Below are 57,671 nucleotides of genomic sequence, written 5' to 3' on the forward strand. Positions count from 1 at the left end.
CCGATTGTCCTTGGGGGGTTCGCCGCCGTCACTACCGCCGCGACTCATGGAAGGCGACCTGTATATTCCTGTATATACAGCAGTGTCAAGAGGTGATCCGATGACTGAACACGGCCCGTCATCCAGCGCTTCCCCGGCGGTTGGACGAGCTCTGGACATTCTCCTCTACCTCGCCGGACGCCCTGGCCCGGTCCAGGCTTCGGCGCTCGCCCGGGACCTGGAGATCCCCCGCTCGTCCGCGTACCACATACTCTCCGTGCTGACCGGGAGAGGATTCGTCACGTACCTCCCCGCGGAACAGGCGTACGGCCTCGGCCTGACCTCCTTCGAGGTCGGCTCCGCCTACCTGCGGCACGAGCCGCTGGAGCGGCTCGCCCGGCCGATCCTGCGCCGGCTCGCCGCACGGCTCGGGCAGACGGTACACCTCGGCATCCTCGTCGGGGCAGAGACCGTCTACCTGCTCAAGGAGCGGCCCTCCGCCGGCCGGGCCGGGGACGTCGACATCGCCCTGGTCACCGACATCGGCGTACGGCTCCCCGCGCAGCTCACCGCCAACGGGCGCGCGATCCTCGCGCACGCCTCCGAGGCCCAGCTCCGGGCGCTCTTCCCCCGCCCCGCCGACCTCACCGTGCGTACCGGCCGGGGGCCGCGCAGCCAGTCCGAGCTGCTGGCGGCCCTGGCGCGGGAGCGCGAGCAGGGCTGGTCGGAGGAGGTCGAGCTGGTGACGGAGGGCTTCCGCTCGATGGGAGTGGCGGCCTTCGACCACAACGAGCGGCCGGTCGCGGCGATCAGCAGCACCTGGCAGCGGCACCACTGCCGGCACGACGCCGACCACGTGCGGGAGGTCCTCCAGCGCGGAGCCGACCGGCTCACCGCCGCCGTCTCCGGACGGGCACCCTCCCGCTGACCGCCGACGGGCCGGCCCGTCGCGGACGTCAGTGGGTGTCGAAGGCGCCCTCGAGGCGGTAGCGGGAGCCCGGGTGCAACAGGCGGGCGATGCTGACCAGTTGGTCGCGGGACCAGGTGCGGCGCTGGATCAGCAGGCAGGGCTCGGCGCTCGGGACGCCGAGGATTCCGCTCTCCTCCGGCGAGGCCAGGACGGCCTCCACGATGTGCTCGCCCCTGCCGAGCGGCGCCACCTTCGACAGGAAGGTGAACGGTGTCCGGAGCGTGAAGTCCTGCTCCAGGTAGCCGGGGGCGAAGTCCGGGTTGACGTACCGGTCCTCCAGCTGGATGGCCAGGTCGTCCTCGTAGTGCACCACTCGGGAGTGGAACACCCTGCCGTCCTCGCCCAGGCCGAGCTGCGCGCCGAGCTGGGGCTCCGCGTGCTCCTCCCGGAGCGCGAGCACCCTCGCGCCGTAGCGGTGGCCGCGGCGGACGATCTCGTCCGCGATGTTGTGCACGGCGACCAGCGCGGAACTGCCCTTGTCGGGGGCGACGAAGCTGCCCACGCCCATGACCCTGCGGATGACGCCCTCGGCGGCCAGCTCACGCAGCGCGCGGTTCACCGTCATCCGGGAGAGGCCCAGTGCCGCGACGAACTGGCTCTCCGAGGGCAGCGCTTCGTCCTGCTGCCAGCGTCCGTTCGCGATCTCCTCGGAGACCAGGTCCTTCACCCGCTGGTAGGCCGGAGTGGACCCCGACGCGTGGCGCGCGTAGAGCTCGGCGAGACCTGCCGCCTCCACGACCACGGTGCTCATCCTCTCGTCCCTCTCCGACGGCCTGCGTACGGGCGCGTGGCCACCGGACCGCCCCGCCCCCCGGGGTTGCGCTCCCGCCCGGTAGCGGGGTCGCCCGGGGAAGTCTAGAGGAGCCGCCCGGATCCGCACTGTTCGTGCCGGTGGTCACCGTCCGGATCAGGACGTCGGCGCCGTCCCGCGCGGCCGGCGGCGCACGGTTTCCGTCCGGTCCGGTGGGCCGGTTCCGCGAGGGGGTTTCTCGGATCCGAGAAACCCCGCACCGGCCACTGGCTACGGGCCCGCCGGTCCCGTGTCATGGCCGGGTACCCAGCACGACGCGTCTCACCAGGAGTGCACATGACCAGCGTTCCCCCGCAGACCCCCGGCGTCCGCGCGCCCCGCGGCACGGCACTGAACTGCTCCGGCTGGCAGCAGGAGGGTGCCCTCCGGATGCTCATGAACAACCTCGACCCCGAGGTCGCCGAGCACCCCGAGGAACTGGTCGTCTACGGAGGCACCGGCAAGGCCGCGCGCAACCAGGCCGCCTACGAGGCCATCGTGCGCACCCTGAAGACGCTCGGCGACGACGAGACGCTGCTCGTGCAGTCCGGCAAGCCGGTCGGCGTGATGCGGACGAACGAGTGGGCGCCCCGCGTCCTGCTCGCCAACTCCAACCTGGTCGGCGACTGGGCGAACTGGGAGCAGTTCCGCTCGCTGGAGGCGCAGGGCCTGACCATGTACGGCCAGATGACGGCCGGTTCGTGGATCTACATCGGCAGCCAGGGCATCCTCCAGGGCACCTACGAGACCTTCGGCGCGGTCGCCCGCAAGAAGTTCGACGGCACACTGGCCGGAACCATCACGCTCACCGCCGGACTCGGCGGCATGGGCGGCGCCCAGCCGCTCGCCGTGACCATGAACGACGGTGTGGCCCTCTGCGTCGACGTCGACCCGAGCCGCATCGAGCGCCGGATCGGCACCCGCTACCTGGACGTCAAGGCCGACAGCCTCGACCACGCGCTCGAACTGGCCGTCCAGGCCCGCGACGAGCGCCGCGGTCTGTCGATCGGCGTCGTGGGCAACGCGGCGGAGATCTTCCCCGAGCTGCTGGAGCGGGACGCGCCGATCGACATCGTGACCGACCAGACCTCGGCCCACGATCCGCTGGCGTACCTGCCGGTCGGTGTCTCGGTCGAGGACTGGCACAAGGAGCGCGAGGCGGACCCGGCCGGCTTCACCGAGCGCTCGCGCCAGGCGATGCGCCGGCACGTCGAGGCCATGGTCGGCTTCCTGGACAAGGGCGCCGAGGTCTTCGACTACGGCAACTCCATCCGTGACGAGGCCCGCAAGGCCGGCTACGACCGGGCGTTCGACTTCCCCGGCTTCGTCCCCGCGCACATCCGCCCGCTCTTCGAGGAGGGCCTCGGCCCGTTCCGCTGGGCCGCGCTCTCCGGCGACCCGAAGGACATCGAGGCCACCGACAAGGCGATCAAGGAGCTGTTCCCCGAGAACAAGCACCTGCACCGCTGGCTCGACATGGCCGGTGAGCGGGTGGCGTTCGAGGGCCTGCCCGCCCGGATCTGCTGGCTCGGTTACGGCGAACGCCACCGTGCGGGCCTGAAGTTCAACGAGATGGTGGCCTCCGGCGAGCTGTCCGCCCCCGTGGCGATCGGCCGGGACCACCTGGACTCCGGTTCCGTGGCCTCCCCGTACCGCGAGACGGAGGCCATGCTCGACGGCTCCGACGCGATCGCCGACTGGCCGCTGCTGAACGCGCTGGTCAACACCGCCTCCGGCGCCTCCTGGGTCTCCATCCACCACGGCGGCGGCGTCGGCATGGGCCGTTCCATCCACGCGGGCCAGGTCTGCGTGGCCGACGGCACGGAGCTCGCGGCGCGCAAGCTGGAGCGGGTGCTGACCAACGACCCGGCCATGGGCGTCATCCGGCACGTGGACGCCGGGTACGAGCACGCCGCCGACGTCGCGGACGAGCGCGGTGTGCGCGTCCCCATGTCCGAGGGCGGCGCACAGTGAGTTCCGCGCAGGCGGAGAGCACGTCCGCCGACGTGCTGAGCGAACCGTGGACGGGCCGGGACGACGGTCCCGGCGCGGACAACCTGCGCTGGCACCACGTCGTCACCGTGGACGGCGACCCGACGGCGCCCGCCGACGTGGCCTTCGTCGGCTTCCGCAGTGACGAGGGCGTCCGCCGCAACAAGGGCCGGCAGGGCGCGGCGAACGGGCCGCAGGCGCTCCGTCGCGCCCTCGCGCCCCTCGCCCTCCCCGCGCCGCTGACGGCCGTGGACGCGGGGGACGTGGTCGTCGGTGACGGCGACCTGGAGTCGGGCCAGCACCGGCTCGGGGCCCTGGTGGCACAGCAGTTGGACAGCGGCCGGCCCGTGACGGTGCTCGGCGGCGGCCACGAGGTGGCGTACGGCAGCTACTCCGGGATGGTGCGCTCCGGGCTGCTGCGGGACGGCGCACGGCTCGGAGTCCTCAACCTGGACGCCCACTTCGACCTGCGGGACGACATCCGGCCCAGCTCCGGCACCCCCTTCCTGCAGATGGCGCAGAGCGAGGAGCGCTACGGGCGCGAGCTCAACTACCGCGTGCTGGGCGTCAGTCAGCCGAGCAACACGCAGCGGCTGTTCCATACCGCGGACAAGCTCGGCGTGCGGTACCTGCCCGACATCGAATGCGGCCCGCTGCACCTGGCCGGTGTCACGGCGTTCGTGGACGAGTTCCTCGACAGCTGTGACGTCGTCCATCTCAGCGTGGACCTGGACGTGTTGCCCGCCGGGACCGCACCCGGGGTCAGCGCGCCCGCGGCGCACGGGGTCCAGATGGACGTCGTCGAGTACGTCTGTGCCCGGATCGCGGCCAGCGGGAAGCTGAAGCTGTGCGACATCGCGGAGCTCAACCCGGATCTGGACGTCGACAACAGGACCGCCCGCGCCGGCGCCCGCCTCGTCCACCGGATGGCGACCGGCGGTTGAGCGGTTGAACCGCCGCGCGGCAGCGCGCGGTGAGGGACGGCCCGCCTCAGCGGCCAAGTGGCTCGGCCACTTGGCCGCTGAGTCATGAGCGGGGCCAGCGGTCCGAGCGGTCCGGTGGCCGAGTGGCTCAGCCACTGAGCCGGGAGGCGGGCCGCACCGGCTGAGTGGTCAACCGGCCGATTGGCTCAGCCACTTACGGGCCGGCCGCCCACCGGGCACGCAAAGGACCGGCCGCCCCGGGGCAGCCGGTCCTTTGCGTGTTGCGTCGTGGCGTCAGGCCAGCGGGCCGGTGACCGACTCGGCGGCGGCGACGGCGCGGCCGGAGACGACGTACTGCACGGCCGACTCGATCTCCGGCGCGAGGAAGCGGTCCGTGCCGGGGCCCTCGACGGTCTCCCGCAGCCCGTCGCGCACGGCCGCCGTGGCCGGCGCGGGCGTCAGCGGAGCCCGCAGGTCCAGCGCCCGGGCCGCGGTGTACAGCTCCACCGCGATGACGCGGGAGAGCCCGTCCATCGCGCGGCGCAGCTTGCGGGCCGCGGACCAGCCCATGGAGACGTGGTCCTCCTGCATGGCGCTGGACGGGATGGAGTCCACGGAGGCGGGGGCCGCCAGCCGCTTCAGCTCCGAGACGATCGCGGCCTGCGTGTACTGGGCGATCATGTGCCCGGAGTCGACGCCCGGGTCGTCCGCGAGGAAGGCGTTGAGGCCGTGGTTGCGGGCCGGGTCGAGGAACCGGTCCGTGCGCCGCTCGGAGGCGGAGGCGATGTCCGCGACCGAGATGGCGAGGAAGTCCAGCACGCAGGCGACGGGCGCACCGTGGAAGTTGCCGTTGCTCTCCACCCGGCCGTCGAGCGTGACGACGGGGTTGTCGACGGCGGCGGCGAGCTCGCGCCCGGCGACCGTCTCGGCGTGCGCGAGGGTGTCGCGTACGGCGCCGTGGACCTGCGGCGAGCAGCGCAGCGAGTAGGCGTCCTGGACCCGGGTGCACTCGGGGCCGCGGTGGCTGGCCACGATGTCCGAATCGGTGAGCAGGGTGCGCAGGTTGGCGGCGCTGTCGGCCTGGCCGGGGTGCGGGCGGAGCGCCTGGAGGTCGGCGGCGAAGACGCGGTCCGTGCCGAGCTGGCCCTCGACGCTCATGGCAGCCGCGATATCGGCGGCGCGCAGCAGCCCGCGCAGGTCGTGCGCGGCGAGGACGAGCATGCCGAGCATGCCGTCGGTGCCGTTGATGAGGGCCAGGCCCTCCTTCTCCTCCAGCACGACGGGGGTGATGCCCGCGGCGGCCAGCGCCTCGGACGCGGGCATCTTCTCGCCCTGCGCGTCCCGGACCGTGCCCTCGCCCATGGCGGCCAGCGCACAGTGCGCGAGCGGGGCCAGGTCGCCGGAGCAGCCCAGGGAGCCGTACTCGTGCACCACGGGGGTGATGCCGGCGTTCAGCAGCGCGGCGTAGACCTCGGCCGTCTCGCTGCGGACGCCGGTGCGGCCGGTGGCCAGGGTGGAGAGGCGGAGCAGCATCAGCGCGCGGACGACCTCGCGCTCCACCTCGTCGCCGGAGCCGGCGGCGTGCGAGCGGACGAGGCTGCGCTGGAGCTGTGCGCGGAGTGCGGTGGGAATGTGCCGGGTGGCGAGCGCCCCGAAACCGGTGGAGACGCCGTAGTGGGGCACGGTGTCGTCCGCCAGGCCGCGGATCACCTCGCGGCTGCGGGCGATCTCCTTGAGGGCCTCGGGAGTGAGCGCGACCCGGGCGTCGTGGCGGGCTACGGAAACAACGTCGTCGGCGGATACGGGGCCGACACCAACATCAACAGTCATGTGTCCATGAAGCCTCCTGACCAGGGGATACCGCGAGTACCTTCGCTCAGTACGTGTCTGGGATCCCAGACGAACGCGGGATTACGATCGGGGCATGGCGACCGTTCCCGCAGCAGCACAGGTCCTCGCGGTCCTCCGGCACCTCGCGGCCCAGGCCGAGCCCGTGCCCGCCGCCTCGATCAGCCGCGACGTCGGTCTGCCCCGCTCGACGACGTACCACCTGCTGGACACGCTCGCCCGTGAGGGATTCGTGGTGCACCTGCCCGAGGCCAGGCGCTGGGCGCTCGGGGTGAGCGCCTTCGAGCTCGCCTCCGGCTATGCCCGGCAGGCGCCGCTCCAGCGCCTGTCCCGCGTCCCGCTGGCCACGCTGGTGGACCGTACGGGCTACAACGCCAATCTGGCCGTGCCGCACGGACGGGAGGTCATCTACGTCATCGAGGAGCGGGCTCCGGGCCGGGCGCCGCTGGTCAGCGAGGTGGGGGTGCGGCTTCCGGCGCAGCTGACGGCGAGCGGCCGCGCGGTGCTGGCGCTGCTGCCGCCCGCGCAGGTGCGGGCGCTGTTCCCGGACCGGTCGGCCTTCGTGCTGCGCCACGACGTCGGCCCGTCCTCGCTCACCGCGCTGCGCACGCTCCTGACGGAGGTCAGGCAGCGCGGCTACGCGACGGAGGAGGGTGAGGTCACCCCGGGACTGTCGTCCGTGGCGGCGGCGGTGCTCGACCACCACGGGCATCCGGTGGCCGGAGTGTGCGTCACCTTCCCCGGCGAGGCGGTGGGCGAGGTCGAACGCGCGGAGATCGCGCGGCACGTCACCGAGACGGCGCGGGTGCTGACCCGGCGGGTGGGCGGGTTCACGGGGCCGTGAACATCTCCCGCAGCCGGTACTTGAGCACCTTGCGCAGGGTCTCGTTGCGCGGGAGGGCGTCGAGGAGCTCCAGTTGTTCGGGCAGCTTGTGCGGGGACAGCCCCAGTCCGCGCAGGTGCGCCGTGACCTCGTCCAGCGTCAACGGCGCGGTGTCCGGCGGCTGTTCGACGACGGCGCAGACGCGTTCGCCGCGCGCCGGGTCGGGGAGCCCCACGACGGCCACGTCCCCGACGCCGGGGTGCCGGTGCAGGAGGTCCTCTATCTCCTTGGCCGAGATGTTCTCCCCCTTGCGGATGATGACGTCCTTCAGCCGCCCGGTGAGGACGAGGTGTCCTTCGTCGGTGAGGTGTCCGAGGTCGCCGGTGCGGAGGAAGCCGTCCGGGTCGAACGCCTCGGCGGTCTGCGCGGGGTCGAGGTAGCCCTGGCAGACGGCCTCGCCGCGGAGCAGTATCTGGCCGTCGGTTCCCGGGGGTTGGGGTGTGCCGTCCTCGCCGGCTATCCGGATCTCCATTCCGGCGGGCGGGCGTCCCTCCGTGGTGGCGAGGTTCCGCTCGGTGTCGTCGGGGGAGTTCATGGTGATCATCGGCACCTCGGTCATGCCGTAGCCGTGGGTGAGCGCGCAGCCGAGTTCGCGGACGACGGCGTGGTACAGCTCGGGCGGCTTGGGCGCCCCGCCGCCCGCGAGCACGCGCAGCGCGGGGAGCAGCGGTTCCCCTGGCGTCTCGCGCTGTGCGGTGAGGAACATCTGGTAGAAGGCGGTCGAGCCGCCCGCGATGGTCACGCCGTGGCACCGGTAGCCGTCCAGCGAACCGGGCAGGGCGAAGCGCTCGAAGAGGACGGCGGGGAAGCCGCGCAGGAGCAGCATGACGAGATAGTCGGGCCCCGCGATGTGCGCGAAGGGGAAGGCCATGGAGCCCACGTCGTCCGCGCCGGGCCGGAGGGCGTCGGCGAGGCAGGCGCCGCCCGCGATCAGGCTCCGGTCGGTGTGCAGCACGCCCTTGGCCGCCGAGGTCGTGCCGGAGGTCCAGTAGATCCAGCGGGGCCGTGTGCCGTCGGCGGGTGGTGGCGGCAGTTGGGCGGGGTCGGCCTCGGGCAGCCGGTCGTACGCCTCGAACACGACGGGCGGGACGGGGAGTTCGGCGGCCAGGCGGGTGGCCATGGCGGTGTGGTCGAATCCGCGCCACCGGCCGGGCACCGCGAAGAACTCGGCCTCCGCCTCGCGCAGTGCGAAGGCGACCTCGCGGTCCCGGTAGAAGGGGATGACCGGGGACTGCACGGCCCCCAGGCGCGCGAGCGCCACGGACAGCAGCACGGTTTCGAGCCGGGTGGGCAGCTGCCAGGCCACCCGGCTCCCGGGCCGGACGCCGGCCTCGTGCAGTCCGGCGGCGACGCGCTCGGCGCGGTCGCGCAGGGCTCGGAAGGTGAGGCTCCGTTCGGGGCCGTCCGCGCCGTCGTCGGCCTGGACGAGCGCGAGGGCGCCGGGCGTCGACTCCGCGCGCCGGGCGACGAGTTCCCACAGCGTCGGCGCGTCCCGGAGCGGGGCGCCGTCTCGTGCTGGTGCGGTCCGTGTGCGGTCTCCCATCACGACTCCTCAGCTCGGCGGGTGCGCGGTGCTGCCGCACGAGGGCCGGGTGAACGTACCACGCAGAACTGACGGAGCGTCAGGTGTCGTACGGGGCCGGTGCGCGGAAAACCGGTGGCGCGGAGGTGCGGAGCCGTCGTACGGTCTGGGCCGTCCCGTCAGTGGCCGAGTGAACGGAGGTGAGGACCGATGACTGCCGTCGCGCTGAGCGCTGCTCGCACCCAGGAGTTCATCCATCCCGCTTCCGTGGTCTCCGGCTGAGCGCTGTCCGCACGCGCCGGAGAGCCACCCCCTGACGAAGGGCTCTCCCTTGCCTTCCCACAGCAACGCACCACTGTCCCCGCACCCGCTCCTCCCGTACGGCTGGGACGAGACGTACGCCGAGCGCTTCCGGCCGCTCGCCGAGCAGGGCTGCCTGCCGGGCCGGATCGTCCGCGTCGACCGCGGGCGGGTCGACGCCGTCGTTCCGGACGGCGACGGCGTCCGCACCGTCCTCGCGGGGACGGCCCAGGTGGCCACCGGCGGCCCCCTGCGGGTCCCGTGCACCGGCGACTGGGCCGCCGTCGATCTCACAGGCGGACGGACGCACGAGGGCCTCGACGGCATCGTCCGCTGCCTGCTGGAGCGGCGGACCGCCTTCGTGCGCTCCACCTCGTCCAAGCGTTCCGAGGCTCAAGTCCTCGCCGCCAACGTCGACTTCGCGCTGATCGCCGTCGCCCTGGGCGGCGAGTTCGACCTCGGCCGCGTCGAACGGTTCCTCTCCCTCGCCTGGTCGAGCGGCGCGCAGCCCGTCGTCGTGCTGACCAAGGCGGACCTCGTGCCGGACCCGGTGACGCTCGCGCAGCTCACCGCGGACGCGGAGGCGTCGGCCCCCGGTGCGCCGGTGGCCGCCGTCAGTGCCGGCACCGGGGCCGGCGTCCCGGAGCTGGCCTCGGTCGTCGCGGGCGGCACCTCGGTGCTGCTCGGGCAGTCGGGCGCCGGGAAGTCCACCCTGGCCAACGCGCTCACCGGCACCGGCAGCCAGTACGTGGCCGCCGTCCGGGACCGCGACGGCAAGGGGCGGCACACCACGACCACCCGTGACCTGCTGCCCCTGCCCACCGGCGGCGTCCTCATCGACACCCCGGGCCTGCGCGGCGTCGGACTGTGGGACGCGGAGGACGGCCTCGGCCGGACGTTCGCCGAGATCGAGGAACTGGCGGAGCGGTGCCGCTTCCACGACTGCGGGCACACCGCCGAACCGGACTGTGCCGTGACGGCCGCCGTCGAGGACGGCACCCTGCCGCACCGCAGGCTGGAGAGCTACCGCAAGCTGCTCCGCGAGAACGCCCGCATCGCCGCCCGCTCCGACGCGCGGCTCCGCGCCGAACGCAAACAGCAGGCCAAACGCCAGCAGGCCCTCGGCCGCCACCTGGCAGAACGCAAACGCGGGCAGTACCGCCGATAGCGGACCCGCCGCCGTGCCGGACGCCCCTCGGGGCCCGGCACGGCGGCCGCGCGGAGGGTCGGTTGCTACCGTCCCGTCCGACCCGGAGCACCTCGGCTCCGGGCTGCACCGCATGCTGCCGCGCGAGCACCGCGGCGACTTCCAGGACTTCCCGGCCTGGCGGCAGGGCGTGTACGAGGCACTCTCCGCGCTCCTCACCGCACGGGAGGAACGCGGCCCCGTGCTCGTCCCGATGACCGTCGTCGACGGACGCTGCTTCGACGAGACCGTCGGCCGGCTCCGCGCCGACGGGCACGACGTGCGGCACTTCACCTTGCTCGCGCACCCGTCCACCGTGCGCGGGCGGCTGCGCGGCAGGCTGGACGGCTGGGCGCTCCCCTGGGGGCGGGGTGAGACATGGGCGGAACAGCAGGTCGACCGCTGCCTGGACGCGCTGCGCGCCCCCGAGTTCGGGGAGCACGTCTGGACGGACCGGGTGGCCGTCCCCGAGGTCGCCGAGGCCGTCGCGGAGTCGGCCGGACTGTCCCTCGCCCCGGCCACCCGCAGCGCCGTGAAGCGGCGCCTGGACCGCGCCCGGGTCTCGCTCGCGCACTTCCGCCTGGACTGAGCCTCCTCCCGGCGCGCACGCCGCGCTCGCCCCCCCCGCACCGTCATGTCCGATTCCCGCGAGTACGGCGGGGTTGGCGGGCGCACACTGGGGAGCGTGATGACGGACGAGAGCAGGTACGAGGCGGTGCGCGGCAGGGACGCGCGCTTCGACGGGGTGTTCTTCCTCGGAGTGCGCACCACCGGCATCTTCTGCCGCCCCAGCTGCCCGGCGGTGACCCCCAAACGGGAGAACGTGCGCTTCTACCCGTCGGCCGCCGCCGCCCAGGGCGCCGGTTTCCGCGCCTGCCGCCGCTGCCGCCCGGACGCCGTCCCCGGCTCGGCCGAGTGGAACGTACGGGCCGACCTCGTGGGCCGGGCGATGCGGATGATCGCGGACGGCGTCGTCGACCGGGACGGCGTCGCCGGGCTCGCCGAACGGCTCGGCTACAGCAGCCGCCAGGTGCAGCGGCAGCTCACCGCGGAACTCGGCGCCGGGCCCGTCGCCCTCGCACGGGCGCAGCGTGCGCACACCGCGCGGATTCTGCTGCAGACGACCGCACTGCCCGTCACGGAGATCGCGTTCGCCTCCGGCTTCGCGTCCGTGCGGCAGTTCAACGACACCGTCCGCGAGATCTACGCCCGCACCCCGAGCGCCCTGCGCACCTCCGCAGCGCACAGCGGCCGCACCCTTCCGGCCACCGGGGACGGCGCGGCCGGCGTCCCGCTGCGCCTCGCCTGCCGCGGCCCGTACGCGGCCGGCCAGGTCTTCGGCTTCCTGGAGCGGCGTGCCGTGCCCGGCGTGGAGGAGGTCACCGGCGCCCCCGGTGCCCGCCTCTACCGCCGCACGCTCCAACTGCCGTACGGCACAGGCGTGGTGGACGTGCACGAACCGCCCGCCGTCCGCGCGGACGCCCCGCACGACGGCTCCCGCACGGCGGGCACCTGGCTGGAGGCCCGGCTGCACCTGACCGACCTGCGCGACCTGACGACCGCCGTCCAGCGGCTCCGGCGCCTGTTCGACCTGGACGCCGACCCGTACGCCGTCGCCACCAGCCTCGGCGGCGACCCGGCGCTCGGGCCGCTCGTGGCGGACCGTCCAGGACTGCGGTCGCCCGGGACGACCGACCCGCACGAACTCGCCGTCCGCGCCGTCCTCGGCCAGCAGGTCAGCGTCGGCGCGGCCCGCACGCTCGCCGGGCGGCTCGTCGCCGCGTACGGCAAGCCGCTGTCCGCGTCGGACGGTGGCCTCACCCACCTGTTCCCCGGCCCGGGGGCGCTCGCGGAGGCCGCGCTGACCGAGCTCGGCATGCCGGAGACCCGCCGCCGCACCCTGCGCACGGTCTCGGCCGCGCTCGCGGACGGCACTCTCGCCCTCGGCCCGGGCGCCGACCGGGACGAGGCCGAACGGCACCTCCTCGCCCTCCCCGGCGTCGGCCCCTGGACGGCCGGCTACATCCGGATGCGGGCCCTGGGCGACCCGGACGTCTTCCTCCCCGGCGACGCGGGCGTACGGCACGGGCTCGCCCGAGCCGGCATCGCGGCGGACCGGTCCGCCGCCTGGCGCCCGTGGCGCTCGTACGCGCTGCACCACCTCTGGCACCGGACCACCCTTCCCGCCGACCGCACCACATGACCACCCACCGGCACGAAACCGGCCCACAGCACGGGGCGCACGACGGCGCCCCACGAGACGGAGCACACGATGACCACCCCGGCAGCAGCGAACCGCACCACCATCTCGCGCCCCGAGCCGCTCGTCTGGGCCGTCCACGACAGCCCGCTGGGCGCGCTCGTCCTCACCGGGGACGGCACCGCGCTGGCCTCGCTCACCGTCCCGGGACAGCGCGAAGGGCAGCCGCCGCTCCCCGAGGCCACGCGCGACGACAGTGCGTACGCGGAGGCACGCTCCCAGCTGGACGCCTACTTCGCGGGTGAACTGACCCGGTTCCGGCTGGAGTTCACCATCCGGGGCACCCCGTTCCGCGAGCGGGTGTGGCAGGCGCTCGACTCCATTCCGTACGGCGCCACGACCACCTACGGTGAACTCGCGGCCGGGATCGGGGCCTCGCGGGCCGCGGTGCGGGCCGTCGGCGGGGCGGTCGGGGCCAACCCGCTGCTGATCGTGCGCCCCTGCCACCGCGTCATCGGCGCGGACGGTTCCCTCACCGGCTACGCGGGCGGGCTCGACAGCAAGCGCCGGCTGCTCACCCTGGAGGGCGTGCTCTGACTCGACGGGGGCGTGCCGGGCAGCGGGTTCAACCCCAGATCAGCAGCCCGGCCCAGGCGCCGGTGACGAGCAGGCATGCGGTCAGGCCGATGAGCAGCTTCCAGCCGATCGCCCGCATGACCGTCCGGACGGAGGCCCGCGCCGCCCGGCGGCTGCCCAGCCGCCGCCGCTCCCACCCGTACAGCCCGCCGAGGAACCCGGGGACGACGCCCACGACGGGGACGAGGAAGAAGCCCGCGATCCCGGTGCCCCCGGCGAACAGCAGCGCCCGGCGGCGGACGTCGGTGCTGTGCCGCACCCGGACGGGAATCAGCATCTGCACCGCCTGGTTCACCAGCAGCAGCGCCGTCGCGCCGACGAGCAGCCACCAGGCGGTCGCGCCCTGTTCTGTCATCGCCCACCAGAAGACGGCCGCCCACACGACGAGGGGGCCGGGAACGCCGGGCAGCACCGCCCCGAACAGCCCCAGCAGCATCACGGCCCCCACCAGGAGCAGCTGCCACGGGCCCATGGCCCCCGATATCCCCATGGCCCAAGCCTGACCGAAACCGTTCCGTGCCGCCCGTCGCCGTAGTCACTGTGTGTGAACGTCTGCGCGGACCGTCCCACCGTTTCCGCCGGTGGGACGGGCGGGACAATGACGTCATGAGTTCACCGGGGGAAGAGCAGACACCGCAGGTCACGGACGAGGACGGCTGGTGGGGCCAGCTGTACGACGGGGCCGGCACGGACACCGGCCGTACCCGACGCGCGGACACCCTGGACGACCGTTTCCGGTCAGCCACATCCGTCACCCGCGGGGCCGCCGTCCCGCAGTCGGTGCCCGAACCGCCGCCCGCCACCGAGCGCGCACAGCTGCCCGAGGCCGACCCGGAGCGCCTCGCTGACCTGGTGCCCGACACCGTGCTGGACGGCGCGACCTACGGCGCCGTCACCCTGCGCGCCGCCTCGGTACGCGGCGAGGAGCACCGGACGGCCGGCCGGCCGCGCGGCGACGCCCTGCTCACCGCCCGGTTCGGCGACCGGCCCGACACCGGGCTGCTGCTCTTCACCGTGGCCACGGGGGACGCGGGGACCCCGTTCGGGCACCGGGCCGCCCGGGAGGTGTGCCGGACGCTCGGCGCCGCGGTCGGACGCAGTCACGCCCGGCTCGCCGAGGACATCCGCGGGGAGCGGCGCGGCGCCCTGCTGTCCGGGCTCCAGCGGCTCACCGACCGGGTGTACGGCAGGCTGCGCGCGCAGGCGGAGGCCTTCGGCGTCGCGCCGGAGCGGTACTCGGCCGGGCTGCGCTGCCTGCTGGTGCCCGCCGACCCGCGCTGCCGCACCCGGATCTGTTTCGGCGTCGGCGAGGGCGGCCTCTTCCGTCTCTGCGACGGCACCTGGGACGACATCGACCCCGCTCGGGCCGGTGACGCACCGTTCCGGTTCCGCGCCGTCGAGGCACTGCCGGGGGACGTCCTGGTGCTCTGCTCGCCCGGCTTCGCGGCCCCGCTGCGCGACGGAATGGAGAGCGGTCCGGCACCGGGCGTCACCGGCGCCGGGTACGGCGGCTTCGCGCGGGAGCGGGCCGAGGAGTGGAGCGAGGCGGCCAGTCCGCCCGGGCTCGCCCCGTTCCTCACGCAGGTCGGGGCGCGGCCGGAACAGTGGCCCGGCGACCGGACGGTGGCGGCCGTCTGGGAGCGCTGACGAGCCCGGACGGAGCGCTGCCGGGCGTCCCGTGCGGAGACGGGGCGCCCGGCAGCGGGTGGTGCGTCCGGGTGGGCGGGTCAGCTCATCCGAACTGCCTCTCGATCTCGGCGAGTTTCTCCTCCAGCGAGTCCAGCCTCGGGTTGGCCGAGTTGCTGCTCACGGAGTCGTGCCCGCCCCTGCCGTCGGCACCCTCGCCCGTCCCGGCCGGGCCGGGGTCCGGTACGGCGCCGGGCGCCGCCTTCCGGGTGTCGACGGGGCGCCGGTCCGCGGCCTCGGCGGGGGCGGCCTCGTCGTCGGCGGCCCGCAGCGCGGGCCGTGACCGCAACGGGAGCTGCCCCGCCGGCGCCGCCGCCTCGGAACCCAGGGCGGTGCCGCCCTGGGCGCCCGCGCCGGCCATTTCGACCTGACGCGTGCCGCGTCCCCAAGTCCAGCTGCGGTGCTGCCTGTTGAGCGCCCGGACCCGTGCCCGGTCGAGCTTGCCCTGCTCCTTCCGACGGAGACGTTCCTGCTCCTCCCGGCGCCGCTCGTCCCGTACCTCGTCCACCGCCTCGTCGAGCGACCGCACGCCCTCGAGCAGCATCAGCGACCAGGCGCGGAACGTCTCGCGGGGCGCCCGGATCCACCGGACCACGCGGATCTGCGGCAACGGCCGGGGAACCAGGCCCTGTTCGCGGAGTGCCGCCCGGCGGGTCTGCTTCAGCGCACGGTCGAACAGGATGGCCGCGGAGATCGACATGCCCGCGAAGAACTGCGGGGCGCCCGCGTGGTCCAGGCCGCGCGGAGCGTGCACCCAGTTGAACCAGGCGGCGGCCCCCGCGAAGGTCCACACGAGCAGCCGGGACCCCAGCGACGCGTCCCCGTGACTGGCCTCCCGCACGGCGATCATCGCGGAGAACATCGCCGCGCCGTCCAGCCCGAACGGGACCAGGTACTCCCAGCCGCCGGACAGTTGGAGGTTCTGGCGGCCGAAGCCGACCAGGCCGTGGAAGGAGAGAGCCGCGGCGACCGCCGCACAGCAGAACAGCAGGAGATAGGAAGCGGTCGCGTAGACCGTCTCCTTCCGGCGTTTCCGCTGTTCCATCCGCTCCCAGGAGTCCGGCTGCGAGCCGTCCTCGCCGTGCTGGGCGGACTTGCGCGCCTGCGTCATCAAGACGACCGCTGCCAGAGCGCCGACGAGCAGCACGGCGCTCGCCACCACCCAGCTCAGCGATATGTCCGTCAGTCTCATCGGAGTGCCCCTTGCTGCGCGGCGCGGGGAGGCCGAAGTCCCCGCCGGCGCGCCGTGCTCGCGTTGTCTGGCTTCGCTGTCGACGGGCATCCTGACGCAGAGCGGAAGCGCCGCAAGGGGGTTTCGGCGCAAGAGAACGCCAAAGAGAACGGGGAGGCGGTCCGGTACCCACGGACAGGGTGATCCGGCTCGAACTGCCTAGCTAGTGGCCGCCATTCGCTCGACGCGTTCCGCGTCGCAGGTCCTCGGACAGGTCACACAGGTGTCCTCGGGCCGGATGGTGTAGAAGAAGCAGCAGCTGGCGCGGTCCCGGGTGGTGAGCGACTCGCCCCGGGGGCCCGGGAGTTGACGGAAGCCGGCGCCGCGCGCGTACGGGGCCGTGCCGCCTGGCAGGAGTTCGCCCGCCTCGCGCATCGCGCGCTCCTCCTGACCGAACAGGTGCCCCAGGTACCAGAGTCCCTCGGTGATCTCGTCCGTCGCCATGCCCCACAGGGCGCGGGTTCCGCGCCGGATGCGGGGGCGGAAACCTTCCAGCACCGGTTCCAGGTGGTCGGCGACGGCGGCGCGCACCTCGGCGCGGAGCGCCTCCTCGTCCGGGACGACCCGGGCGTTCGGGTGCCCGGCCTCGGGGTCGTCCGGCAGGCAGGCGAACTCGCCGGTGCGGACGGTGATCTGGCCGAGCGTGCGCTGGAACGCGACGGCGTCCACGCCCACCCGCGGCACCCGCCGGGACAGGAACCAGGGGATGGTCACCAGCAGACAGGCGGGCCAGGCGTACCGGTGCAGTCCGAAGCTGGCGATGACGTCGGGGCGGCCCTGCTTGCCGTAGTCGCGGCTGATCTGCGCCTCGTCCCAGGAGAGGAACGCGTCCAGGGCCTCGCCGCCCTCCGCGAGCGCGGCGGCGGTGACCCAGCCCTCCCCGTCGGGCAGCGCCTCGTCCGGGCCGGCCTCGTGGACGCGCAGGTACGGGAAGACCTCGTTCAGCCGCGCGTAGGCAGCGGCGAACGGCGAGCGGGCGTCCGCCGCGGAGGCGGTGAGGCCGGACATCGGCGAGACGACCATGAGGACCACCGGATTCGACGATCGATAGCAGGTAAGCCTTACCTTACCCCTCGGAGATCGACGTTTGATCTGCAGCCCCACCCGCTATCGTGCTCACGGACACCTGGAGGGGACAGATGGAACAGACCCGACCGGACGCCGCCCCGCGGACCGGACGGGACGCGCAGCGGCCCCGCGTCCCCGCCCAGTCCCGGACGACCGCTTCCGCGCCTGCCTCGGCGCCTCCCGGGCCGCCGCGCCCGCCGGAGGCGGCCCGTGCGGACGGCGACCCCTCCGCGCGTGGGGAGCACGTGCACGGCGAACCGGGTGTGCCACGCGTCACGTCCAGGGCGCAGGCCCCGGCCGGGGTTCTGGCGGCGCCGCCCGCGGTGTCCCCCTCCGCCGCGCGGCCCGAACGGCACTCCGTGCGCGCGCAGATCCTGGAGGCGCTGCGCGAGGCGCTGCTGTCCGGCGAACTCGCGCAGGGGGAGGTCTATTCGGCCCCCGCGATAGCCGACTGCTACGGCGTCTCCCCGACCCCGGTGCGGGAGGCCATGCAGCAGCTGGTGAGCGAGGGCGCCGTCGAGACGGTGCCCAACCGGGGTTTCCGCGTCGCCGAGCACAGTCCGCGCGAGAGCGCCGAACTGGGTGAGGTGCGGGAGCTGTTGGAGATCCCGGCGGTGCTGCGGCTGGCCCGTACGCTGCCCGCCGGGCGCTGGGACGAGCTGCGCCCGCTCGCCGAGGACACCCTCACGGCCGCCGCCAGGGGCGACCGCGCCGCCTACGCCGACGCGGACCGTGCCTTCCACGCCGCGCTGCTGGAGCTGACGGGCAACGCCCAGCTCGTCGCCGTCGCCGACGACGTCCTCCGCCGGGCCCAGCGCGGGCCCGGGCAGACGGCGCGCGGCACGGCGGAACTGCTCGGCGAGGCGTCCGAGCACGTGGCGCTGCTGGACGCGCTCCAGGCGCAGGACACGGCGACGGCGGAGCGCGTCATGCGCGACCACATGGCACCGCACACGGGGCCGCCCCGCGCATAGCGCGTCAGGCGGGGGAGAGGTGGTCGCCCAGCCAGGCGGGGATGCCGCCCAGGAGCTGGAAGAGGCGCCGTGCCTCGTCGCGCAGGCGGGACGCCTCCGGGTCCGGCTGGGCGTCGGCCAGCGCGGCGAGTGCGGGGGCCATGCCGACGAGGAAGCCCAGTTCCTCGCGGATGCGGAGCGATTCGGTGAACCCGTGGCGGGCTTCGGCCAGTTCGCCGTCGCGCAGCGCCAGTCCGGCGAGGTGCCGCCAGGTGAAGGAGCACAGCAGTCTGTTGCCGTGCGCGGCGGCGCCCGCGTGCGCGCGGCGGTACGCGGCCCGCGCGGACTGCGGGTGGTCGCTCAGGTGCTCGGCCAGCAGGCCGCGCCGGAAGTCGAGGACGGCGCGGCCGCGCGCCCCGGGGGCGAGCAGAGCGGCGGCGCGGCCCAGCGCGGCGCGTGCCTCGTCGGCGCGGTCGCGTACGCCCAGGACGGTGGAGGCGTAGGCGAGTTGGCCGCGTTCGCAGGCGGCCATGCCGCGGTCCTCGTCGTCCTGCGCGGCGGCCTCCGCCTGGCGCAGCGCGTCCTCGGCGCCGGCCCAGCCCTCGGTGGTGAACATGCACCGTTCGACGAGCAGTGCCGCCCGCTGGACGGCCGCGGTCGGGTGGTCGGGTGTGTGGGGCTCCAGGAGTGCGGCGGCGTCCTCCCAGCAGCCGCGGGAGCGGAGCCGCCATATGGCCCGGGACAGAGGGCTGTTGTCGTCGTCGTGTGGATCCAGCCGTACCGAACGTGACATGGCGGTGTCCGCCACAGTGCCCTCCCCAAGCGCGCCGTCGAGCCGGATGTGAGCGCATCTCAGCACGGAGAGAGGTGCTGGGCCAAGAGGTGGGTGTGAATCAGTTCACAAAGTTTTACCGGATGGCTCTCGCTGCCAAGTGTTGTCACCGGTGCGACCGTTGCGGACTGCGGGAGCCCTTCGTCGCGCCCCCGCGGTCCGCCGTTCCGGCGCGTCAGGGCAGGCCGGGGCCGGTGCAGTGCACGTCGCGCGCGGGGCGCCGGCCCTCGGTCAGGTACGCGGAGACGGTGCCGTCCACACAGTCGTTGCCCCGGCTGGCGAACACGCCGTGCGAGTAGTCCTCGTGGAGCGTCACCAGGCGGGAGCCGGGCAGCAGCGCGCGCATCCGCCGTGCGCCGTCGACCGGGGTGACGGGGTCGTGCTCGGAGGCGACGAGCAGGACGGGCGGCACGCCGGCGCCGCCCTCGCTGCCCAACGGGGTGCGGTGCGGCGGGTGGTGCGGCCAGTGGGCACAGGTGGCCGCCTCCAGTCCGGTCAGTACGGGCAGGGGGTCGCGGGCCCGGAGTGAGCGGAGGTCGCGCACCGTCCCGTCCGGGGTGGGGCCCGGGTCGTCGGCGCACTTCACCGCGCGGTTGGCGGCCTGGAAGGTGCGCGACGCGGGGCTGTCGAAGGCGTCCTCGGGGGATTCCGGTCCCAGTCCGGACACGCTGCCCTCGCGCAGGTGGTCGCGCATCCCCTCGCCCAGCCGCTGCCAGCGCTCCGTCCGGCCCAGCGCGTCGTAGACGGCCCGGTCGAACTCGGCGGCCCCGAAGCCCCGCACGGGGTTCCGCTTCAACTCCGCGCGCACCCGCGCGTACGAGGCGCGGACGCGGGACGGCGTGCCGCCCAGCCGGTAGTGGCCGTCGCGTGCGGCGAGCCAGTCGAAGAGGGTCGCGCGCTGGCGGAGCATGGCGCGGGCCTGCCGGACGTCGAAGTCGTGCCAGTCCCACGGCCCGACGACGCTGTCGAGCACCATCCGGTCGATCCGCCGGGGGAAGGCGGCGGCGTACGCGGCCCCCAGGTAGGTGCCGTAGCTGACGCCGAGATAGCTGATCCGCCGCTCGCCGAGGGCGGCGCGTACGGCGTCCATGTCGTGTGCCGTCTCCGTCGTCGACAGGTGCGGCAGGGCGGGGCCCAGGCCCTCGGCGCAGTCCTCGGCCATCCGGCGCTGGGCGTCCGACCAGGCGCGTTCCCCGGCGGGTGTGCGGGGCAGCGGGTCGGGCCCCGGGGCGTCGAACAGGCCGCCCATGGCGCCGCAGTCGGCGGGGGCGCTGCGGCCGGTGCCGCGCGGGTCGAAGCCGATCACGTCGTAGGCCCGCCGCACGTCCTCGGGCAGCTTCTCGCGCTTGGTCACCGCGTACGGCAGTCCCGAGCCGCCGGGTCCGCCGGGGTTGACGAGCAGGACGCCCCGGCGCTGCTCCCGTGTCCCGGTGGCGGGGACCCGGGAGACGGCTATGCGGAGCCGCGGTCCGTCCGGGCGGGCGGAGTCCAGCGGGACGCGGACGGTGCCGCACTCCACGCGCGACCCGTCCTCCGGCTCGGGGACGGAATCGGGGCACTGCCCGAAGTGGAGCGGAGGGATGGAGGGGGAGCGGACTCCGTGGCCGGAATCCGTCGTGGGGGCGGGGGCCGCGCCGGTGAGCGTCCCGGCGGTGGCAAGGAGCGCGCACAGGGCGGCGGTTGGGCGGTGCGGGGGTCGAAGGCGCACGGGTCTCGCAATCGGAGGTGTGACGTAGCCGGGCATGACAATGAAAATGATTATCGATAGCGTATGTTCTCAGTCAACACGGGCCGCGGGGCCGGAGCCGCTCCCGCATGCCCGGACCGTGCTGCCGGCGCCGGCCGGAGCGCCCGGCGAGAGCGCAGCGCATCGCAGCGAATCGTGGCGAAGGAGAACTGTGGGACATCTGCTGATGGTCGAGAGCTGGGTCGGGGCGATGAGCCGGCTGCTGCCGCGCGCGATCCGGGAGAGCGGACACCAATTCACGTTCCTGACCCGCGACGTGCACCACTACCTGCGCTCGGCGCCCGAGGGCACCGCGCACCCGCTGCTCGGCGCGCGGCACATCGTCACCGCCGACACCAACGACACCCCCACGCTGCTGCCCCATGTGGCCCGGCTGCACGAGGTGTTCGGCTTCGACGGGGTGCTCACCTCCTGCGACTACTACCTCCCCGCCGTCGCCCGCCTCGCCGGTCACCTCGGGCTGCCCGGGGCCTCGGCCGAGGCGGTCGGACGTGCCTGCCGCAAGGACGCCACCCGCAGGACCCTGCGCGCGGCCGGCGTGCCCGGGCCCCGGTTCGCCGTGTGCGAGGACTGGGCGGCGGCCACCGTCGCCGCGCGCGAGATCGGCTACCCGCTGGTGCTCAAACCCGTCGACCTGTGCGCCGGTATGTACGTCCGCCGGGTCGACGACGAGGAGCAGCTGGCCGCCGCGCACCACGCGCTCGCCGCGTTCCCCGTGAACGCGCGCGGGCAGCTCCGCTCGCCCGCCGTGCTGCTCGAAGAGCTGCTGGACGGGCCCGAGGTGAGCGTCGAGACCGTCTCGTACGGGGGCACGCACCATGTGGTCGGCGTGACGGACAAGAGCGTCGGCGGGGCCCCCGCATTCGTCGAGACGGGGCACATGTTCCCCGCCGGGCTCGGCCGGGAGGCGGCGCGGGGCGCCGTGGAGACGGCCGTCGCCGCGCTGGACGCGCTCGGGCTCGACCAGGTCGTCGCGCACACCGAGATCAAGCTCACCGCCGCCGGGCCGCGCGTCGTCGAGGTCAACCCCCGCCCCGCGGGCAACCGGATCACCGAACTCGTGCGGCACGTCACCGGGATCGACCTCGCCGCCGCCTGCGTCGACCTCGCCCTGGGCGGCACGCCCGACCTGGAGCGCCGCTCCACCGGGCTGGACAGTGCCGCGATCGGCTTCCTCGTACCGCAGGACGAGGGCGTGCTGGAGGGCTTCGAGGGGACGGAGAAGCTGACGGAGGCCGCCGGGCTGCTGGAGCTCCAACTGGCCGATCCCGGGGCGCGGGTGCGGAACACCGGGAGCAACAACGGCTATCTCGGGCACGTGATGGCGGGCGCCTCCGGACCGGACAGCGCGCGGGACCGCGTGGCCGAACTGCTCGCCCCCGTGCGCCCGAAGGTGGCCGCCCGATGACCGGCACCGTCACCGGGGCGCCCGCCGCGGCCGGACCGGGCCACGCGTCCGGGTACGCGGAGCTCGTACGGGCCGTGGAGCACGGCGAGTTCGGGCCCGCGCCCGGTACGCAGCGCGTCACCACCGCGTTCACCACACGGCAGGCCGTGCGGCACGAGGGGCGCGGCACCGGGTACCGGAACGAGGTGCTCAGCCTGCGCCTCGGCGCCGCCGTCGGCTCCTGCGCCGCCGAGCCCGGGGAACTGCCCGCGCACGCCGTCGACGACTGTGTGAACACCGACGTCGCGCGGCTGCTGCGGCACCCGCTGCGCACCGTCCGCGTCGCCGCGCTGGACGCCTACCTGATGCACGTCCTGCCGCACACCCCGGGGAACGGGGCGCAGCCCTGTCCGCTGCCCGCCGGCACCTCGCTCTCCCGCTCCCGGGCGCGCGCCCGCGCCGTGGTGGACCTCGTCGCCGGGCAGACGGACAGCGGTGGCCGAGTCCTCGTCGTCGGGGTGGTCAACTCGCTGCTGGAGTGCCTGCGTTCGTACGGGCTGGCGTACGTTCCCTGCGACTTCAAGGGCGGCACCACCGAATGGGGCGACCTGGTACGGACCGACTCGCTCAGCGAGCTGGAGGGCTGCGACGCCGTCCTCGCCTCCGGGATGACGCTCGGGAACGGCACTTTCGAGCCACTGCGCGAGCACGCGCTGCGGCACGGCAAGCCGCTGGTGATGTTCGCGCAGACCGGCAGCGCCGTGCTCCCCAGGATGATGGGCGCGGGCGTCACCGGGGTGTGCGCCGAGCCGTACCCGTTCTTCTGGCTCGACGGCGGCCCCGGCGTCCTCCACCGCTACGGGGGCGCGGCGTGACCACTGCCCTCACCGCCGGCGCCCCCGCCCCGTCCGGGCCGTCCGCCGGGAGACCGGCCGTCGCCGACCCCGGGCTGCTCTCGCTCGTCGGACGTACGCCGCTGGCCCGCATCAGCAGCGATCTGCCCGTGCCGCAGCCCGGGTTCTGGGCGAAGCTGGAGGGGCTCGGCGCGGGCGGGATGAAGGCCCGCGCCGCCGTCTCCATGCTGCTCGGCGCCAGGGAACGCGGCGAACTGCGCCCGGGCGCCACTGTCGTGGAGTCCACCTCCGGCACGCTCGGCATCGGCCTGGCCTTCGCCGGCCAGGCGCTCGGCCACCCCGTCGTCCTCGTCTGCGACACCGAACTGGAGCCGTCCATGCGGCGGTTGCTGCGCGCCTACGGGGCCGAGCTGGAGCTCGTCGACCGGCCCGCCGCGCACGGCGGCTGGCAGGCGGCGCGGCTCGCCCGGCTGCGGCAGGTGCGCGAGCGGCACCCCGGCGCCTACTGGCCGGACCAGTACAACAACCCGGACAACGCCGCCGGTTACGCCTCCCTCGCCGCGGAACTCGCCGCCGGACTCGACCGGCTGGACGTCCTGGTGTGCAGCGTCGGCACCGGCGGGCACAGCGCGGGCATCAGCGCACCGCTGCGCCGCCACTGGCCGCACCTGCGGCTGATCGGGGTGGACGCCACCGGCTCGACCATCTTCGGACAGCCCGCCAGGCCCCGGCTGATGCGCGGCCTCGGCAGCAGCATCCACCCGCGGAACGTCGCCTACGAGGCCTTCGACGAGGTGCACTGGGTGGGGCCCGCCGAGGCCACCGACGCCTGCCGGAGGCTGGCCCGCGGCAGCTTCGTCAGCGGCGGCTGGAGCACCGGCGCCACCGCGCTCGTCGCCGCCTGGGCGGCACGGCTCGACCCCGGCGCCGTCGTCGCGGCCGTCTTCCCGGACGGCCTGCACCGCTACCTCGGCACCGTCTACGACGACGACTTCACCACGGCGCACGGCATCGACCCCGCCACCGCGGCGAGCCGCCCCGTGGAGATCCCGCACCCGCACGCGGCGGAGGCCACCGGCTGGACGCGCTGCACCTCCGTCGTCGACCCCCGCACCGTCGCCCCGGCCGCGGAGCCGGGGAATCCGGGCCACTGTCCCGGACCGTCCGCGCACCCGGACGCCGCGCCGTCCACCGTCCCGTCTCCCGTCGACTCCCCCGAGGAGGGCACCCCGTGACCGCCGCCCCCAGGGCGACCGGGCGCACCGCAGCGCACGGCGCGGCACCGCCGCGCCGGCCGCTGAAGGTCGTGCTCAAGTCCGCCGTCCGCACCACGCCCCTGCAACTGGCTGAGCCACTGCGCATATCCCGTTCCACCATGTCCTCCCGCGACGCCGTCCGGCTCACCGTCGAACAGGGCGGGCTGCGCGGTCACGGTGAGGCCGTCTCCAGCCGGTACCTGCGGCTGGACACCGACACGCTCGCCCGGATGCTCACCGCCGCCGGCGCCGAACTGGCCCGCCATCCCGACGCGGAGAGCGCCCTCGCGGCACTCCGCGAGGGACAGCCCGTCCTCGGCGGGCGGAACCCCGAGGCGCCGCCCGCGGTGACCGCCGCCGTGGAGTCCGCGCTGCTGGACCTCACCGGCAAGCGCGCGGGCGCCCCCGTGCACCGGCTGCTCGGCGCCGTCACCGCGCCCGCCGTGGCCACGGCCCGCACCATCGGCATCACCACGCCCGAACGCGCCGCCGTCCAGGCGCACTGCCTCGCGGAGAGCGGCTTCCGGGTGCTCAAGATCAAGGCGGGCGCGGCCGACCCGGAGGACGACCTCGCCCGTGTCCGCGCCGTACGCGAACACGCCCCGCACGCCCGGCTGTTGCTCGACCCGAACGGCGCGTGGAGCGCGTCCCGGGCCGCCTCGCTGCTGCCCCGGTACGCCGAACTCGGCGTCGAGGCCGTCGAACAGCCCCTCCCGCCGGGCGATCCGGAGGCCCTCGCGCGCCTCGCCGAGCACGCCCCCGTCCCGGTCGTCGCGGACGAGGACGCGGCGACCCTGGAGGACGTGCGGCGCCTCGCGGGCCGCGTCCAGGGCGTCAACGTCAAGCTCGCCGAGTGCGGCGGCGTGCACGCCGCGCTCCGCATCGCCGAACTGGTCGCCGGCACCGGCACCGAGCTGATGCTCGGCTGCTTCACCGCCAGCAGCCTCGGCATCGCCCCCGCCGTCCACCTCGCCGACCGCGCCCGCTGGGCCGACCTGGACGGGCACCTGCTGCTGGCCGACGACCCGTGGTCCGGCATCGGCGGCGAGGACGGCACCGTCCGCGCCTCGGAGCGCGCGGGACTCGGCGTGCGCCCCGTCGGGCCGGAGACCGTGCCCGGGCAGCCGGGGCGGAGAGGGGGCGGCAGTGCAGACCTGGCATGAGATACGCCGGTTCCCGTTCGCCGTCCGGCTGCTGCTCGTCAACCAGCTCGGCGTCAACATCGGCTTCTACCTGCTGATCCCCTACCTGGCGACGCACCTGGGCGAGGACCTGGGCATGTCCGCCGCCGTCGTCGGCATCGTCCTCGGCGTCCGGAACCTCAGCCAGCAGGGCCTGTTCATCCTCGGCGGCTCCGCGGCCGACCGGCTCGGCGCGCGGCGCGTCATCATCGCCGGATGCGCGCTGCGGACCGTCGGCTTCGCCTCCTTCGCGCTGGGCGACGGGCTGCCGGTGCTGCTCGCCGCCTCCGTGCTCAGCGGGCTCGCCGGGGCACTGTTCAACCCGGCGGTGCGGGCGTATCTCACGCAGGAGGCGGGGGAGCGGAAGGCGGAAGCCTTCGCGCTGTTCAACATCTTCGCCACCACGGGCGCGCTCGTCGGGCCGCTGCTGGGCAGCGCCCTGCTGTTCGTGGACTTCCGGGCCAGTGCGCTGACCGCGGCGGGCATCTTCGCCGTGCTCACCGTCGTCCAGGCGGTCGTCCTGCCGGCGCGTACGGTGCCGCCCTCGCCGAACAGCGTGATGGCGGACTGGCGCGAAGTCGTCGGCAACCGCCGCTTCCTGGCCTTCGCGCTCGCCATGGTCGGCATGTTCACCATGGAGAACCAGCTGTACCTGCTGCTGCCGGACGCCGCGCGGACCGCGACGGGCTGGGCCGGAGCCGCCGGCTTCGTCTTCCTGACCGGCACCCTCGCCAACCTCGGCCTCCAGATGCGCATCACCCGCGGCCTCAAGGCGCGCGGCAGCAGAGGCCGGTGGATCAGCACCGGACTCGCCCTGATGGGGCTCGCGTTCGTACCCCCGCTCGTGGTGGTGCTCGGCGGGGGCGCGGACGAGGGGGCGGGCGCCGGTGCGGCCGCGCTCGCGCTGCTGCCGGTACTGGCCGGTGCGCTGCTGCTGTACGCGGGACACATGGTGGCCCAGCCGTTCGTCATGGAGCTCATACCGGGCTTCGGACGCAAGGAGCTGACGGGGACCTACTTCGGGGTCTTCTACGTCGTCTCCGGGATCGCCGCGGCGCTGGGCAACACCCTCGTCGGCTGGGCGATGGACGCGGGCGCCGCGCACGGCGCCGCCTGGCTGCCCTGGGCCGGCTGCCTGTGCGCGGGCCTGCTCTCCGCCGCGTCCGTCGCCTGGCTCCGCCGCCGGGACGCGCTGCCACGCGCGGGCACGGACAGCGGCTCAACTCGCCCTGCCTGCAAGGACGATGCCGGCCCCCACGGTGCGAAGGCGCACAGCGGCGAGGGGAGCGGACGGTGACCGGACACGACAGCGGACAGAACCTGCTCACCGACCATCCGGCGCTCTACGAGGCCCGGTTCCCCGCACCCGAACGGCTCGCCGCACGCTGGGCCGAGGACTGCCTGCGCCGGCACGGCGCCGGCCCGGACCTGCTGGACCTGGGCTGCGGCACCGGCCGGGACGCCGCGTACCTGCACGGCGCGGGACGTGAGGTGACCGGCGCCGACCTGTCGGAAGCGATGCTCGCCCACGCGCGCGAGCACCATCCCGGCCCCCGGTACGTCCGCGCCGACCTGCGCGGCTTCGACCTGGGCGCGGGGGCCTTCGACTCCGTGGTGTGCATGGACAGTTCGCTGCTCTACTGCCACACCAACGAGGAACTGGACGGCCTGTTCCGCTCCTGCGCGCGGGCGCTCCGCCCCGGCGGGCTGCTCGTCGCGGAGATGCGCAACGGCGCCTACTTCCTCGGGCGGACCGACCTGCTCGACGCGCCGCGGACCGACCGGTTCACCTGGCAGGGCACCGCGTACCGCTCGGTGACGACCCTCCGCGTCGACCGCACGGCGCAGCTGCTGCGCCGCAGGCGGGTGTGGACCGCCGACGACGGATCGCCGCGCCGTGAACAGCGGTCCGCCTGGCGGCTGTTGTTCCCGCAGGAACTGCGCCACCACCTCGTCGCCCACGGGTTCGACGTCCTGGAGCTGCACGACGGCCCCGGACCGCGCACCGGCACCCCGTGGCGCGAGGGCGACGCACCCGGCACCGCGGCCGACGCGGACCGCCTCCACCTCGTCGCCCGCCGCACCGCCTGAGTCCCGCCCAAGGGGCCGACGAGCCCTCACCCACCACCATTTCGCACAGCGAGGAGATGCATGATGCGTCAGCGTCCGTCGTCCGGACAGAGCGCCGAAAACCCCGGGACCGGGGACGGCGGCACGCCCGCCCCGTACCCCGGGCTGCGGCGCCGCGGCTTCCTCGCCGCGACCGGAGGTGCCGCCGCGCTCGGCGCCCTCGCCCTCTCCGGCTGCGGCGGGGGAGGGGCCGGCGGCGGCGCGGGCGGCGCGGGCGAACCGCGCCGCGGCGGCAGGCTGCGGGCCTCCTTCGCGGGGGACGGAGCCAACGAGACGCTGGACCCGCACCTGGCCAACCTGTTCGGCGACGCGGCGCGCTCCAAGGCGCTCTTCGACAAACTCGCCGACTACGACGCCGACTTGGTGGCCAGGCCCCGGCTCGCCGCACGCTGGGAGCCGAACAAGGCACTGGACCGCTGGACGGTCACCCTGCGCGACGCCACCTTCCACAACGGGGACCCGGTCACCGCCCAGGACGTGCTCTACAGCTACCGCCGCATCTCCGACCCGGAGAAGGCGTTCCGCTCGAAGGCCGACCTGGAACCCGTCGACCTGGACGCGAGCCGCGCCGTCGGCAGGCGCACCGTCGAGTTCCGGCTGAAGCGGCCCACGGCCGGATTCCCCAACGTGATGGCCGCGTTCGGTGCGTACATCGTGCCCGAGGACGCGGACAGCTTCGAGAAGCCCGTCGGCTCCGGCCCGTTCCGCTTCGTCTCCACAAGCCCCGGCAGGTCGACGCTGCTCAGGCGGTTCGACGACTACTGGGACGGCGCCCCGCACCTGGACGAGCTGGAGTTCGTCACCGCGAACGAGGAATCGGCCCGGATCAACGCGCTGCTGGGCGGCCAGGTCGAGTACGCGCACGAGCTGACGCCGACCACCGCGCGGGCGCACGAGAACAGCGGCCAGGTCCGGATCGTGCGGCTGAAGAACAGCGACATGCAGGCGTTCGCGATGAAGACCGACCGGCCGCCGTTCGACGACAAGCGGGTCCGTGAGGCGTTCTTCCTCATCGCCGACCGGGAGGAACTCGTCAAGGGTGCACTGTCCGGCGCGGGAGAGGCCGGCAACGACCTCTTCGGCAAGGGGTACCAGTACTACGCGTCCGGAATCCCGCAGCGCGAACAGGACCTGGAGCGGGCCCGCGCGCTGCTGAAGGAGGCGGGCGCCGGGAACCTGAAGGTCACCCTCGACACCTCCGACGTCGCCGCCGGCTTCACCGAGGCGGCGGGCATCTTCCGCGACCAGGCGAAGAAGGCCGGCGTCACCGTCGAACTGCGCACCAGGAACCCCGACAGCTACTGGAGCGACATCCTCGACTCCGGCACCCTGTGCAGCTACCGCTCCGGCGCCATGCCCATCGACGTGCACCTCAGCCAGCGGCTGCTCACCGGCTCCACCACCAACGCGACCCACTGGGAGCACAAGGACTTCGACGAGCTGTACCGCAGGGCCCAGTCCACCGCCGACGAGGACGAACGCACCGCACTGTACGAGCGGATGCAGCGCCGCCTGCACGCGGAGGGCGGATTCCTGGTGTGGGGCTTCGCCGACTGGATCGTCGGAACGGCCGGGAACGTCGGGGGAGTCGAGAACGAGGCACCGGCCAACACCCTGGACTGGGCACGCTTCGACAAGGTGTGGCTGGCGTGAGTGCCGCCACCGGACTGCGCTCCTGGCTCGCCCGGCGGCTGCTGCTCGGCGCGGGCCAGATCGTGGCCGTCGTCCTGCTCGTGTTCGCGCTCACCGAGGCGCTCCCCGGCGACGCGGCCGTCGCGCTCGCCGGGGACCAGCCCGACCCGGCCCGGATCGCCGCCATCCGGGAGTCGATGCACCTGGACCGTCCCGCGTACGAGCGCCTGGCGGACTGGGCGCTGGGCCTGCCGCACGGCGACTTCGGGCAGTCGCTCGCCACCGGCAGGCCGGTCAGCGCCTATCTGGCGGCGAGCTTCGGCCCCACGCTGACGCTGGCCTGCCTCACCGTCGCGCTGCTCGTGCCCGTCGGCGTCGGACTGGGCGTCCTGGCGGCCCGCCGCGAGGGCGGGCGCCTGGACCGGCTGATCAGCGGGGTCACCCTCGGCGTGTACGCGGTACCGGAGTTCGCGCTGGGCGTGCTGCTGGTGGTGCTCTTCGCGCTGCGCCTGGACTGGCTGCCGCCGACCGCCGTCGGCTTCGACGGCGCGCTGCTCGCCCACCCCGCGGTGCTGGTCCTGCCGGTGCTGGTGCTGCTGGCCCGCCCGGTGTGCTCCATCAGCCGGCTGGTGCGCGCCGGGATGATCGAGGCGCTCGGCTCGCCCTACGTCGCCCAGGCGCGGCGCTACGGGCTCTCCGAGGCGCGCGTCCGCTGCACGCACGCCCTGCCCAACGCGCTCGCGCCCGCCACCCAGCAACTCGCCCGGACCGTGGACTGGTTGCTCGGGGGAGTGGTCGTCGTGGAGGCACTGTTCGTCATCCCGGGGCTCGGCACGGTGATGCTGGACGCGGTGTCCGCGCGGGACGTTCCCGTCGTGCAGGGGCTGGCCGTCCTCTTCGGGACGGTCACGGTCGTCCTCAACATCGCGGCCGACCTCGTCGCCCACCGGCTCGCACCCCGCGCGGGGGCGGTCGCATGAGCGGGGCAGCACAGCCCGGGACCCGGGCCCGGTTCGTGACGGGGGCGCTGCTCCTCGCGCTGCCGTTCGTGCTCGCCCTGCTCGGGCCGCTCCTCGCGGGTGAACCGGCGGCGCGCGGCGCCTCGTTCACCCTCGGCGGCCCGTCGGACGGCTGGGCCGCGCAGTGGTTCGGCACCGACTTCGTCGGCCGGGACGTGTGGCGGCAGGTGCTGCTGGGCGGCAGGTCCGTCGTCCTCGTCGCCCTCGCGGCCACCGTCCTCGCCTACGCCGTCGCCCTGCCCGTCGGCTTCGCCGCGGCCCTCACCCGCAGGACCTGGCCGGAGGAGCTGCTGATGCGGCCGCTGGACGTGCTGCTCGCGGTGCCGTCCCTGCTGGCCGTGCTGCTCGTCGCGACGGTCTTCGCGCCGGGGCCCGTCGGACTCGCCGTCCTGGTGGCCGTCGTCAACGTGCCCGACGCGGCCCGGATCGTACGGTCCACCGCCGCGGAGATCGCGGCCAGACCGGCGGTCGAGGCACTGCGGATGCAGGGCGAGAGCCGCCGGCGCATCGCCATGGGGTACGTGGGCCGCTCGGCGCTGCGCACCCTCGCGGCCGACGCCGGGGTGCGCATGACGGGCGTGCTCTATCTCGTCGCCACGGCCGCCTTCCTGGGCGTGGGCGTCGCACCGGACGCGGCGGACTGGGCGGTGATGGTCGACCGCAACCGCACCGGCCTGTTCGTCCAGCCCTGGGCCGTCGTCGTACCGGCGCTGCTGATCGTCCTCCTGTCCATGGGGACGAACCTCCTCTTCGACGCCGCACTCCAGCGCGGGAGCCGGCACACCACACGCACGGAACAGCACACGAAGCAGCGCACCGGACCGCCCGCGGAACCGGGCGGGAGGAAAGGGAACCGCTCATGAGCAGCACCCCGCACGAGGAACCCGGAGCCCCGCACGGCGGTGCGGAGCCGGTCGCGGCCGAGATCCGGGGGCTGAGCGTCGAGACCGAGGAGGGGCACCTCCTCGTCGACGACGTGTCCCTGCGGCTGCGCCCCGGCACCGTGACGGCGCTGATCGGCGCCTCCGGCAGCGGCAAGACCACCACCGGCCTGTCCCTGCTCGGCGAGTACCCGGCCGGCGCCCGCGTCACGGGCGAGGTACGGGCGGACGCCGGCGGCGTCGGCTACGTGCCGCAGCACCCGGGCGCCGCGCTCAACCCGGCGCGCCGCGCGGGGGCGCTGCTCCACGACATCGCCGCGCGGCAGGTGCGCGCCCTCAGACTGCCGCGCCGGGAGCGCCGCGCCGAGGCCGGGGAACGGGTGCTGCGCGCGCTGGAGGCGGCACAACTGGCCGACGGGGAACGGCTGTTGGGCCGCTATCCGCACCAGTTGTCCGGCGGTCAGCAGCAGCGGGTGGTGCTCGCGCAGGCCCTGCTGCGGGGCACGCGCACCGTCGTCGCCGACGAGCCGACGACGGGGCAGGACGCGCTGACCAAGCAGCGCGTCGTCGCCGAACTCGCGCGGCTCGCCCGCCGGGGCATCGCCGTCCTGCTGCTCAGCCACGATCTGGACGTGGTCCGTGAGCTGGCCGACGAGGTGGTGGTCCTGCGCGAGGGCCGCGTCGTCGAACGGGGCCCGGCCGCCCGGGTACGCACCGCGCCCCGGCACCCCTGGACCCGCGAACTGTTCGCCTGCGCGGGCACGGACGCCTACAGCGCCCGCGCCGCCGCTCCCGGGAGCGGGCCGGACGCCCCCGCGCCCGCGCTCCGGGCGCACATCCGCGAGGCCCGGTACCGGGACCGCGAGCGGGGCACCGTCCACGCGCTGCGGGACGCGCGGCTGACCGTCTCGGCGGGGGAGTGCCTCGCCGTGGTGGGGCGCTCCGGGAGCGGCAAGACGACGCTCGGCCGCTGCCTCGCGGGGCTGCACCGGGACTGGGACGGCGAGGCCGTACCGGCCGGCGGCGTGCCGCTGCCGCACAGCGTGCGCGCCCGCGACGCCGGGCAACTCGCCGCCGTGCAGTACGTGTTCCAGGACGCGGCCGCCTCCTTCGACGAGCACCGGCCGGTGCTGTGGCAGGTCGCCAGGACCGCCGTCCGGCTGCGCGGCGCGGCGCCCGCGACGGCGCTGGAGGAGGCGCGCGCCGGGCTCGCCCGCGTCGGGCTGGACGCGGAGCTCGCGGAGCGGCGGCCCGGGCGGCTCTCCGGCGGCGAGCTGCAACGGGCCGCGCTCGCCCGCGCGTTGCTGGCCCGCCCCGGCGTACTGGTCTGCGACGAGATCACCTCGGGCCTCGACATGCTCACCCGCCGCGCCGTCCTGGACGTGCTCACCGGCCTGCTGGACGCTCCCGGCGGGCCGGCGCTCGTCCTCATCACGCACGACCTGCCCACGGCGGCGCTCGCGCACCACGTCGCCGTCCTCGACGGGGGCGTGATCGTCGAACAGGGCCCGGCGGCACAGGTGTTGGAGACGCCGGCCCACCCCTTCACGGCGTCACTCGTGGAGGCGGCGCGGAAGGGCACGACGGAGGCGATGTCCACGCCCCGGTGAGCGAATCCCCACGGTCAGCGGCTCGTGCGCCCCCGTCCGGCGATCCGCGCGCCCTGTACGCCCCCCGGCATGGTCGGCCACGCTGGGGGGAGGACACAGGGTGTGGGAGGGGGCGGCGGCATGGACGGCGACGGCAAGGACCGTATACCCGGTGAGGGCCGCGCAACGGTCGTGGCGATGATCGTGCTCACCGCCCTCACCGTCCTCTTCGCCGCCGCCGCGGCCTGGCACCTTCTGACCTGAGGCGGGGGCGTCAGTCGCGCGGCCCCGGCACCGCGCTTTCGGTTCCCCGCCGCGCCGCTCAGCTCATCCGCAGTGCCAGGAAGAAGTCGAGTTTGTCCTCCAGGCGGGAGAGGTCGCGGCCGGTGAGCTGTTCGATGCGGCCGATGCGGTAGCGGAGGGTGTTGACGTGCAGGTGGAGGCGTGAGGCGCAGCGGGTCCAGGAGCCGTCGGCGGCGAGGAACGCGTCGAGGGTGGGGACGAGTTCGGCGCGGTGGCGGCGGTCGTAGTCGTGCAGCGGGGCGAGCAGCCGTGCGGTGAAGGCGCGGCGTACGTCGTCGGGGACGAAGGGCAGCAGCAGGACGTGCGAGGCGAGTTCCTCGTGTCCGGCGGCGCAGACCCGGCCGGGGCGTGCGGCGGCGACCCGGCGCGCGTGCCGGGCCTCCTCCAGGGCGCCGCGGAGCCCCTCGGCCGAGTGCACGGCGGCGCTGACGCCGAGCGTGAGCCGCCCGTCCTCGCCGAGGCCCTGCTCCATCGGCTCGCGGACGGTGGACAGCAGCGCGTCGGCCTCCAGCCCGGCCGGTGTCTCCGCCCCGTCCCGGTCGTCGGCGGGGACGGAGGGGAAGGGGACGAGGGCGACGGCCTCGTCGCCGGTGTGCGCGACGGCGATCCGGTCGGAGTCGTCCGTGCCCGTGACGTCGGGGGCCGAGGTGCGGGCGTCGAGCAGGGTCTCCTCCAGCAGCGACTGGGCGACGGGGCCGCCCTCGATCTCGCTGTCCGACCAGTCGACGCGGGCGACGACCACCTGCCACTGCGGCGCCGTGCCCAGTCCGGGCAGCAGCACGGGAGCGGCGACGCGGAGCCGGGCCGCGATCTCCGGGGGCTGGGCGCCGGCCTGGAGGAGCTCCAGGACCTCCTGGGCGAGCCGGCGGCGCACGGTGCGGGCCGCGTCCCGCCGGTCGCGTTCGACGGCGATGAGCTGGGTGACGCCCTGGAGCAGGTCGAGCCGCTCCTCGGGCCAGTCGCCCGCGTCGGCCTCGACGGCGAGCATCCAGTCGGACAGCACCGTCTCGCGCAGGTCGTGGCGGCCGCCGGCGCGGATGGGGAAGAGCGAGTAGGTGGCGTCGCCGAGCGTCACGCGGTGCGGTCCGGGGCGGCCGGTGCGGGCCGCGGCGAGGTGTTCGCCCGCGAGCCGGGCCGCGGTGGCGGGCGCCAGCGTGGCGGCCGGGTCCTCGCCGGGGCCGCCCGTGCCGCCGGGCAGGCCGCCCGCCCCGGCGACGGGGCGGCCGGTGGGGGAGAGGACCCAGGCGCGCAGGTCCAGGTCGGAGCCGAGCAGGTCGAGGACGACGTCGGGGCCGCCGCCCGAGGGGCCGGACGACATCAGCCGCCGGTGCCGGTCGACGACGGCGGCGAGGTCGCCCGCGCGTTCGGTGGAGACCTGGCGTACGACGTGCTCGGTGATGGTGGCGAAGGCGACGTCCTCGCTCACCGAGAAGACCGGGAGCCGGTGCTTGGCGCAGGCGATCACCAGGTCCTCGGGCACCGGGCCCATCTCGGCCTCGCCCGCCGCGAGGCCCGCGACGCCGGCGGCGGCGAGGATGCGGACGAAGTCCTCGGACTCCTCCGGCGAGCGGCGCCAGGCCAGACCGGTGAGGACCAGTTCGCCGCCGGAGAGGTACCGGCTGGGGTCGCGGAGGTCGGTGGTCATGACGCCCCGGACGGTGCGGTCGAGCTCGTCGCCGCCGCCGAGGAGTCGCATCCCGAGCGAATCCGTCTCCAGGAGTGCTCGCAGCCGCATGTCGTCTCGCCCGCCGTTCTTCGTACTCGTGGGCCACGCGTGGCCTGAGGGTGGTTGTGGTTTCCGGCCTCGCCGGCCGGTGGGGATGGGGTGGTGACTGGGTGGTGTCGGTCGTGTCCGTGTGTGTCCGTGCGTTTCGTGATGCGTGGCGTGTCACCGACCGGGGGTGACCGGTCGCTGTCTGCGGTCGTTCTCCGCGTACGCAGCGGGGTTGTGTGCCGCGGAGCGGAAGGGGGAAGGCCCTGCGGGCGCGCAGGTCGGAAGCCGCGAGGTCTCCACCGTCCGTCTTTCGTTCGAATCTACAAGACCATGCCGCCGACCAGCCAAACGCTTCATGGTTTCGGTGACTGCACCGCGACGCCCCGGCATCGGTGTACTGAGGCAGCACAGCCCCTCGTACTACCCACGCAACGTCGTCACGTCCCCTGTGGGCCTCTCTCCCAACGTCCCTGCGAACGGCGTGACTTGAGCGACTCAGGCGAATCGAGAAGACACCATGGAGTTCCTGCGCCCCGCCAGCTGGGAGGAGGCGCTCGCCGCGAAGGCCGAGCACCCCACGGCTGTTCCCATCGCGGGCGGCACCGACGTCATGGTCGAGATCAACTTCGACCACCGGCGTCCCGAGTACCTGCTGGACCTCAACCGCGTGGCCGAGCTGCGCGAGTGGGAGACCGGTGAGCAGACGGTACGCCTCGGTGCCTCTGTCCCCTACACGAAGATCATCGAGAATCTCCGTGCCGAACTGCCCGGACTCGCCCTCGCCGGTCACACCGTCGGATCGCCGCAGATCCGGAACCGCGGCAGCGTCGGCGGGAACCTCGGCGCCGCCTCGCCCGCCGGTGACTCGCACCCCGCGCTGCTCTCCGCCGGAAGCGAGGTGGAGGCGGTGTCGGTGCGCGGCACCCGCATGATCCCCGTGGAGGAGTTCTACACCGGCGTGAAGCGGAACGCGCTCGCCGACGACGAGCTGATCCGCGCCGTGCACATCCGCAAGGCGGACGGGCCGCAGCAGTTCTCCAAGATCGGTACCCGGAACGCCATGGTCATCGCCGTGTGCGCCTTCGGCATCGCGCTGCACCCGTCCAGCCGCACCGTGCGCGCGGGCGTCGGCTCGGCCGGGCCGACCCCGTTCCGCCCCACCGCCGCCGAGGAGTTCCTCAACGCGGCGCTGGAGGAGGGCGGTTTCTGGGACAACGGCAGGACGATCACCCCGTCCGTCGCCAAGCAGTTCGCCGAGCTGTGCTCCGGCGCGGCCAGCCCGATCGACGACGTACGCGGCAGCGCCAAGTACCGCCGGCACGCCGTCGGGGTGATGGCCCGCCGCACGCTCGGCTGGGCCTGGGAGAGCTACCGGGGACGGCCCGGCGGCGCGAGCGGACACGTCAACGGGGGCAGCACCGAAGGGGGCGCACAGTGCGCGTGAACTTCACCGTCAACGGACGGCAGCACGAGGCCGACGACGTGTGGGAGGGCGAGTCCCTCCTCTACGTCCTCCGCGAACGGATGGGCCTTCCCGGCTCCAAGAACGCCTGCGAGCAGGGCGAGTGCGGCTCCTGCACGGTCCGGCTCGACGGCGACCCGGTGTGCGCCTGCCTGGTCGCGGCCGGACAGGTCGAGGGCCGCGAGGTCGTCACCGTCGAGGGCCTGGCCGACTTCGCCAAGCAGCGTGCCGCGCACGGCGGCTGCGCGAGCGGCGCCTGCGGTGCGGGCGACGGCGGCGTGACGGCCGAGGAGGCGGCCCGCGCCGGCACCTCGGCGGCCGACGAGCAGCGCTGGCAGGCGAAGCCGGAACCCGGCAGCGAGCCCGAACTCGCCCCGATCCAGCAGGCGTTCATCGACGCCGGTGCCGTCCAGTGCGGCTTCTGCACCCCCGGTCTGCTGGTCGCCGCCGACGAGCTGATCGAACGCACCCCGCAGCCCTCCGACGCCGACATCCGCGAGGCCCTCTCGGGCAACCTCTGCCGCTGCACCGGCTACGAGAAGATCCTTGACGCCGTACGGCTCGCCGCGGCCCGTGCGGACAGCGTCCAGCCCGGAGAGGTGGTCTGACCATGGCCGGAGCGACCCGCGTTCCCACCGACATCACGCAGGGCAGCAGCACCAAGGGCGGCATCGGCGAGTCGACGCTGCGGCCCGACGGCACCCTCAAGGTCACCGGCGAGTTCGCCTACTCGTCCGACCTGTGGCACGAGGACATGCTCTGGGGGTTCACCCTCCGCAGCCCGCACGCGCACGCCGAGATCCGCTCGATCGACGTCTCCGAGGCCGTGAAGACGCCCGGCGTGTACAGCGTCATGACGTACGACGACCTTCCCGCGGTGACCCACTACGGGCTGGAGATCCACGACCAGCCCGTCCTCGCCAAGGACCGGGTGCGGTACCACGGCGAGGCCGTCGCCATCGTCGCCGCCGACCACCCCGAGACCGCGCGCCGCGCCGCCGCGAAGATCGTGGTCGACTACGCCGAACTCCCGCCGGTGCACGACGAGGAGACCGCCATCGGCCCCGGTGCGACGGTGCTGCACCCGGACCGGGACGACCACCACGCGCCGCACTCCCCGCACCCCAACATCGTGCACCGCCAGCCGGTCGTGCGCGGTGACGTGGCGGCGGCCAGGGAGCGGGCCGACGTCGTCGTCCGGCACGACTACGAAGTGGGCATGCAGGACCAGGCGTTCCTCGGCCCGGAGTCCGGCCTCGCGGTGCCGGCCGAGGACGGCGGCATCGACCTCTACATCGCCACCCAGTGGCTGCACGTCGACCGCGACCAGCTCGCCCCTGTCCTCGGCCTCCCCGCCGACAAGGTGCGACTGACCCTCTCGGGCGTCGGAGGCGCCTTCGGCGCCCGGGAGGATCTCTCCATGCAGGCGCACGCGTGCCTGCTGGCGATGGCGACGGGCAAGCCCGTCAAGATCGTCTACAACCGGTTCGAGTCCTTCTTCGGCCACGTCCACCGCCACCCCGCCAAGCTCACCTACGAGCACGGGGCGACGAAGGACGGACAGATCCTGTACATGACGTACCGCATCCTCCTCGACGGCGGCGCGTACGCCTCCTCGTCCCCGGCCGTCGTGGGCAACGCGGCCTCCCTGGCGGCGGGCCCGTACGTCATCGACAACGTCGAGGGCGAGGCGCTCGCGCTCTACACCAACAACCCGCCCTGCGGCGCGATGCGCGGCTTCGGCGCCGTGCAGGCCTGCTTCGCGTACGAGTCGCAGATGGACAAGCTCGCCGAGGCCCTGGACATGGACCCGGTCGAGCTGCGGCGGAAGAACGCCATGACGCAGGGCACGATCATGCCGACCGGCCAGGAGGTCGACTCCCCGGCACCCGTCGCCGAACTCCTGCGCCGCATCAAGGCGATGCCGCTCCCGCCGGAGAAGCAGTGGGAGTCCACAGCCCCCGCCGGCGGAGACCCGGGCACCACCGGCATCGACGTCGACGTGCGGGCCCTGCCCGGCGGACTGTCCAACACCACGCACGGCGAGGGCGTCGTGCGCGGGGTGGGCTACGCGGTCGGCATCAAGAACGTCGGCTTCTCCGAGGGCTTCGACGACTACTCCACGGCGCGGGTACGCCTGGAGGTCGTCAACGGCCGCCCGGTCGCCATGGTGCACACGGCCATGGCGGAGGTCGGGCAGGGCGGCGTCACCGTCCACGCGCAGATCGCCCGCACCGAACTCGGCGTCACCGACGTCACCATCCACCCGGCCGACACCCAGGTCGGCTCCGCGGGTTCCACCTCCGCCTCCCGCCAGACGTACATGACGGGCGGCGCGGTCAAGAACACCTGCGAGGCGGTACGGGAGAAGGTCCTGGAGCGGGGGCGCGCCAAGTTCGGCACGTACCACCCGGCCTGGGCCTCGGCCGAACTCCTGCTGGAGGGCGGCAAGGTCGTCACCGACGGCGGCGAGGTCGTCGGCGATCTGGTGGAGGTGCTCGGGGACGAACCGGTCGATCTGGAGCTGGAGTTCCGGCACCGGCCCACCGAGGCGTTCGACCTGAAGACCGGGCAGGGTTTCGGCCACGTCCAGTACTCCTTCGCCGCGCACCGCGCCGTCGTCGAGGTCGACACCGACCTCGGGCTGGTCAAGGTCATCGAACTGGCCTGCGCGCAGGACGTCGGCAAGTCCCTCAACCCGCTGTCCGTCGTGGGCCAGATCCAGGGCGGATCGACGCAGGGGCTGGGGCTCGCCGTCATGGAGGAGATCGTCGTGGACCCGAACTCCCGGGTCCGCAACCCGTCCTTCACGGACTACCTGATCCCCACCATCCTGGACACCCCGACGATCCCCGTCGACGTCCTCGAACTCGCCGACGAGCACGCCCCGTACGGGCTGCGCGGCATCGGCGAGGCGCCGACCCTCTCCTCCACGCCCGCCGTGGTCTCCGCCATCCGGCAGGCGACCGGGCTGGCCCTCGACCGCGTGCCCGTCCGCCCCGAGCACCTCACGGGCACGTAAGCCGCACCGCAGGCCGGGGACGGGCCGCGACCCGGACCGCCCCCGGCCGACGGCCGGCACCGCACAACAGCACACGGCACCACCGCAGTTGAGCCGCACGGCACCACCGCACCACGGGCCGCACCACCACCCGGGCACAACAGCACACGGGCAAGCACCACTCAGTACGGGCAAGCACCACCAGTACGGGCAAGCACCCTCCACCCGGGCATCCGTCCGCGGGGCACCCCACGCCCCACGGCGGAACCGGCCGCACCCCCGGCGGCCGGCCCGCCCGACGACGGCGTACCCTCCTGCGCGGACCGCGCGGGCACGCGCCGCCGGCGCACCGGAAGCACACGGAGGCGACGACGTCCCGGTGGCACGGGACCGGCACACCGCGGCACGGGCACGCGCCGCACACCGGGGCCCGGAGCACCGCGACCCCCGCACGCCGTCCGGAGCCGCACCCGCGGCTCCCGGCGCCTTCTCCCCTTCCGGGCAGGTGTCACCGCACCATCCGGAAAGGAGAGCGATTCCGTACCACCGCACCATCGCGCGGCACCGCTTCCCCACGCGTCACCGTGCCGCGCGGCGGGACCGCTCCCGCGGTACCGCACCGGTCACCGACCCCCGACAGGCCCCCGGTTCACCCCGGGCCCACGCTTCCTCGGGTCAGCGACCCCCCACAGAGGGCGCCCACCCCGCGCCGGGCGACACGCATCGCGGCCTCGCCCGCGCGGGCGACGCCATCGGGCACCCTCTCGTTCGTCTCGGGCCGTCCCCCGGGCCGTGCATCCCGAATCCCCGCCACCCGGCGGGGTGCCCCTATGAACCTTGGGAGAGCGCACACCATGTCCGATTCGAAGGTAGCGCCGGAGACCTCGGCGGAGGAGGCGGGATCAGGATCCCGCGTCCCCGCCGGACGCTCCTGGCTCGACCGGTACTTCCACATCTCCGACCGGGGCTCCACCCTCGGCCGCGAGGTACGGGGCGGCATCACCACGTTCATGGCGATGGCGTACATCGTCCTGCTCAACCCCGTGATCCTCTCCGTCCCCGACGCGGAGAAGGCCACCCTGGACGGCGGGCAGGTCACCACCGCGACGGCCTTCGCCGCGGCCGCCACGACCCTGGTGATGGGCTTCATCGGCAACGTGCCCCTGGCGCTGGCCGCCGGCCTCAGCGTCTCGGCCGTCATGGCGTTCCAGGTCGCCCCGGAGATGACCTGGGCCAACGCGATGGGCATGTGTGTCATCTACGGCGGCATCATCATCCTGCTCGTCGTCACGGGCCTGCGGCGGCTCATCATGGAAGCGATCCCGCTGGCCATGAAGCACGCCATCACCATGGGCATCGGCCTGTTCGTCTGCCTCATCGGCCTCGTCCAGGCCGGCTTCGTGACCAGCATGGGCGGCCCCGGCGGCGTCGCGGGCGAGAAGCCCATCCAGCTCGGCACCGCCGACATGCTCACCGGCTGGCCCGTGCTCTGCTTCTCCGTGACGGTGCTGCTGATCTTCATGCTCCAGGTGCGCAAGGTGCCCGGCGCGATCCTGCTCGGCATCGTCGGCGGCACCGTCCTCGCGGCCGTCGTGCACCAGGTCTTCGGCCTCGACAAGAAGGACTGGGGCGGCCGCAACGCGCCCGAGCTGACCGGTTCCGTCGTCAGCACCCCCGACTTCGGGCTGCTGGGCAACATCTCCTTCGACGGGATCGCCGACGTCGGCGCCGTCACCGTCGGCGTCATCGTCTTCACCCTCGTCCTGGCGGGCTTCTTCGACGCCATGGGCACCATCATCGGCATCGGCCAGCAGGCCGACCTCGCCGACAAGGAAGGGCGGATGCCGGGCCTCAACAAGGCCCTCGCCATCGACGGCGCGGGCGGCGTCATCGGTGGTGTGGCGGGCGCCTCCGGCCAGACGGTGTTCGTCGAGTCGACCGCGGGCGTCGGCGACGGCGCGCGCACCGGCTTCGCCAGCGTCGTCACCGGACTCGGCTTCACCCTCTGCCTGTTCTTCACGCCGCTGGCCCAGGTCATCCCCACCCAGGTCGCGGCCGCCGCGCTGGTCGTCATCGGCTCGATGATGATGACCAACGCCAAGCACATCGACTGGAACGACCCGGGTACGGCCATCCCGGTCTTCCTGACGACGGTCATCATGCCGTTCGCGTACTCGATCACCGCGGGCATCGCCGCCGGCTGCATCAGCTACGTCGTCCTCAAGGCCGTCCAGGGCAAGTGGCGCGAGCCGGGCTGGCTGATGTGGGGCCTCTCGCTCGTGTTCCTCGTCTACTTCGCACTCAGCCCGATAGAAGGGTGGCTGGGCGTCAAGTAACCGGCACCGCACCGCCGGACCGCCGCCCGCCCTTCTTACGACGCCACCATCCCGTGAGGAGAAACCGATGCTGGACATCGCCGACGCACTGCACCAGTGGTGCGAGGAGGGGCGCGACTTCGCCGTCGCCACCGTCGTGGCCGTCAGCGGCAGCGCGCCCCGCCAGCCGGGTGCCGCGCTCGCCGTCGACGCCGACGGCGAGGCCGTCGGCAGCGTGTCCGGCGGATGTGTCGAGGGCGCGGTCTACGAGCTGTGCCGCGAGTCCCTCCGGGCGGCCACGGCCGACCCGGAGGGACGCGGCGACGGCAGCGTCGTCGAACGCTTCGGCTACAGCGACGAGGACGCCTTCGCCGTGGGCCTCACCTGCGGCGGCGTCCTCGACGTGATGGTCACCCCGGTCCCGGCCGCCGGTGCCCGCCGCGCCGCCTTCGCCCTCGCGCTCGCCGTCGCGGCGCGGGGCGAGGCGGCGGCCGTGGCCCGTGTCGTCGAGGGCCCGGCCGAACTCACCGGCGCGGCCCTCGCGTTGTCGGTACGCGCCGACGGCAGCATCACCGGAGGCCTCGGCGGGCCGTCCGCGCTGGACGCGACCGCCGCCGTCGAGGCCCGTGCCCTGCTCGACGCCGGACGCACCGGCACCGTCGAGATCGGCGCCGACGGCAGCCGCTGCGGGCAGCCCGTCACCCTCCTCGTCGAGGCCAGCGTCCCGCCGCCGCGGATGCTCGTCTTCGGCGCCATAGATTTCGCGAGCGCCCTGGTGCGCGCCGGGTCCTTCCTCGGCTACCGGGTCACCGTCTGCGACGCGCGCCCCGTCTTCGCCACCCGCGCCCGCTTCCCCGAGGCCGACGAGGTGGTGTGCGACTGGCCGCACCGGTACCTGGACACCCAGGACGGCGCGCTGGACGCCCGCACCGTCCTCTGCGTCCTCACCCACGACGCCAAGTTCGACGTGCCGCTGCTCCAGCGCGCGCTGCGGCTGCCCGTCGCCTACATCGGCGCCATGGGCTCCCGCCGCACCCACGAGGACCGCCTCGCCCGGCTGCGCGACATCGGCGTCGGCGAGCTCGAACTGGCCCGGCTGCACTCGCCGATCGGGCTCGACCTGGGCGCCCGCACCCCCGAGGAGACGGCCCTGTCCATCGCCGCCGAGATCATCGCCTCCCGGCGCGGCGGCACCGGCCTCCCGCTCACCGGCGCCCACACCCCCATCCACCACGACGCCTCGCCCCCGGCGGGCCGCATCGGGTCCGTGGCCTGAGCGCGGCGCCGACTCCCGCCGTCAGCCGGGCAGTTCGTAGTCGAAGGTGTACGGGACGGACGGCTCGCCGTGCCGCGCGGTGAAGCCGCCCGTGCCCCGCAGCCCCGTCAGCTCCCCGGTGCCGGACCCGGGCACCACGGTGAACGTGCCGTGCACGGTGCCGTCCTCGCCGAAGCCGCCCCGCTCCTCGACGGTGAACGCGCCCTCCCGGCCGTCCAGTCGGCCCGCGAACAGCTGGAGGCCGGTGAACGTGCCGGTCTTCTCCGTCACGTAGACGATCGTGTACTCGCAGGTGGTGTCCGCGGCCTCGACGCCGCCCGCGAAGGAGTTGGTGACCGAGGCGCGGGCCAGCCGGGGGCCCGCGCCCTGCCCGCCCGCCGGGCTCTCCCGCCAGTCCGCGTAGGTGAAGTGGCCTGCCGTGTGCGTGCTCATGAACGTTCCCTCCCAAGAGGCGCGGGACCGCTTCCCGCGCTGCCCGCACAGCCTGTCGCCGGTACCTGACACCTTCTGTCAGGTACGGCGCGAGAATGGCACCATGCGTGCCGACCGGCTTCTGTCCCTGCTGATGCTGCTCCAGAACCGCGGGCGGATGACCGCGCCCGAACTGGCCGCGGAACTGGAGGTGTCGGTCCGCACCGTCTACCGCGACATCGAGGCCCTCGGGGCCTCCGGCGTCCCCGTCCTCGCCGAGCGCGGACCGGCGGGCGGCTACGCGCTGATGGACGGCTACCGCACCCGGCTCACCGGGCTGAGCGAGGCGGAGGCCGCGTCCCTGTTCCTCGTCGGTGCCCCCGGCCCCGCGCGCGACCTGGGCCTCGGCATGGTGCTGGCCACCGCGCGCCGCAAACTGGAGGCGGCCCTGCCCGGGGGTTCGGGCGAGCACGCGCGGCGGGTCCGGGAACGCTTCCATCTGGACGCGCCCGGCTGGTTCCGGGACGCCGACGAGGTGCCGCAACTGGAGACCGTCGCCGGAGCCGTCTGGGACCAGCGTGTGCTGCGCGTGCACTACCGCAGCTGGAGCGCGGAGACGCACCGGGAGATCCACCCGCTCGGCATCGTCCTGAAGGGCGGCATCTGGTACCTGGTGGCCCGCACCGCGGCCCCCGACGGCGACGCGCGCACCTACCGGGTCTCCCGCTTCCTCGCCGCCGAGCACACCGGCGAACGCTTCGCGCGCCCACCGGAGTTCGACCTCACCGCCTACTGGGAGGCGGCCTCCCGCCGCCTCACCTCGGCCCTCCACCAGCACACCGCCCACCTGCGCGTCTCCCCACGCGGCCGGCGCCTCCTCCCCGTCCGCTTCGGCACCCCCGCCACCCGCGCCCTCAACGAGGCCGGCCCCCCGGACGACGACGGCTGGCGCCACGTCCACCTCCCCGTCGAGTCCCTCCCCGTCGCCGTCTCCGACCTCCTGTGGCTGGGCCCGGAGGCGGAAACCCTCGGCCCTCCGGACCTCCGCGAGGCCGTCACCGAGGCGGTACGGGTGCTGGCGGGGTGGTACGGGGTGCCGGGAGCCGGGGCCGACTGAGGCAGGCGTGGCCCGCGTCAGGCCGGAAGCCGCAGCCCCCGCCCCGCCGCACCCGGGCGTGCCGTGCCGTGAGCCGGGCCGAGGAGGGCCAGGCCGAGGGGGGTGAGGGTGTGGCGGACGGCGTTGCGGTGGCGGGTGCTGGTGATGAGGCCGGCGGCGCGGAGCACGGCGGCGTGCTCGCTGGCGGAGGAGACCGACACCCCGGCGCGGAGGGCGAGTTCGCTGGTGGTGCACTCGCCGCCGAGGGACTGGAGGACGGCGGCGCGGGTGTGCCCGAGCAGGCGTGCCAGGTGCGGCCCGCCCGCGTCGACGGTGGTGCCGGGGAGCGCGGCCGGGTGGGGGCCGCCGGGCGGTGCGGTGGCCGGGACGCGTTCGGCCGGGTAGACGAGGGTGGGCGGCAGCGCCGGGTCGGCCAGGGCGACGGGTGTGCGGCGGCAGAAGTACGAGGGCACCAACAGCAGTCCGCGCCCGGCGAGTTCGACGTCCCGGTCGACGGGATAGTCGGCCTCCAGTACGGAACCGTCCCACCGCATGAGCGGCGTGAAGGTGCGCAGCATGGCCTCCGTCCCGCCGTACCACTGGGTGCGGGCCCGCCAGGCGCGGTCGGCCTCGGTGCGGGCGCGGACGCGCGGCCAGGACGGGCCGAGTGCGGTGCGCCGGTAGTCGCGCAGGGCGGCCTCCAGCGCTCGCAGCGCGGTCGCCGATCCCTCGGCCAGGGAACGCGTCCACGGGGAGAGGGGGCCGTTCTCGGCCAGCCGGCCGATCTGGGCGCGGAGTTCGGTGCGCGGGGTCGACAGCAGTGCGTCGAGTCCGGCCTCCAGTCCGTTCGATCCCTCGGGCGGGGTGAGGAAGTCGGGGGAGTAGCCGCGTACGGGGGCCAGTGGCAGCAGTGCACGCAGCGGGGTGCGGGCCGAGCGCAGGACCTGTCCGCGCCAGGTGGCGAGGGTGGGGTCGGGCTCCCGTTCCTGGAGTTCCTGCAGGCTGAGGAGCGTTTCCCAGAGCGGGTCGGGGCCGTCGGCGACGTGGGTGCGGGCGATGTCGACTGCGGTGAAGTGCAGGCGCAGCATGGTCTGTTCTCCCCCGATGTGCGGTGCGCCGTGCGGCGCGGCGGCGCCTTGCGGGCCGCCCGAGCACGGCCGTGCGCCCCCCGAAAGAGGGGCGGCCGTCGAAACTGCTGTGACCTTGCTGTGTGTGCTGCTTCCCTGGCAAGGGAGAACGGGGACTTGGGACAGCGGGACGCCCGGACGGCCGCCGACTGCCGTGACGTGCCGCGGTGGGACGCCGGGACGGGCGGTGGGACGCCGCCACGGGACGGGCGGCGCGCCGGGAACGGGAGCCGGAACGGGCGTACCGCGCACGGGGGATGACGATTCGGGGGACGCCATGTCGTCGACGGGACAGAGGCAGGGCCCGCCGGGCCCCGGGGAACTGGCCGAGCTGCTGGAGGACTTGAAGCGGCGCAGCGGCCGCAGCTACGCGGCACTCGCGCACCGCACCGGACTCAGCGGCTCCACACTGCACCGGTACTGCCGGGGGACGACGGTGCCGCCGTCGTTCGGCGCGATCGAACGGATCGCCCGTGTGAGCGGCGCGACGCGGCAGGAACTCGACCAGCTCTTCCGCGCCTGGTCCCGCACCGCCGCAGGCGAGCGGGGGACGGAAGGGACGGCTCCGGAGCCGGAGCCCGTCCCCGTCCCGGAAGCACGCCCCGGGCCCGGGGCGCCGTGCCCGCCCGCTCCCCTCCGTCCCGTCCCCCGGCAGGACGGCGTGCGGGCCTTACGTCCGTACGCCTGGCTGCGGTTGGCGGCGCTGATGGCCGTGCTCGCGCTGACCACGGTGTCCAGCGGCATGTGGGCCCAGCGGCCGGGCGGGACGGAGACCGGGCGGGAGACGGCGGACGGCCGCGTGACGGGCAGTGGAGCGACGGGCGGCGCGGGGGAGCGGCAGCGTCCCGAGGGGCCGTACTGGGGGAGCGCGCCGCGGCCGGTGGAGTCGGCGTTCTTCGGGATGTCGCTGAGCGACGACCAGGGGCGGATGCCGTCGTTCCGGGTGGGCTCCGTCCGGCTGTGGGAGAGCGGGACGCGCTGGAGTCTGCTGGAGCCGGAGCGGGGCGTGTACCGGTGGGCGACGCTGGACCGGCTGGTACGGGCTGCCGAACGGCGGGGCCTGCCCGTGCTGTTCACCATCGGCGGCACCCCACCGTGGGCGGCGCCGGACGGCGCGGGCTCCGCGTACCGGGACGCCGGCGCTTCCCCGCCGGACGACCTGCGGGACTGGGACCGCTTCGTGACCCGGCTCGTCACCCGCTACCGCGGACGGATCGAGGCGTACGAACTGTGGGACTACCCGAGCCACCGGCTGCACTACGCGGGCGGTCTCGGCACGCTCGCCGAGATGGTGGAGCGGGCCGCCGGGATCATCCGGGACGGTGACCCGCTGGCGCGCGTGGTGTGCCCCTCCTTCGGCGCGCTGTGGACGGAGCAAGGCCGGGAGCGGCTGCGGGAGTTCGTGCGGACCGGCGCGTACGACCACTGCGACGTGGCCGCGCTGAAGATGCCGCCGCGCCGTCCCGACGGCAGGCCGGAGGACGTCATCGAGCTGACGCGGGTGGTGAACCGGCTGTTCTTCGAGGAGGAGCAGAGCGAGCTGGAGCTGTGGAACACCGGCCCCGACCGGAGCGTCGCGCTCGCCCCGCCGCTCGGCGCGGCCCGCGCCCGCGGCTACGCGCCCCGCTACTACCTCGCGGGCCTGTACGCGAGCGACGACAACCTGACCCGCGGCTACTTCTACGCCTGGGGCAGCGCCGACGTGCCCCTCGTCGTCCAGCTCGCGGGCGGGCCGCCGACGGAGGCGGGCCTGCGGATGGGGCGGCTGGCGGAGTGGCTGGACGGTGCCGGCATCACCGCCTGCGGCCAGGGCATGTCCTTCGGCCTGCCGAAGGGCGTGTACTCGTGCACCTTCGTACGGGACGGCAGCACGTTCGCCGTCCGCTGGTCGGCGCGCGGCCCGGCGGCCACGACGGCCGACGCCGGCGTCCACCGGGTGCGGTCGCTGGACGGCACGGCGCGGACGGTCCGCCCCGGCGAGCGCGTCGTCGTCGACGGTGACCCGGTTGCCTTCGACTACCGCAGGGGCGCGACCGGCGTACGCGGCTGACCGCCGTCAGCTCCCCGCCCGTCCCGGCTCCGGCGCTTTCGTCCCGCAGACGGGTGCCGTGTCGGTGACGTGCTGGGCGGTGGCGCGAGCGCGGCGTCCCGTGGTGAGGAACCCGAGGGCGAGGACGGCCAGTCCGCAGCCGGTGATGATCCACCAGCCGGTGCCGGACCGGCCCGCGGCGAGCGCCGCGCCGATGACGGCGACGCCGAGCGCGGAGCCGACCTGGCGGCTGGTCGAGGCGATGCCGGCGGCGACCCCGGCGCGGGCGCGGGGCATGCCGGAGACGGCCGAGTTGGTGATGGGCGCGTTGACGAGCCCGAAGCCGGCGCCGAACAGGACGTACGAGGTGAACAGCAGCGCGTCCGAACTCTCGGCGTGGAACCCGGCGAAGAGCACGCCACCGGCCGTCATGCCCACCCCGGCGAGCACCAGCGGCAGCCGGGCGCCGCGCGCGGCGACGAGCAGCCCGGACAGCGGCGCGCACACGCCCGTCAGGACGGCCATGGGCAGCAGGTGCAGCCCGGCCTCGAAGGCGGACATGCCGCGCGCGTTCTGGAGATGAAGAGTGTTGAGGAAGAGGAACCCGGCGAGCGCGGCGAAGGCCACCACGGCGGTGACGGTCGCGCCGCTGAACGGGACGCTGCGGAAGAAGCGCAGCTCGATGAGGGGTTCGCGGCGCCGCCGCTCGTAGCGGACCAGGACGGCGAGGGACCCGGCCGTGAGCGCGAAGCAGCCGAGGATCGCGGGGGAGGTCCAGCCGGAACCGCCGCCCTCGATGATGCCGAAGGTGAGCGAGCCGAGGGCGAGGACGACCAGCAACTGCCCGACGGGGTCGGCCCGTCGGGCCGCCGGTGCCCGGGACTCGGGCACGAAGAGGGTGGTGAGCAGCAGCGCGGCCAGCCCGACCGGCAGGTTGATCCAGAAGATCCCGCGCCATCCCACGGAGGCCACGAGCGCGCCGCCGAGCAGCGGGCCCGCGGCCATGGATATGCCGACGACGCCGCCCCACACGCCGATGGCGCGGGCCCGTTCGCGGGGTTCGGTGAAGGTGTTGGTGATGATCGACATCGCCACCGGGTTGAGCATCGAGCCGCCGACGGCCTGCACCGTGCGGAAGGCGACGAGCCAGCCGAGCCCGGGCGCCAGCGCGCACAGCAGCGAACCGGCCGTGAACAGCGCCAGCCCGGCCCGGAACACCCGCCGCCGCCCGATCCGGTCGGCCGTGGACCCGGCGAGCATCAGGAACGAGGCGAGGACGAGGGTGTACGCGTCGATCACCCACTGGAGGCCGGACACCGAGGCGTCCAACTCCCGCTGGAGCGCGGGCAGGGCGACGTTCAGCGCGGTGCTGTCGAGGCTGACGAGCAGCAGGCTCATGCAGCAGATCGCCAGGACGGCCGTCCGCCGGCGGCGGGAGAGGCTCCCCCCTTCCGGGGGCGGGGAGAACGGGGCTGGTGTGGACATGCCCTCCAGCATCCTCCTGCCGGGGCCGGGTGCGGCCCCGGGGTGTCAGCCTTCCTCGCCGCGCAGCGCGGCGGCCCAGCCGCTCTGGACCATGGTCTGGAAGTACCAGGAGCCGTCCTGCTTCACGAGGACGTCGGCGTAGCGCATCCGCGTCGTGCGGCCGCCGGCGGTCATGGCGGAGTCGGTGTGGACGACGGCGAGGGAGCGGCCGAGGAAGTGCGGGGTGCGCTCCGAGGTGAAGCGCACCTCCTCGTCTCCCGAGGCGCCCATGACCCGGGACATGGTGCTCAGGTACCGCTCCCGGTCCCACTGCGCCGCGCAGCCGGAGCCGGGGGCTCCGTCCTCGTCGGTGACCAGGTTGAGCGGGAAGAGCGCCATCGCGGCCATGGCCTCGACGTCGCCCCGCTCGGCGTGCGCGTCGTACCGCGCGAACCAGTCCTCCAGTTCGGCGCGTTCCCGCGCGTACGGGTCGGTCTCGTCGGTGTGCTGCACGGTGGCCTCCCGGGGGTGGGTTTCGGGGGCCCGAAGGTACTGCGGCGGAGGCGGGTGGTCAAACTTGAATAGTTTGCGTCGAGGGCCGGGCGGAGGTGTGTCCGGGGCCGGTCAGTCGTCCAGGGCGACGGTGAGGTCGAGTTCCACCCGCTGGCCGGGGAAGCCCAGCTGGGCGACGCCGAGCAGGGTGCTGGCCGAGGTGAACGCGGGGGCCAGCGGCGAGTCGAGCAGCCGGTCCCAGACGGACACCAGCACCTCCCGCTCCGCGCTCGCCACATAGATCACCGAGCGCACCACCTGCTCGGGAGCGGCCCCCACCGCCGCCAGCGCCGCGAGCGCGTTCGCCGCGACCTGGCCGGCCTGCGCCTGGGGATCGTCCGGTGCGACCATCCCGCCGGCGTGGTCCAGCGGGCACTGCCCGGCGAGATAGGCCGTGCGCCCGGCCTCGACGACGGTGACGTGGTGGTAGCCCGGCGTCGCGTGCAGCTCGTCGGGGTTGACCCGGGTGATCGCGCGGCGCGGGGTGCTCGGACGGTGCGGCGCGCCGTCGGTTCCGGTGTTCGGCATGGGAGCCAGCCTCGCAGTCAACTCGCGCCCGCTCCACGGGTTTTCGCCGTCCCGGACCACCCGGCCGTCACCTCCCGCGCCGCGCCGTACCGGTGCCCGGGGGTGGTGCGCGGGCGATCACCGGAGCCAGGATGTCCCCAGCGCGGCTGCGCCGCCCCTCGCGCAGCCGAGGAACCGCCCCGGAGGAGAAGAGATGACGGCCGCCCCGCCCCCCGACGCCTCGGCTTTCAGACAGGCCCGCGACACCCTGCTGCGGCACCGCACCGACTACACCGCCGCCCGCGAGGAGTTCGTCTGGCCCCGGCCCGAGCACTTCAACTGGGCACTGGACTGGTTCGACACCCTCGCCGAGGGCAACACCCGTACCGCACTGCACATCGTCGAGGAGGACGGCTCCGAGGGCAGGTTCAGCTTCGCCGAGATGCGGGACCGCTCCGCGCGGGTGGCCAACTGGCTCCGGGAGCGGGGAGTCGGCGCGGGCGACCGCGTCGTCGTCATGCTGGGCAACCAGGTCGAGCTGTGGGAGACCCTGCTCGCCTGCATGAAGCTGCGGGCCGTCGTCATCCCGGCCACCCCGCTGCTCGGCGCCGCCGACCTCGCCGACCGGATCGAGCGCGGCCGGGCCCGGCACGTGGTCGTCCGGTCCGCCGACACCGGCAAGTTCGCCGACGTGCCGGGCGACTACACCCGGATCGCCGTCGGCCCCTGGACGGAGGGCTGGGAACCGTACGCCGACTCCGCCGCCGCACCGGCCGAGTTCACGCCCGACGGGCCCACCCGCGCCGAGGACACGCTGCTGCTCTACTTCACCTCGGGCACGACGGCGCGGCCCAAGCTCGTCGAGCACACCCATGTCTCCTACCCCGTGGGCCACTTGGCGACGATGTACTGGATCGGGCTGCGCCCCGGCGACGTGCACCTGAACATCTCGTCCCCGGGCTGGGCCAAGCACGCCTGGTCGAACCTGTTCGCGCCGTGGAACGCCGAGGCGACCATCTTCATCCACAACTACACGCGGTTCGACGCCCCGCGGCTGATGGACGAGATGGACCGCGCCGGCGTCACCAGCTTCTGCGCGCCGCCGACGGTGTGGCGGATGCTGATCCAGGCCGACCTGACCCGGCTGCGGAAGGTGCCCCGCGAGGTCGTCGCCGCGGGGGAGCCGCTCAACCCGGAGGTCATCGAGCACGTGCGCCGCGTCTGGGGCGTCACCATCCGGGACGGATTCGGGCAGACGGAGACGGCCGTGCAGGTCGCCAACTCGCCCGGGCAGCACCTGAAGACGGGCTCCATGGGCCGCCCGATGCCCGGCTTCGAGGTCACCCTCGTCGACCCCGTCACCGGCGAGCAGGGGGTGGACGAGGGCGAGATCTGCCTCGACCTGGCGCACCGCCCCGTCGGCCTGATGACCGGCTACCACGGCGACCCCGAGCGCACCGCCGAGGTGATGGCCGACGGCGTCTACCGCACCGGCGACATCGGCTCCCGGGACGAGGACGGGTACCTCACCTACGTCGGCCGCTCCGACGACGTCTTCAAGGCGTCCGACTACAAGATCTCGCCGTTCGAGCTGGAGAGCGCCCTGCTGGAGCACGAGGCGGTGGCCGAGGCCGCCGTGGTGCCCTCGCCGGACCCGGTGCGGCTGGCCGTGCCGAAGGCGTACGTGGTGTGCGCCGAGGGCTGGCACCCGGGGGAGGAGACGGCGCGGGCGCTGTTCGAGCACTCGCGGGCCGCGCTGGCGCCGTACAAGCGGGTCCGGGTGATCGAGTTCGCGGAGCTGCCGAAGACCGTCTCGGGCAAGATCCGCCGCGTCGAGCTGCGCGACCACGCGGCGCGCACACCCGGCGACGAGTACCGCGAGAACCGCTGACGCGCCCCGCCCCCGCCGGAGGCCCCTCCGGCGGGGGCGCGCGGCCTCCAGCGGGCGCCGCCGTGACGGAGCGCTTACCGTCGCCGTGGAGGACGGCCACGAGGAGGACGCCGTGACCCAGGGCATGAGGACGGTCATCTACCCCGTGCGGGACCTGGAGCGGGCCAAGGAGCGCTTCACCGCCCTGCTGGGGGTGACGCCGTACATGGACACCCCGCACTACGTCGGCTTCAGCATCGGGGGCCAGGACATCGGTCTCGACCCCAACGGCCACGAGCACGGCATGACGGGGCCGGTCGGCTACTGGCACGTCGACGACGTCGGCTCCGCGCTCCGGGCCCTGGTGGACGCCGGATCGGAGGAGGTCCATCCGGTACGGGACGTGGGCGGCGGCAAGCTGGTCGCCTCGGTCACCGATCCGGACGGGAACGTGCTCGGGCTGATCCAGTCCGGCTGAGCGGCGCGGGGCGCGACCCCGGTCAGGCCGTGGTGCGGATGAGGTCGTCGGCCGGGTCGTTCACCGGCTGCGGGGTGCCCGTCAGGTCGAGGACGAAGAGCGCGACGGACAGCTCGTCCGCGCGGACCCGGCCCTCCCTGCTGTACCCCGCGAGGGAGAAACACACCGCCAGCGCCGACTCGTTGAGGCCGTTCAGCCAGAGGGTCTCTATCTCCCGCAGCGCCGTGGGGGACGTCGTCGGGTCGACGTGCGCGACGATGCCGGGTCCGCGCAGGTCCACGCCGGAGGCGGGGCGTTTGTCGGCGACGCGGATCTCGGTGAAGCCGAGCCAGCGCAGGTACTGCGCGGCGGCGGTCTTGGCGTCCTGCCCGGTGCGGATCGTCACGGGCCGGAAGGCGGGGCGCTCGCGCGGGGCGGCGCTCCGGGTGCCGGGGGCGGCGGGGGCGCCGGGGGCCGGCCCCGGGGGTGCGGCGCGCAGCGGGCCCAGCTCCCCGCGCCCGCGCGCCCGGGCGACGGGGATGCGCAGTAACGTGCCGCAGTCACAGCCCAGTTCGGGCTGCGGCCACTCGGCCGCCGTGCCGCAGGACCCGCACCGCGCCTCCACCCAGGACCCCTCCCAGGTGCGGTGCAGCACGCGTACGGGCGCGGCCTCGCGCAGCAGCGGGAGGGTGACGGGGGCGCCGCAGGCGCAGGGATAGACCGGGGGTGCGAAGGAGTGCTCGCGGCGGCACACGGGGCAGCGCACGGGCACGCTCTCTGCCATCTCTTCTCGCTCCAGGGCCGCGGGGACGTAGGGCACGGGGGACGCGGCGGCGGGACGGCGGCGCGCGTCTTCCCACATCGTCCCTGACGGGAAGGGGATTCCGAAGGGAAATGGATCAGAAACGGGTGGGACGAGGGGAGTTCACCCGAGACGTGTGCCTCGTGCGCCGGAGGTGCGTGCGCGGTGTGGAGGCCCTCGCGCGGAGTTCACAGAAGGGGGCGTCCGGCGAGGGGTGGCGCGTGCGGGCGTGCGGGCGTGAGAAAGGGCGTGGATCCCGGGACCGTCCGGGATCCACGCCCTCCATGGCACCCCTCACCAAGGGGTAGTCGCTGTCCACCACCCTGGCTTCGGCGGGGCCTTGTGCCCCCGCCGCCGTTGATCACCCCTCATCACGGATCAACGGTGGCGGGGACGCGCGCCGGGCCGACCTCCCAATCGGCCCGACGCGCGGTTCGTGGCCGCCGCGCCGGGCGGCGGGCCGGTGCGTCAGCTGTCGCGCAGCTCCCGCACGGCCTCCTCGACGCGCTTGCCGTACTCCGTGTCGGCGGCGTGGAAGTGCGCGAGGTTCTTCTCGATGACGTCGTCCCGGGTGACCTGCGAGAGGCCGCCCGCGATGTTCGCCACCAGACGCTTCTGCTCCTCCTTGGACATGAGCCGGTACAGCTCGCCCGCCTGGAAGAAGTCGTCGTCCTTGGTGTGCTGCGGCGCCTCGTGGGTGCCGGTGTGGCCGGTGAGCGGGCGCGGCGCCGACAGCGGCTGGCCGGACTCGGTGGGCCCGTCGTACGAGTTGGGCTCGTAGTTCTTGGCGTGCCGGTCGTAGGCGTTGGTGGCCATCAGACCGTCGCGGCCGTAGTTGTTGGCACTGCCACCAGCAACAGCCTTGGGGGCGTTGACCGCGAGCTGGGTGTGGTTGACGCCCAGGCGGTAGCGGTGCGCGTCCGCGTAGGCGAACAGGCGGCCCTGGAGCATCTTGTCCGGGGACGGGCCGATGCCGGGGACGAAGTTGTTCGGCGAGAACGCGGACTGCTCGACCTCGGCGAAGACGTTGTCCGGGTTGCGGTCCAGCACCAGGCGGCCCACGCGCTGCAGCGGGTAGTCCTTGTGCGGCCACACCTTCGTGAGGTCGAAGGGGTTGAAGCGGTAGTCGGCCGCCTCGGCCGCCGGCATGACCTGCACGTACAGCGTCCAGGACGGGAACATGCCGCGCTCGATGGACTGCAGCAGGTCGGTCTGGTGGCTGTTCGGGTCGGTGCCGGAGAGCTCGGCGCCCTGGTCGGCGTCGAGGCAGCGGATGCCCTGGTTCGTCTTGAAGTGGTACTTGACGAAGAAGGCTTCGCCTTCGGCGTTGGTCCACTGGTACGTGTGCGAGCCGTAGCCGTTCATGTGGCGGTACGAGGCGGGGATGCCGCGGTCGCCCATGAGCCAGGTGACCTGGTGGGTGGCCTCGGGGGCGTGCGCCCAGAAGTCCCAGACGTTGTCCGGCTCCTGCTTGCCGGTGAACGGGTCACGCTTCTGCGAGTGGATGAAGTCCGGGAATTTCAGCGGGTCCTTGATGAAGAACACCGGGGTGTTGTTGCCGACGAGGTCGTAATTGCCCTCCTCGGTGTAGAACTTCAGCGCGAAACCGCGGGGGTCGCGGGCGGCGTCCGGGCCACCGAGGTTGTCCGCGACGGTGGAGAAGCGGATGAAGGTCTCGGTGCGGCGGCCGACCTCGCCGAGGAAGTGCGCGCTGGTCCAGCCGGAGACGTCGTCGGTCACCTCGAAGTAACCGTAGGCACCGGAGCCGCGGGCGTGCACGACGCGCTCCGGGATGCGCTCACGGTTGAACCGCGCGAGCTTCTCCAGCAGGTGCTGGTCCTGCAGCAGGAGGGGGCCGCCGACGCCGGCGGTGGCAGCGTTCTGGTTGTCAGCGACGGGGGCGCCCGACTCGGTGGTGAGAGTCGCTGCCTTCTGCGTGGGCTTCGACATGGTGACCTTTCGTGCGAGGCATGCGAGGGAAGTTGACTTCCGCATGTTGGAGCGTAGGGACGCCCCCTGAGGGCGTCAACAGTTTGTTGAAGATTCGGGCCCGAAGCTTTGGAGAGCGGGCCGGACGGGCTGATATCAGCCCGTCCGGCGCCTGAGGACGGGCGCGAGCGGCACAGGGGCGCGCGGGCGCTCCCGCGGTCAACGGGGAAGGGCGGGGCCGGGGTTCAGCCCTTCAGCGTGCTGATGGCCGTCGGCGCGTGCCACGGCTCCGTGGCGACCTCCTCGAACTCCTTCACCGCGCTGATGTCCGCCGTCGGGCTCATCGCGATGTTGGTGATGCGCTCCAGGATCGCCTCGACGACGACCGGCACCCGGTGCTCCTGCGCCAGCTTCTGCGCTTCCGCGAAGGCCGTGCCCAGCTCGCTCGGGTCGGTGACCCGGATCGCCTTGCAGCCCAGGCCCTCGGCCACCTTGACGTGGTCGACACCGTAGACGCCCAGCTCGGGGCTGTTCTGGTTCTCAAACTCCAGGTTGACCTGGAAGTTGATGTCCAGACCGATCTGCGCCTGCCGGATCAGCCCCAGGTAGGCGTTGTTGACCAGGACGTGGACGTACGGGATGCGGTGCTGCGCGCCGACCGCCAGCTCCTCGATCATGAACTGGAAGTCGTAGTCGCCGGAGAGCGCGACCACGGGGTTCTCCGGGTCGGCCTTGGCGACGCCCAGCGCGGCCGGGATCGTCCAGCCCAGCGGGCCCGCCTGGCCGCAGTTGATCCAGTGCCGCGGCTTGTAGACGTGCAGCATCTGCGCGCCGGCGATCTGCGAGAGACCGATGGTGGTGACGTAGCGGGTCTCCGGGCCGAAGGCCTTGTTCATCTCCTCGTAGACCCGCTGCGGCTTCATCGGGATGTCGTCGAAGTGCGTACGGCGCTGCAGCGTGGCCTTGCGCTCCTGGTGCGAGGCGACCCACTCGGAGCGGTCCGGCAGCTTGCCCGCGGCCTTGAGCTCCTTGGCGACCTCGACGAACAGCTCCAGCGCGGACTTGGCGTCCGAGGCTATGCCGTAGTCCGGCGGGAAGATCTTGCCGAGCTGGGTCGGCTCGATGTCGACGTGCACGAACTTCCGGCCCTCGCGGTACACGTCCAGCTGGTAGCCGGTGTGCCGGTTGGCCCAGCGGTTGCCGATGCCGAGGACGCAGTCCGACTCCAGGAACGTGGCGTTCCCGTAGCGGTGACCGGTCTGCTGGCCGACCATGCCGGCGTTCAGCGCGTGGTCGTCCGGAATGGTGCCCCAGCCCATCAGGGTGGGCACGACCGGGGTGTTGGTGACCTCGGCGAACTCGACGAGCAGGTCGGAGGCGTCGGCGTTGATGATGCCGCCGCCCGCGATGATCAGCGGGCGCTCGGCGTCCAGCAGGTACCCGATGGCCTTCTCGATCTGGGCGCGGGTCGCCGCGGGCTTGTACACCGGCAGCGGCTCGTACGTCTCCGGGTCGAAGTCGATCTCCGTGGTCTGCACGTCGATCGGCAGGTCGATCAGGACCGGGCCCGGGCGGCCCGAGCGCATCAGGTGGAACGCCTCCTGGAAGACGCCCGGGACCTGCGCGGCCTCCAGGACCGTGGTGGCCTTCTTGGCGACCGGCTTGGCGATCGACGCGATGTCGACGGCCTGGAAGTCCTCCTTGGCCAGCAGGTGGCTGGGGGCCTGGCCGGTGATGCACAGGATCGGGATCGAGTCGCCGATGGCCGAGTACAGGCCGGTGATCATGTCGGTGCCGGCCGGGCCCGAAGTGCCGATCGCGACACCGATGTTGCCGGGGCCCGTGCGGGTGTAGCCCTCGGCCATGTGCGTGGCGCCCTCGACGTGGCGGGCCAGCGTGTGGTCGATGCCGCCGACGGTCTTGAGCGCCTTGTAGAAGGGGTTGATCGCAGCGCCGGGCACGCCGAACGCCGCGTCCACACCTTCGCGCTTGAGAATCTCAACTGCCGCTTGGACAGCGGTCATTCGAGGCATGTGAGGCTCCTGAACCGACCCTCGGTGACGAGTGGTCGTGAATAGCAGGCGGTGGAGAGGCAGGAGATCCGGAAGCGGTCCGGGAGGACGGAGCCCGGGGTGTCCGGTACGTGGTGCTGTGGACGAACGGTGACGGGGGGAGCCGTCACGGAGAGCGGGGGTGGGTATCCGGGCGGCGGCGCCTTGGGCGCGACAGGACAGTTGTCAGCGCCGCCGCCCGGACGTGTGGGACCGGCCCTCGTGGGGCCGGGATCAGCAGGTCCCCCGTGGGGCCGGTGCCGGCCACCCGCGGGGACGGTGTCGGCCGTACTCCGCGGGGGACCTGCTGCTCGGGGCCGGGCCGTCCCCCGGAACCGGCCCGGCGTGGTGGGCCCGTCCGGCCGGCCGTCGGATCAGGGGCCGACGGCCGGCCGGACGCGGGGCCCTTGGCCCCCTCGGGCCGGTCAGCCCTCCAGCGACTCGCCGGAGAGGCGACGCACCCCGCGCACCAGCGCGGAGTGGTCGAGGCCGCCGTCGCCCTGCTGGCGCAGCGCGGCGACGAGCTGGGCGACGAGGGCGCCGGCCGGTACGGCGGCGCCGACGTTGCGGGCGGCGTCGGTGACGATGCCCATGTCCTTGTGGTGCAGGTCGATCTTGAAGCCGGGCTGG

At 74.0% G+C, this 57,671-nt stretch carries 48 protein-coding genes (1 of these 48 cut by a window edge); 30 read left to right on the forward strand and 18 right to left on the reverse strand.

The genetic code is table 11. The features are described from left to right. The first annotated feature begins 100 nt into the window (after positions 1–100). Entirely contained in the window at positions 101–907 is an 807-nt protein-coding gene (locus HCC30_RS01160; RefSeq protein WP_169440043.1) for an IclR family transcriptional regulator, read from the forward strand. 28 nt (positions 908–935) lie between these two features. Here the strand turns inward: HCC30_RS01160 and hutC are convergent, their stop codons facing one another. Further along, positions 936–1,700, reverse strand: a complete 765-nt coding sequence (gene hutC / locus HCC30_RS01165) for a histidine utilization repressor (protein ID WP_169440044.1) — start codon at positions 1,698–1,700, stop codon at positions 936–938. 336 nt (positions 1,701–2,036) lie between these two features. On the opposite strand from hutC, the gene hutU reads away from it, so the two are divergent. Together hutU and hutG are read left to right on the forward strand one after the other, a co-directional pair. Further along, positions 2,037–3,713, forward strand: a complete 1,677-nt coding sequence (hutU, locus tag HCC30_RS01170) for a urocanate hydratase (protein ID WP_169440045.1) — start codon at positions 2,037–2,039, stop codon at positions 3,711–3,713. Beyond that, positions 3,710–4,675, forward strand: a complete 966-nt coding sequence (gene hutG, locus HCC30_RS01175; protein WP_346776446.1) for a formimidoylglutamase — start codon at positions 3,710–3,712, stop codon at positions 4,673–4,675. Before hutU ends, hutG begins: the two co-directional genes overlap by 4 nt. Positions 4,676–4,948: 273 nt before the next feature. Here hutG and hutH read toward each other — a convergent pair whose 3' ends face one another. Beyond that, entirely contained in the window at positions 4,949–6,484 is a 1,536-nt protein-coding gene (gene hutH, locus HCC30_RS01180) for a histidine ammonia-lyase (protein ID WP_169440046.1), read from the reverse strand. 94 nt (positions 6,485–6,578) lie between these two features. Here hutH and HCC30_RS01185 point away from each other — a divergent pair, with 94 nt between their 5' ends. Next, positions 6,579–7,346, forward strand: a complete 768-nt coding sequence (locus HCC30_RS01185; protein WP_169440047.1) for an IclR family transcriptional regulator — start codon at positions 6,579–6,581, stop codon at positions 7,344–7,346. Here HCC30_RS01185 and HCC30_RS01190 read toward each other — a convergent pair. Continuing rightward, the gene (locus HCC30_RS01190; protein WP_169440048.1) at positions 7,333–8,928 is read right to left on the reverse strand and encodes an AMP-binding protein; all 1,596 of its coding nucleotides are present in this window, start codon (positions 8,926–8,928) and stop codon (positions 7,333–7,335) included. The two genes, HCC30_RS01185 and HCC30_RS01190, sit on opposite strands and share 14 nt — an antisense overlap. A gap of 310 nt (positions 8,929–9,238) precedes the next feature. Here HCC30_RS01190 and rsgA point away from each other — a divergent pair, with 310 nt between their 5' ends. From rsgA to HCC30_RS01210, 4 genes are all read left to right on the forward strand, one after another. Then, on the forward strand, positions 9,239–10,375 hold the full coding sequence (gene rsgA, locus HCC30_RS01195) for a ribosome small subunit-dependent GTPase A (RefSeq protein ID WP_206323217.1): 1,137 nt from the start codon (positions 9,239–9,241) through the stop codon (positions 10,373–10,375). Positions 10,376–10,487: 112 nt separating this feature from the next. Further along, positions 10,488–10,982, forward strand: a complete 495-nt coding sequence (locus HCC30_RS01200) for an ATP-binding protein (RefSeq protein WP_169440049.1) — start codon at positions 10,488–10,490, stop codon at positions 10,980–10,982. A 99-nt stretch (positions 10,983–11,081) separates the two neighbouring features. Next, positions 11,082–12,596 carry a DNA-3-methyladenine glycosylase 2 family protein gene (locus tag HCC30_RS01205; protein WP_169440488.1) on the forward strand — a complete coding sequence of 505 codons (1,515 nt, stop codon included), beginning with the start codon at positions 11,082–11,084 and terminating at the stop codon, positions 12,594–12,596. A gap of 69 nt (positions 12,597–12,665) precedes the next feature. Continuing rightward, on the forward strand, positions 12,666–13,190 hold the full coding sequence (locus tag HCC30_RS01210; RefSeq protein ID WP_169440050.1) for a methylated-DNA--[protein]-cysteine S-methyltransferase: 525 nt from the start codon (positions 12,666–12,668) through the stop codon (positions 13,188–13,190). A gap of 28 nt (positions 13,191–13,218) precedes the next feature. Here HCC30_RS01210 and HCC30_RS01215 read toward each other — a convergent pair whose 3' ends face one another. After that, positions 13,219–13,701, reverse strand: coding sequence for a DUF456 domain-containing protein (locus tag HCC30_RS01215; protein ID WP_169440489.1), 483 nt, complete (start codon positions 13,699–13,701; stop codon positions 13,219–13,221). Positions 13,702–13,835: 134 nt separating this feature from the next. Here HCC30_RS01215 and HCC30_RS01220 point away from each other — a divergent pair, with 134 nt between their 5' ends. Further along, positions 13,836–14,876: a protein phosphatase 2C domain-containing protein gene (locus tag HCC30_RS01220; protein ID WP_169440051.1), complete on the forward strand. Its 1,041-nt coding sequence runs from the start codon at positions 13,836–13,838 to the stop codon at positions 14,874–14,876. A gap of 85 nt (positions 14,877–14,961) precedes the next feature. Here HCC30_RS01220 and HCC30_RS01225 read toward each other — a convergent pair whose 3' ends face one another. After that, positions 14,962–16,107: a DUF2637 domain-containing protein gene (locus HCC30_RS01225; protein WP_169440052.1), complete on the reverse strand. Its 1,146-nt coding sequence runs from the start codon at positions 16,105–16,107 to the stop codon at positions 14,962–14,964. A 198-nt stretch (positions 16,108–16,305) separates the two neighbouring features. After that, on the reverse strand, positions 16,306–17,169 hold the full coding sequence (locus HCC30_RS01230; RefSeq protein WP_169440053.1) for a (2Fe-2S)-binding protein: 864 nt from the start codon (positions 17,167–17,169) through the stop codon (positions 16,306–16,308). 116 nt (positions 17,170–17,285) lie between these two features. Here HCC30_RS01230 and HCC30_RS01235 point away from each other — a divergent pair, with 116 nt between their 5' ends. After that, positions 17,286–18,188, forward strand: coding sequence for a GntR family transcriptional regulator (locus HCC30_RS01235; protein ID WP_169440054.1), 903 nt, complete (start codon positions 17,286–17,288; stop codon positions 18,186–18,188). A gap of 4 nt (positions 18,189–18,192) precedes the next feature. On the opposite strand, the gene HCC30_RS01240 is transcribed toward HCC30_RS01235, so the two are convergent. Beyond that, a complete protein-coding gene (locus HCC30_RS01240; RefSeq protein ID WP_169440490.1) occupies positions 18,193–18,960 on the reverse strand; it encodes a hypothetical protein in 768 nt (255 codons plus the stop codon). 214 nt (positions 18,961–19,174) lie between these two features. Then, the gene (locus tag HCC30_RS01245) at positions 19,175–20,518 is read right to left on the reverse strand and encodes an alpha/beta hydrolase (RefSeq protein ID WP_346776447.1); all 1,344 of its coding nucleotides are present in this window, start codon (positions 20,516–20,518) and stop codon (positions 19,175–19,177) included. A 379-nt stretch (positions 20,519–20,897) separates the two neighbouring features. On the opposite strand from HCC30_RS01245, the gene HCC30_RS01250 reads away from it, so the two are divergent. From HCC30_RS01250 to HCC30_RS28935, 11 genes are all read left to right on the forward strand, one after another. After that, complete coding sequence (locus HCC30_RS01250; protein ID WP_346776448.1) at positions 20,898–22,154, forward strand: ATP-grasp domain-containing protein; 1,257 nt, start codon at positions 20,898–20,900, stop codon at positions 22,152–22,154. Further along, positions 22,151–23,008, forward strand: coding sequence for a hypothetical protein (locus HCC30_RS01255; protein WP_169440056.1), 858 nt, complete (start codon positions 22,151–22,153; stop codon positions 23,006–23,008). The genes HCC30_RS01250 and HCC30_RS01255 overlap by 4 nt, the downstream gene beginning before the upstream one ends. A gap of 74 nt (positions 23,009–23,082) precedes the next feature. Continuing rightward, complete coding sequence (locus HCC30_RS01260) at positions 23,083–24,222, forward strand: PLP-dependent cysteine synthase family protein (protein ID WP_206323280.1); 1,140 nt, start codon at positions 23,083–23,085, stop codon at positions 24,220–24,222. Positions 24,223–24,293: 71 nt separating this feature from the next. Then, a complete protein-coding gene (locus tag HCC30_RS01265; protein WP_346776473.1) occupies positions 24,294–25,406 on the forward strand; it encodes a dipeptide epimerase in 1,113 nt (370 codons plus the stop codon). Next, positions 25,390–26,721 carry an MFS transporter gene (locus tag HCC30_RS01270; protein ID WP_169440058.1) on the forward strand — a complete coding sequence of 444 codons (1,332 nt, stop codon included), beginning with the start codon at positions 25,390–25,392 and terminating at the stop codon, positions 26,719–26,721. Before HCC30_RS01265 ends, HCC30_RS01270 begins: the two co-directional genes overlap by 17 nt. Further along, positions 26,718–27,515 (forward strand): class I SAM-dependent methyltransferase, encoded by a 798-nt coding sequence (locus tag HCC30_RS01275; RefSeq protein ID WP_169440059.1) that lies wholly within the window; start codon positions 26,718–26,720, stop codon positions 27,513–27,515. Before HCC30_RS01270 ends, HCC30_RS01275 begins: the two co-directional genes overlap by 4 nt. A 60-nt stretch (positions 27,516–27,575) precedes the next feature. Continuing rightward, positions 27,576–29,207, forward strand: a complete 1,632-nt coding sequence (locus HCC30_RS01280; protein WP_240979244.1) for an ABC transporter substrate-binding protein — start codon at positions 27,576–27,578, stop codon at positions 29,205–29,207. Further along, positions 29,204–30,166 carry an ABC transporter permease gene (locus HCC30_RS01285; RefSeq protein ID WP_169440060.1) on the forward strand — a complete coding sequence of 321 codons (963 nt, stop codon included), beginning with the start codon at positions 29,204–29,206 and terminating at the stop codon, positions 30,164–30,166. Before HCC30_RS01280 ends, HCC30_RS01285 begins: the two co-directional genes overlap by 4 nt. Then, positions 30,163–31,068 carry an ABC transporter permease gene (locus HCC30_RS01290; RefSeq protein WP_169440061.1) on the forward strand — a complete coding sequence of 302 codons (906 nt, stop codon included), beginning with the start codon at positions 30,163–30,165 and terminating at the stop codon, positions 31,066–31,068. The genes HCC30_RS01285 and HCC30_RS01290 overlap by 4 nt, the downstream gene beginning before the upstream one ends. Beyond that, positions 31,065–32,696, forward strand: a complete 1,632-nt coding sequence (locus HCC30_RS01295; protein WP_169440062.1) for an ATP-binding cassette domain-containing protein — start codon at positions 31,065–31,067, stop codon at positions 32,694–32,696. Before HCC30_RS01290 ends, HCC30_RS01295 begins: the two co-directional genes overlap by 4 nt. Positions 32,697–32,816: 120 nt before the next feature. After that, positions 32,817–32,939, forward strand: coding sequence for a hypothetical protein (locus HCC30_RS28935; protein WP_277347935.1), 123 nt, complete (start codon positions 32,817–32,819; stop codon positions 32,937–32,939). 58 nt (positions 32,940–32,997) lie between these two features. Here HCC30_RS28935 and HCC30_RS01300 read toward each other — a convergent pair whose 3' ends face one another. After that, complete coding sequence (locus HCC30_RS01300) at positions 32,998–34,713, reverse strand: PucR family transcriptional regulator ligand-binding domain-containing protein (protein WP_169440063.1); 1,716 nt, start codon at positions 34,711–34,713, stop codon at positions 32,998–33,000. 496 nt (positions 34,714–35,209) lie between these two features. Between HCC30_RS01300 and HCC30_RS01305 the strand changes: the two genes are divergently transcribed. From HCC30_RS01305 to HCC30_RS01325, 5 genes are all read left to right on the forward strand, one after another. Then, positions 35,210–36,136: a xanthine dehydrogenase family protein subunit M gene (locus tag HCC30_RS01305; RefSeq protein ID WP_169440064.1), complete on the forward strand. Its 927-nt coding sequence runs from the start codon at positions 35,210–35,212 to the stop codon at positions 36,134–36,136. Beyond that, on the forward strand, positions 36,127–36,762 hold the full coding sequence (locus tag HCC30_RS01310; RefSeq protein ID WP_169440065.1) for a (2Fe-2S)-binding protein: 636 nt from the start codon (positions 36,127–36,129) through the stop codon (positions 36,760–36,762). Before HCC30_RS01305 ends, HCC30_RS01310 begins: the two co-directional genes overlap by 10 nt. 2 nt (positions 36,763–36,764) lie before the next feature. Then, positions 36,765–39,176 carry a xanthine dehydrogenase subunit D gene (gene pucD / locus HCC30_RS01315; RefSeq protein ID WP_169440066.1) on the forward strand — a complete coding sequence of 804 codons (2,412 nt, stop codon included), beginning with the start codon at positions 36,765–36,767 and terminating at the stop codon, positions 39,174–39,176. Between the two features lie 833 nt (positions 39,177–40,009). Next, positions 40,010–41,491: an NCS2 family permease gene (locus tag HCC30_RS01320; RefSeq protein ID WP_169440067.1), complete on the forward strand. Its 1,482-nt coding sequence runs from the start codon at positions 40,010–40,012 to the stop codon at positions 41,489–41,491. A gap of 67 nt (positions 41,492–41,558) precedes the next feature. Next, entirely contained in the window at positions 41,559–42,746 is a 1,188-nt protein-coding gene (locus HCC30_RS01325) for an XdhC/CoxI family protein (RefSeq protein ID WP_169440068.1), read from the forward strand. A 21-nt stretch (positions 42,747–42,767) separates the two neighbouring features. On the opposite strand, the gene HCC30_RS01330 is transcribed toward HCC30_RS01325, so the two are convergent. After that, entirely contained in the window at positions 42,768–43,178 is a 411-nt protein-coding gene (locus tag HCC30_RS01330; RefSeq protein ID WP_169440069.1) for a DUF3224 domain-containing protein, read from the reverse strand. A gap of 103 nt (positions 43,179–43,281) precedes the next feature. On the opposite strand from HCC30_RS01330, the gene HCC30_RS01335 reads away from it, so the two are divergent. Next, entirely contained in the window at positions 43,282–44,274 is a 993-nt protein-coding gene (locus tag HCC30_RS01335) for a WYL domain-containing protein (RefSeq protein ID WP_169440070.1), read from the forward strand. Between the two features lie 17 nt (positions 44,275–44,291). On the opposite strand, the gene HCC30_RS01340 is transcribed toward HCC30_RS01335, so the two are convergent. Next, complete coding sequence (locus tag HCC30_RS01340) at positions 44,292–45,341, reverse strand: winged helix-turn-helix domain-containing protein (RefSeq protein ID WP_169440071.1); 1,050 nt, start codon at positions 45,339–45,341, stop codon at positions 44,292–44,294. A 316-nt stretch (positions 45,342–45,657) separates the two neighbouring features. On the opposite strand from HCC30_RS01340, the gene HCC30_RS01345 reads away from it, so the two are divergent. After that, complete coding sequence (locus tag HCC30_RS01345) at positions 45,658–47,430, forward strand: helix-turn-helix domain-containing protein (RefSeq protein ID WP_240979245.1); 1,773 nt, start codon at positions 45,658–45,660, stop codon at positions 47,428–47,430. Positions 47,431–47,436: 6 nt separating this feature from the next. Here the strand turns inward: HCC30_RS01345 and HCC30_RS01350 are convergent, their stop codons facing one another. The 3 genes from HCC30_RS01350 to HCC30_RS01360 form a co-directional block, all read right to left on the reverse strand. Next, positions 47,437–48,894: an MFS transporter gene (locus HCC30_RS01350; protein ID WP_169440073.1), complete on the reverse strand. Its 1,458-nt coding sequence runs from the start codon at positions 48,892–48,894 to the stop codon at positions 47,437–47,439. A gap of 45 nt (positions 48,895–48,939) precedes the next feature. Next, complete coding sequence (locus HCC30_RS01355; RefSeq protein ID WP_169440074.1) at positions 48,940–49,386, reverse strand: nuclear transport factor 2 family protein; 447 nt, start codon at positions 49,384–49,386, stop codon at positions 48,940–48,942. 111 nt (positions 49,387–49,497) lie between these two features. Next, positions 49,498–49,953: a Rid family hydrolase gene (locus tag HCC30_RS01360; RefSeq protein ID WP_169440075.1), complete on the reverse strand. Its 456-nt coding sequence runs from the start codon at positions 49,951–49,953 to the stop codon at positions 49,498–49,500. Positions 49,954–50,146: 193 nt separating this feature from the next. Between HCC30_RS01360 and HCC30_RS01365 the strand changes: the two genes are divergently transcribed. Both HCC30_RS01365 and HCC30_RS01370 read left to right on the forward strand, forming a co-directional pair. Next, positions 50,147–51,823, forward strand: coding sequence for an AMP-binding protein (locus HCC30_RS01365; protein WP_169440076.1), 1,677 nt, complete (start codon positions 50,147–50,149; stop codon positions 51,821–51,823). Positions 51,824–51,935: 112 nt separating this feature from the next. Then, a complete protein-coding gene (locus HCC30_RS01370) occupies positions 51,936–52,280 on the forward strand; it encodes a VOC family protein (RefSeq protein ID WP_169440077.1) in 345 nt (114 codons plus the stop codon). A 22-nt stretch (positions 52,281–52,302) separates the two neighbouring features. On the opposite strand, the gene HCC30_RS01375 is transcribed toward HCC30_RS01370, so the two are convergent. From HCC30_RS01375 to HCC30_RS01390, 4 genes are all read right to left on the reverse strand, one after another. Beyond that, positions 52,303–53,043: a hypothetical protein gene (locus HCC30_RS01375; RefSeq protein ID WP_169440078.1), complete on the reverse strand. Its 741-nt coding sequence runs from the start codon at positions 53,041–53,043 to the stop codon at positions 52,303–52,305. A gap of 486 nt (positions 53,044–53,529) precedes the next feature. Then, the gene (locus HCC30_RS01380) at positions 53,530–55,011 is read right to left on the reverse strand and encodes a catalase (protein ID WP_169440079.1); all 1,482 of its coding nucleotides are present in this window, start codon (positions 55,009–55,011) and stop codon (positions 53,530–53,532) included. A gap of 224 nt (positions 55,012–55,235) precedes the next feature. Then, a complete protein-coding gene (gcl, locus tag HCC30_RS01385) occupies positions 55,236–57,014 on the reverse strand; it encodes a glyoxylate carboligase (RefSeq protein WP_169440080.1) in 1,779 nt (592 codons plus the stop codon). 452 nt (positions 57,015–57,466) lie between these two features. Continuing rightward, a protein-coding gene (locus HCC30_RS01390) for a 2-hydroxy-3-oxopropionate reductase (protein ID WP_169440081.1) crosses the window boundary here: on the reverse strand, positions 57,467–57,671 show its end. Its footprint extends 701 nt past the window's final position; the window shows 205 of its 906 coding nt (coding positions 702–906); the start codon falls outside the window, past its right edge; its stop codon occupies positions 57,467–57,469.

It is taken from the genome of Streptomyces sp. HNM0574 (genome assembly GCF_012726235.1).
Taxonomy (GTDB): Bacteria; Actinomycetota; Actinomycetes; order Streptomycetales; family Streptomycetaceae; genus Streptomyces.

Coding starts and splice junctions, on each gene's coding strand:
- HCC30_RS01360 (WP_169440075.1), bottom strand. CDS start 49,953: ATGCCGAACACCGGAACCGACGGCGCGCCGCACCGTCCGAGCACCCCG.
- HCC30_RS01330 (WP_169440069.1), bottom strand. CDS start 43,178: ATGAGCACGCACACGGCAGGCCACTTCACCTACGCGGACTGGCGGGAG.
- HCC30_RS01335 (WP_169440070.1), top strand. CDS start 43,282: ATGCGTGCCGACCGGCTTCTGTCCCTGCTGATGCTGCTCCAGAACCGC.
- HCC30_RS01295 (WP_169440062.1), top strand. CDS start 31,065: ATGAGCAGCACCCCGCACGAGGAACCCGGAGCCCCGCACGGCGGTGCG.
- pucD (WP_169440066.1), top strand. CDS start 36,765: ATGGCCGGAGCGACCCGCGTTCCCACCGACATCACGCAGGGCAGCAGC.
- HCC30_RS01205 (WP_169440488.1), top strand. CDS start 11,082: ATGACGGACGAGAGCAGGTACGAGGCGGTGCGCGGCAGGGACGCGCGC.
- HCC30_RS01190 (WP_169440048.1), bottom strand. CDS start 8,928: ATGGGAGACCGCACACGGACCGCACCAGCACGAGACGGCGCCCCGCTC.
- HCC30_RS01185 (WP_169440047.1), top strand. CDS start 6,579: ATGGCGACCGTTCCCGCAGCAGCACAGGTCCTCGCGGTCCTCCGGCAC.
- HCC30_RS01210 (WP_169440050.1), top strand. CDS start 12,666: ATGACCACCCCGGCAGCAGCGAACCGCACCACCATCTCGCGCCCCGAG.
- HCC30_RS01255 (WP_169440056.1), top strand. CDS start 22,151: ATGACCGGCACCGTCACCGGGGCGCCCGCCGCGGCCGGACCGGGCCAC.
- HCC30_RS01365 (WP_169440076.1), top strand. CDS start 50,147: ATGACGGCCGCCCCGCCCCCCGACGCCTCGGCTTTCAGACAGGCCCGC.
- HCC30_RS01305 (WP_169440064.1), top strand. CDS start 35,210: ATGGAGTTCCTGCGCCCCGCCAGCTGGGAGGAGGCGCTCGCCGCGAAG.
- HCC30_RS01290 (WP_169440061.1), top strand. CDS start 30,163: ATGAGCGGGGCAGCACAGCCCGGGACCCGGGCCCGGTTCGTGACGGGG.
- hutH (WP_169440046.1), bottom strand. CDS start 6,484: ATGACTGTTGATGTTGGTGTCGGCCCCGTATCCGCCGACGACGTTGTT.
- HCC30_RS01160 (WP_169440043.1), top strand. CDS start 101: ATGACTGAACACGGCCCGTCATCCAGCGCTTCCCCGGCGGTTGGACGA.
- HCC30_RS01215 (WP_169440489.1), bottom strand. CDS start 13,701: ATGGGCCCGTGGCAGCTGCTCCTGGTGGGGGCCGTGATGCTGCTGGGG.
- HCC30_RS01350 (WP_169440073.1), bottom strand. CDS start 48,894: ATGTCCACACCAGCCCCGTTCTCCCCGCCCCCGGAAGGGGGGAGCCTC.
- HCC30_RS01340 (WP_169440071.1), bottom strand. CDS start 45,341: ATGCTGCGCCTGCACTTCACCGCAGTCGACATCGCCCGCACCCACGTC.
- HCC30_RS01280 (WP_240979244.1), top strand. CDS start 27,576: ATGATGCGTCAGCGTCCGTCGTCCGGACAGAGCGCCGAAAACCCCGGG.
- HCC30_RS01220 (WP_169440051.1), top strand. CDS start 13,836: ATGAGTTCACCGGGGGAAGAGCAGACACCGCAGGTCACGGACGAGGAC.
- HCC30_RS01225 (WP_169440052.1), bottom strand. CDS start 16,107: ATGAGACTGACGGACATATCGCTGAGCTGGGTGGTGGCGAGCGCCGTG.
- hutC (WP_169440044.1), bottom strand. CDS start 1,700: ATGAGCACCGTGGTCGTGGAGGCGGCAGGTCTCGCCGAGCTCTACGCG.
- HCC30_RS01320 (WP_169440067.1), top strand. CDS start 40,010: ATGTCCGATTCGAAGGTAGCGCCGGAGACCTCGGCGGAGGAGGCGGGA.
- HCC30_RS01200 (WP_169440049.1), top strand. CDS start 10,488: ATGCTGCCGCGCGAGCACCGCGGCGACTTCCAGGACTTCCCGGCCTGG.
- gcl (WP_169440080.1), bottom strand. CDS start 57,014: ATGACCGCTGTCCAAGCGGCAGTTGAGATTCTCAAGCGCGAAGGTGTG.
- HCC30_RS01235 (WP_169440054.1), top strand. CDS start 17,286: ATGGAACAGACCCGACCGGACGCCGCCCCGCGGACCGGACGGGACGCG.
- HCC30_RS01240 (WP_169440490.1), bottom strand. CDS start 18,960: ATGTCACGTTCGGTACGGCTGGATCCACACGACGACGACAACAGCCCT.
- HCC30_RS28935 (WP_277347935.1), top strand. CDS start 32,817: ATGGACGGCGACGGCAAGGACCGTATACCCGGTGAGGGCCGCGCAACG.
- HCC30_RS01345 (WP_240979245.1), top strand. CDS start 45,658: ATGTCGTCGACGGGACAGAGGCAGGGCCCGCCGGGCCCCGGGGAACTG.
- HCC30_RS01380 (WP_169440079.1), bottom strand. CDS start 55,011: ATGTCGAAGCCCACGCAGAAGGCAGCGACTCTCACCACCGAGTCGGGC.
- HCC30_RS01230 (WP_169440053.1), bottom strand. CDS start 17,169: ATGGTCGTCTCGCCGATGTCCGGCCTCACCGCCTCCGCGGCGGACGCC.
- HCC30_RS01325 (WP_169440068.1), top strand. CDS start 41,559: ATGCTGGACATCGCCGACGCACTGCACCAGTGGTGCGAGGAGGGGCGC.
- hutU (WP_169440045.1), top strand. CDS start 2,037: ATGACCAGCGTTCCCCCGCAGACCCCCGGCGTCCGCGCGCCCCGCGGC.
- HCC30_RS01300 (WP_169440063.1), bottom strand. CDS start 34,713: ATGCGGCTGCGAGCACTCCTGGAGACGGATTCGCTCGGGATGCGACTC.
- HCC30_RS01375 (WP_169440078.1), bottom strand. CDS start 53,043: ATGGCAGAGAGCGTGCCCGTGCGCTGCCCCGTGTGCCGCCGCGAGCAC.